Below are 56,392 nucleotides of genomic sequence, written 5' to 3'. Positions count from 1 at the left end.
CCACGGCGCGCACAGCCACCAGGGCGATCACACCGTCATGGTCCAGGAGCTCGCCAGCCACGGGTACGCGGTGGTGACGGTGGCCCACCAGTACGACACGTACACGCAATTCCCCGACGGCCGCGTCACCGTCCCGCTCGACGACAGGGACGCGCCGACGATGCCCGGGGACTTCGCCGCTGACCTGCGTTTCGTCCTGGACTGTGTCGAGCAGCTCGCCGCCGGGGGCAATCCCGACGCCGGCCACAGAAAGCTGCCGGCCGGCCTGCGAGGCTCCCTCGACGTACGGCGCATCGGTGTGTTCGGCTGGTCCAAGGGCGGGACGGCCACCGCCTGCGCCATGCTCGCGGACCAGCGGATCCGGGCCGGGCTGAGCCTGGACGGCCCGATGCAGATGAAGCCGCCGCTGGCCGGTGACCTGCACCGGCCGTTCATGATGATGTCGGCCGATTTCACCCGGGCCACGGTCCCCGAAGCCGCGGCGTTCTGGTCGCACCTGCGGGGCTGGCGGCTGGACATTCAAGCGCGGGGCGCCAACCACATCTCCTACGGCGACAACGAAGCGCTCTTCCCGCAGGTGGCGAAGCTGTACGGATGGAGCAGGCAACAGCTCCAGGACAAGATCGGCACCCTCGATCCCGAGCAGGCGGTGAAGATCCAGCAGGCGTATCCGCTCGCGTTCTTCGACGAGCACCTGCGCCGGCGCCGGGGGCACCTGCTCGACGGGCCGTCTCCGGCCTTCCCGGCGGTGACGTTCCTTCCGTGAGGCGCCTTTCATGTGGGGTCGGGGTGTTCCGGCCAATCGCCCAAGGAGGCGGCCAAGGAGTCACGCAAGGCCGGATCGCCGACTGCGGCTGCCAGCCGGTAGGCGATCGGCCCCACCTGCCAGCCTGCGTGATAGTCGAAGGGCGGAGGTGGTCCAGCCGCGTTATGGGCGAGCTTCGCCACCACTTCCGCGAGCCGGAAGTACAGGATCTCCGCGGTAGTGGAGGGCTGATCCGGTGCGAGTCCGCGTCGGCGGACCCTGTCGAACACGGCACGGCCCGTGGGCCATTGCGTGCGGTCCGCCGCGAGCGCCACCGCGGCCTCGATTTCAGCGGTGCAGCCCAGGTGGACCGCGGCAGACTCCAGAACCTTGCCCGCCCACTCGACGGGTGCCCGCTGCTGCTCGAAATGCGAGCGCCCCCACCGAGCCAACCCGTCCACGCTTCCGCTCATCTCGCGATCATGCCCACACCCGAAGCAGCCGACAACCAAAAGGGCGCAGTCGTGGGCGGGGTCAGGCGTCCAGCCGTTCCTCCAGGCGAATGGTCACGGTGTCGCCTTCCTCCTTGCCGATCGCCTTTCGTACGTCCGCCTTCACGGGCAGTTTGTGCGTGCCGTCCCCCAGAGCCATGAACGAACTCTGGAACGGATGACCGTCGACCGTGCCCCGCACCTTCACCAGGCCGCGAGTGCCGAAATACTCGGCCGACTGGGGCCACACGACGTAGGTCCAGCCTCCCTTGTTCGGGCTTTTCTGGAGGGTCGCGGTGAATTGCTCGTCCATCTCGAATACCACCTGTTCAGAAGTGCGCCGGCCTTGGCGTTCACCAGATAGGACAGAGGCAGGAGACGAAACTCATCGCTGGCGCACGAAAACGCCGCCGGGTTACTTACTTCGAGACGCGCCGGCGCGCTGATGCGCCGACGCGCCGCGGTGGGGCAGAAGTATCGGCCCGTCACGCACCTGACCGGCGGGTGGAGCTGGTGCGCTGCGTCTCCTTCTGTGATCCGCCCCCGGTCATGTCACCGATCAGCTCGGGCAGACCTGGACGCTGGGACGGGCCCCCTTCAAGGTCGAGCCGGTTGCAGGCCTCGGCGAACCGCAGGTAGGTGTCGACGCTGGCGATGACGATCCGCACGTCGATCTTGATGAGCTCGATGCCGATGACCGATATGCGGATCTCGGCATCGATGACGAGTCCACGCTCAAGGATAAGCTCCAGGACGTCGTACAGTCCGCTGGTTCCCCGTGAGGAGCCCCCCTGCTGTGCCGGGAACATCGCAGCTACCTCCGTATGCCGTCCGAACCGGGTGGTCCGGGTCCTCGCGCGTGGTTCCGGGCCTCCCCACGGCTTCTCCGCTGAGCAAAAGACTTCGCACCTCGCCGGGTGCTGCCTTTGCCGGTTGCCCTGCGGGTGGAGCGGGAAACAAGTTCGCGCCGCCTGCACGCGCTGAAGAGGGGACGCCGGGACGCCGTCCGAGCGGAGGGCTTGTGGCGGGCCGTTCGCGGTCAGGCGCTCTTTTTGAAGACAAGTACCTCGGTGGAGGCGACGCCCATGGGGGCCAGGAATCCGGCCTCCAGGCTGCAGCCGAGGGTGGCGAAGAGGTCCACACATGTCTGGCGGGGCATGGCGGCCGGGAACGAACCGTGCCCCGCGCCGCCCTTCGTCGCCCAGGTGCGCATCGTGGCCGGGTCCAGGCAGTTCTCCGTCATCACATCGAAGATGATCCGGCCGCCGGGGCGCGTGACGCGTGCCATCTCGAAGTAGTAGCGGGAGGCACAGAGGAAGGTCACGGTGTTGAAGACCTTGTGGGCCTGAACGAGGTCGATGCTGGCGTCGGGTGTCGGGGCGAGACTGCTTCCTTCGGTCGGTCGGGCGACCACCTTGTACGTGTCCACGAGGTGGTCGGCCCAGGGACGGGCCGTCTCGTAGATCTCGTACCGGTCGGGCGAACACTCCTTCAGCGTCTTCTCCAGGTATCGCCCGGAGCCGGGGCCTATCTCCAGCACTGTGCTGGGGTCGGCTGCGAAGACACCAAGGGCGCGCAGTTCATCGATGGTGGACTGGGTGGCGCCGGGCGTTCCGTTCATCACCTCGTCGACGTAGTCGCCGACGGACAGACCGGCCGCCCGTGCGGCCCGCATCGTGGCCTCGAACGGAATGAAGTCGTCCACCCCGCCACGGCTGTTGGTGCTCCGAACGACGTCGAAGCCGACACGTCCCAGGAGCCGCTTGACCCCCGTCTTTAACGCTGACTTTGCAGACCCTGCTGTGCTCATCAGGCATGACCCCCCGGTCGTAAGAACGCGAACGCAGACGTGCGGTTGTGACGCGGCGACATACGCCACGCGCGGCTACCTACCCGCACCATCCCTGCCCGTACACCTACCGGCACCTCCGCTGCCGAACCTCCCTCCACCGGCATCACACCGCCCACTGCGTGGAACCGGATACAACCGGGAACTGGAGGGCAGAACAATCACGCTTTGGAGGATTCAGGATGGTCTCACGCACCCCACCCACCACGACGGAGACCAGAGCGAAGAACTGGGCGTGGAGTGGCTTCTCCATCGCGGTTCTCTTGAATCTGCTCGTGGCCATCGTCGATCTTGGTGGCCTGTTGTGGTTCGCGCTCCGGACCTTCGTCCTGATCATGTTCACTGCCGCCCTACTGACCTACCTGGTCCTACGGGTGCAGCGCTCACGAATCACTCGACAGGGCGGGGGCGAGGGCTGAAACGAAACACACCAGGTGCACACCGAACCAGCCAACCGTCATGGCACAGCCGCAGAGATACTCCTGCGTTCGGAAGGGTGCCTTCCCGATGGCCACCAGCGCCAGGCGCATGAGCAACTACGCACGCTAGAGGTTGTTCCGTAACTCATGCGGTTGCTGGCGTTGACTGGTCATGGGTGGGGTGATGTCAGCAGATGGTCCGAAGCAGATCGAGCCGTTCACCGGGCTGAGTCCGGCACAGTTCAACCGGCTGGTCGCGCCGGTGCGACGTCGAGACCACCCTGTTCCTCTACGCCGCCGAAGCCGGATCGGCGTCCGCCCAGGCGCTGAGCCTGCTGGCGTCATGGGCCTCGACGAAACCGTCGACCTGGCGGACCAGCCGCGCCCCTGACCCCAGGGGAGCGCCACGCACGCTCCCGCAGTGAGTCGCAGCCGCCCCCGCAGGCAGCTACTTGCTGTCGCCTTCTCGGAACCAACCGGCGATAAAAGTGATCAACACCAATACAACCTGAATGGCCCAATGCTGTTCTCGAACGGGAGATCTGAGTTGCAGTTCACGGTTCGTCACCCGCTGTCCGGTAGACCCGCCATAGCCGTGCTGGCGCTCGCCGGTATCACTGCAGGCGTACTGATCGGCCGGCCAGGGCTTCGCACCGTGGGGGGCTGCGGCGCCGCCGACGACCCCTACTCCTCGCAGAGCGCAGCGGACTGGAAGGCCGGCGCGGACCACGTGGTCGTGGCGCTGCCGACTGCCGAGCGCGACAGCAACCGGCACGACCTCGCCAAGGGACCGGTGCGGTACACGATCGACCGCGCACTGACGCTCCGAAAGGAGAAAGTGCTCTGGTCCGCCGCCACCCCCCGGCATGAGCTGGAAAACGCGTTCGACATGACCGCGCCAGGCTGGTCGGTGTACCGGAACGGCAAACGAATCAAGCGCACGGCTCCGGAGGCACCCCGGCTCGAGACCGGTCACACATATGTCCTTGCCCTGCGCTGGGACGCAGGCCACTGGGTGGTTCTCGGAGAGGGCGCCGCCGTGCCGTTCGACGACCATGTGGCGGGGCGAGGAGAGTGGTGCGGCCAGGTGCTGAGCGAGGACGACTTCGCCAAGGGCGAGCGGTTCTCACAGCGCGGCGGCCACGGCCTGGAAGAGGCCGTACGGGGACGAGACGAAACGGCCATCCTTCGGGAACTCGAAAGGGCAAGCGCCAAGCGGCCGTAACGCGGTGCAATGCCCGGCCTTCGTCCGCCGCGCGTAGCGGCACGTCAGCTCCGGTATCTGTTCAACGAACGTGCGATGCGAGCACGCGGCGTTCTCGCACCTGTACCGACGTGCTCGCAGCCGGATTTGCATGCCTCGTCTGAAGGCTGTCCCGTATGGGGCGGGAGTTATCCGGTGAGGGCCATGTTGTGGAGGCGTGCGATGCCGAGGATGGCCTGGTGAACGCCGCTGCCCTGGAGGCGGCGATGCTGCGGTCCCGGGTGGGGACCAGGGATGCCGTCGACGATGTAGACGGTGTCCTCGCGCTTGCGCCGGGCCGGTGAGATCGCCAGCAGCGGCGTGAGGTGGTCCAGGATCCGGTCCGCGGCCGACTTCGAGATCCCGAACGACGGGGCAACCTGCCGCAGCGTCAGGTTTGTGCGCCAGTAGATGGCCACGAGCAACACCCGGTCTCCCAGCGGCAATCGCCACGGCCCGCCCCGCTGCACATCGCCGCCACGACGTCGCACCAGCGCGACCAGCCGGTTGAACTGTGCCGGACTCAGCCCGGTGAACGGCTCGATCCACTTCGGATCATCTGCTGACATCACCCCACCCATGACCAGTCAACGCCAGCAACCGCATGAGGCACCGGACAACCTCTAGCGTGTGTACTTGCTCGGGCAATCAGGCTAGATCGAGGGTTAGAGGTCGGTGCCCCGTTTGGCTGGCTGGCCTGGAATGTTGCGTGCAGCCAGCCAGACGATGAGGTCAAGTGCGATGCGGCTGATGTCAGTTTCCGTGTGGACCTTGTGTTCGCGACGGGCGGAGTCACTGCGGACGATCTCGTACCCGCCCTCTTCCAGGACGGCCACAGACGCGAACCAGGCAGGGCCGTCCGTGTCGGGTTCGATGACAATGAACGTGTTGTCCGTGCCGTCGAGTGCACTGATCATCTCGAACAAAGCGTCCTCGGAAGCTCCCTCGATGTGATCACCGCTCTCGCTGACCACGCCGTAGCCTCTGGCCCCCATCGGATGGTCCTCTCCCCGGGTCGGCAACCGATCAGGTCAGCATCGTAGGGGGTCGGCTACAGCCACTCGTTGATCGCTGCCACCTGAACAACCGCCAGGTATCGCACGGTCAGCTTGTGATCCGCGTGGCCATCGCCCGGTTGCGCTTCAGGCGGTTGATCCCGCACTCGACGGCTTTGCGGGCTTTGTAGTCCTCGTGGTCAAAGGACGGAGGCTGCCCGCCTGCTGACCCCCGACGCCGGCGATGACCTGCCTGACCAGCCGGTTCCGCCATGGGGCACCGGATGCCCCTCCGTCGCAGGTAGGCGCGCTGACCCGGGACGTATAGGCCCAGTCACCCCGCACCCGCAGCGGTCGGACGCGAGGGCGCCCCGCGCCGGGCCGGGGCGCGCGAGTGGCTTCCAGCAAGGCGGCAAACTGCGTACCTCCGCCCACAGACCATTGCGCTGCCAGCGGCGGAAATGCCTGTAGACGGTCTGCCACGGTCCTTACTCCGCAGGGATGCCCCCCACGGCGCCCCCGTCCGCACCCGCCAACGAATCCATCGATCAACGCTCGCCGATGACAGGACGGACGGCCCAGCACCACAACCGGCAACAACGGCTCCAGGACGGCCGATTGACCATCCGAGAGATCCCCTCGCCCCACACCAGGATCGTCACCGCACAGGACCAGGTACAGCAGCTACTCCTAAAACACGGCGTGGGGAGGCGCGCCGACCGCGTTCCTCGAGTCGATGCTGCCGCGCCGTCACACGTCATAAATCCGGTGACGTCCACGAACATCCCGGGATACTGGTCGACATGGATGAGGTCAACGTCATCGTCGCCCATCACGAACGCGCGACGTTGCGGGTCGGCGACGTGTTCCTGAAGGTCGATGCCGATCAGGCGCGTACCGACATCGAGGTCGAGGTGATGGCGCTGGCGCCTGTCCCGACCCCGAAGGTGCTGTGGCGCAAACCGCCCGTGCTCGCGATCGCCGCGGTCTCGGGAAGGGCGCTCGGACGCCTGGGTGAGCCGGTGACCGCGTCCCCGGCGGCGTGGGCGGCGGCGGGCGCCGCCCTGCGGAAGCTGCACGATGCGCCACTGCCTCCCCGGCCCGGCCGGGCCGGTCGGGATCTCGAAGAACTGACGGCGGAACTCGACTCCGAATGCGAGTGGCTCGTAGCAAACGATGTCCTGCCCGCCGACCTGATCACCCGCAACCGCCAGGTGGCCGAGGCCGCGCTCCGTCCGTGGACTGCGGCGTTCACGCACGGCGACCTGCAGATCGCACACGTCTTCGTCGACGGCGACGAGATCACGGGCATCATCGACTGGTCCGAGGCAGGCCAGGGTGATGCCCTTTACGACATCGCCACCTTGACGCTCGGGCACGAAGAGTGCCTCGACGACTTTCTCGCCGGCTACGGCACCGACGTAGACCTGGAGGTGATCCGCGCGTGGGGGTCGTTGCGCAGCTTGTTGGGAGTTCGCTGGCTGGTCGAGCACGGCTTCGACCCGTCCGCGCCGGGCTGCGAGGTCGACGTGCTGAAATCCCGGATGTGAGGAACGCGGGGCCGGCCGTTGCCAGGCGGGGCGTAGAAGGGCGGTGAGGGCGGTGACATGCACGCTGTCACCGCCCGTCGTGCAGGAGAGTCGCCGGTCAGGCGGCGCTTCCGTCGCCCACCACACCCGTGAAGCCGAGCTTGTCGACGGCCTGGTAGTACGTCCAGGCCGTCCCGTTGCAGGTGGTCTTCGTCGCGCCGCTGTACCTGGCGCACACTCTCTTCAGGTCCTCGTAGAAGGCGCTGTCGACGCGGGCCTTGTTGCCGTTGAAGGTGCCCGCTTCCTTGTAGTTGCGGTATCCGAAGTCGTGGCGGGCGCAGGCCGTCTTGAAGGGGAAGCCGAGGGGGTTGTCGGGGGAGCTGGAGCAGTAGTCGGTGGACCAGTTGAACTGATAGGCGCTCCAGGCTCCTTGGTTGCCGTTGGCCGACACCCAGGCGTTGTAACTGCCCGCGTCGGTCTGGGTCCACCGGCTGAGGACCTGGGCCTTGTCGGCCGGCACGGCCGAAGCGGGGGACGCGGCTACGCCTACGGCCAGGGTGAGGGAAGCGGTGCTTACGGCGAGAGCGGTGAGTCGACGGCGCATGGGGCCTCCTGTGGGGGATGACACTTCCGTCTCAACAAGCCCTGTCATTCCCACAGTTGGTACTTCAACAAACAAGGCACTCGCGTGAACTCTGGGAGACGGCCGGGGGGGGCGTGATCAACGGCGGTTCACGGATGCGCCGTTGGTGGTGGAGACCGTGGTCGGCTCGGTGAGATGTCGCGCCGTGGCGGACTCTTCCGCGGGCTTGGACCTTGCCATCCACAGACCGGTGAACACGGCGGTGGCCAGTGTGATGACGCCGGCTGCGGCGAAGGCGCTGTTGAGGCCAATTTCGAAGGAGGCGCCGCCGGTTTGCCGGGCGCGGACGATGGCTCCAAGTACCGCCACGCCGAGCACCGCGCCGATCTGCCGGGTGGTGCTGCTGATGCCCGAGGCGAGGCCGCCTTCTTGCGGGCTGACTGCCTGGATGGCGGCGCCCGTCAGCGGGGACAGGGTCAGGGCGAAGCCGATGCCGATGATTCCCAGCCGCCACCACACGTTCGCGTATCCGGTGTCCGCGTGCACCGCGCCCAGCGCCAGAAGCCCTCCTCCGGCCAAGGCCAGGCCGGTGGTGACCACGATGCGGAAGCCGTACCGGGCGGCGAGCCGGCCCGCGTAGGGGCTGACGATCACCATGGCGAGGGAGAGGGGGAGGGTCTGCAGGCCGGCGCGCATGATCGAGCTGCCCTGGACGTACACGAAGAACTGGGAGAAGAAGAACGACGAACCCGTGAGTGCGAACCCCACCACGATCATGGCGGTGTTGGACACGGTGAACAGCCGTTGCCGGAAGAGCCGCAGCGGCAGCATCGGAGCAGTGCGACGCGCTTCGAGGGCGACGAACGCGGCGAGCAGAATCACCGCGGCGGCGAAGCTGCCCAGGATCACCGGCGCCGTCCAGCCGCGGGCACCCCCCTCGATCAGCCCGTACGTCAGCGCCCCCACCCCCAGAACGGACAGCACCGTCCCCGGGATGTCGATCGCGGGGGCGCTCGGATTACGGGACTCGGCGAGGTGGCGCAGGCCGAGCACCAGCAGGATGACGCCGATGGGCAGATTGACCAGGAAAATGGCGGGCCAGCCGAAGGCTTGCGTCAGCACACCGCCGGCCACGGGGCCCGCGGCCAGGCCGATTCCGCTGAATCCGGCCCACAGCCCGATCGCCTTGACTCTCTCCTGCGGCGCGGGATAGGCGGCGGCGATCAGGGACAGCGAGGCAGGGCTCAGCGCCGCGGCCCCGATGCCCTGCAGCACCCGGCCGGCGGCCAGCCAGCCGACCGAGGGCGCGAGGCTGCACAGCACCGACGCGACGGTGAACACCGCCACGCCGCTCAAGTACACCCGCTTGCGCCCGAATCGGTCGGCGAAGATCCCGCCGGACAGCAGCAGCATGGCGACCAGCAGTACGTACGCGTCGACGATCCACTGCAGGCCGGTCAGCTGAGTGTGCAGCCGGTGCTGCATGTCGGGCAGCGCCGCTCCAACGATCGTGTTGTCGAGCAGAACCATGAACTGGCCCAGGCAGGCGACCGTGAGCAGCACGGCCCTGTTTGATCGACTGCCTTCGGCCGTAAGCGATGCAGTGATGAGGAGTCCTCTCGATCGTTGGTGCACCCGCCCACGGTCGACGCGGGTGGCGATGCATCTCTGAACGCACTAACGCAGTCGGTGACTGCGTTAGGGGACTTTAGAGAGCTTGCCTCGCAAACGCAAGTCCTGACTGCGTTAAGGTGGGTGGCATGAACGAGCGACAGCGAGCCCGACGGCCCGGCGGGCGCAGTGCCCGCATCGGCGCGGAGGTGCACCAGGCCGTCACCGACCTGATCAGCGAGCGTGGTTACGGCAAATTCACCGTGGGCGAGGTCGCGGCCCGCGCGGGCGTGGCCGACAGCAGCATCTACCGCCGGTGGGGCAACCTGGAAAGCCTGCTCACCGACGTGGCGCTCACCCGCCTCAACGCGCAGTCACCGATGCCTGACACCGGAAGCCTGGACGGCGACTTGCGCACGTACGCGGCTCAAGTGGCACGCGAGATCACCGGCCCTGACGGTCTGGCGGTGGTGCGCCTGGCCGTTGCCTTGACCAGCAGCGGTCAGTCGGGGGTGCAGGCGCGTGATGACCTCCGCGCCGAACGCACCCGACAACTGCAGTCCATGCTCGACCGCGCCCGCGAACGGGGCGAGGACGCACCCGACGCGCTCGACGTGCTGGACCACATTCTGGCCCCGATGTACATCCGCATCCTGTTCGGCATGGGCCCGCTCACCCCGGACTACATCGACGGGTTGGTCGACCGATTGCTGTGACGGCAACCGGGTCCCGGATCGCTGCATCGAGAGCGTGACGTTCAGCCGAAGGGGCCCTCGCTGGTGAAGGCGTGGGCGGCGAAGCGTTTGCCCATGCGCCGGTAGGCGGGCGCGGTGGGGTGCAGGCCGTCGGCGAGATCGTCGGTTTCGTCCGGACCGAGCAAGTCGCGGCCGTCGAGGTAGTGCAGGCGGGGGTCGCGTTTCTGGCGTAGCGTCACGATGCGTTCGAGCTCGTCCCGGACCACCGCCAGCGACAGCGCGCCCGCGGCCACCTCGACCGGGTCTGCGGTGGCAGTGATCTTCCCGTCCGGGTCCATCGTGGTGGGCCCTGGAGTGTCCTCGAGCGCCGGACAGCTGATGGGGGAGATCAGCAGCAACGGGGCGTCCGGGTGGCCGTCCCTGATGGTGTCCAGGAATCCGTGGACGGCCGGGCCGAACGTCCGCAGCCGGAAGGCGGCGAGGCTGACGATGTTGATGCCCACCTTGAGGCTGATCAGGTCGGCGGGCATGTCGCGGATGGTCCGGGCGACATAGGGATCCAGCAGCGCATTGCCTGCCTGGCTGAGGTTGATCACCTCAACCCCTCCGAGCGCGGCCGCCACCACCGGCCAGGTGCCGGTCGGGCCATCAGCCTCAAGGCAGTGGCTGATGGAACTGCCGTGGTGCACCCATCGGCGCCGGCCGTCCGCACGCGGTGCCAGCACTTCGCCGTCGGCGCGCAAGGCCACCAGTTCCGTGGGGGTCTGCTGTGGCAGCCACAGTTCGATGTCTTTCATGCCGGCCGGTAGGCCGGAGAACCGCACCGTCCCCGGCTCGCCCGGTATCAGGTGCTGCGCGCCGCGGGGACCCGACATTCGCATCACGTGGCCCACCGGCGCTTGCCGCCGCTCCACCACCGTGCCGTCCACCAGCAGTTCCAGCATCCCGGTCGGGCGAGGCTCGGGGTCGCCGTCGAGCTGTCCGGTAAAGGTGAGCACCTCGAACTCCAGCACGCGGGCGTCGGTGCGGAACACCAGCCGCACGCCCGACGGCATCACGCTCACCCCGTGGACCGACGGATCTTGATACTGCTCCTTGGTCCACGCGGGCAACCGGCTCGGCATCACCCCCGCCGACGTGGTCTCCACATCCAGCGCACCGCGCAACTCCACCGGCCCGCCCGTCAGCGCAACCGCCCGCATCGCCACCGTCACCGCTCCCACCCACGATCAACCTACGGTGGAACATCGCGAGCGCGCCCACCGGTGCCCGCTGTCCCCTGACCTGCAAGCGCTTGGCGCCATGGGGTTCAACGTAGCCCAGAGCGACGAACGGGACGCTGCAAATAGCGGGGCGGACAGGGCGGCTTGCAGGGGTGCAGGGGTGCAGGGTTGAAAGGCGAGGTTATGGCGTGTGCGGTGATCCGGTGGTCGGTTGGCCCTCGCTGCTCTGCGAGAACGACAGGTCCAGAGCACACTCCTTCGGGATCTCAGCGGCAGAGGTGGCGCACTCGGGGCGGCTATCCGCTTTCGGCCCATCAGTGGTCGTGGGCGCCGCCGCCCGCCGCTTGCCCGTTGTGATGCTGCCCTTGACGTCGTCCGCGGGTGCAGGGTTGGTCGTCGTACGACCGGTGGGCGCTTTCGTGGCTCCTGCATCCGGCGTCGATGAGCAGGCTGTCATGCCGGTTGTGGCGCACAGGATGAGAACGGCGGTGGCGGTGGCAGCACGAAGACGCATGGAAATCCCCCTACATGGACGCTCAGCATCCAATCATCAGTTGATCCACAATGCCACGATGTGCGGCCGTGCAACCTCCCGTGGGTTCGGCAGTCTTACTTCCCGGGGTGCACATGACGAGAGAACATCAGGTTGCCTTCTTCGTGAGGGAACTGGAGACGGGCGACACCTGGCGACGGGCAGCTGCGGCGAAGGGTCTCGGCAAACTCGGGGAGCCCGAGCACGCCACGGTGCTCGTACGGGCAGCGGCCGACCCCGCGCCCGAGGTGCGGGAAGGCGCTGCGATGGGCCTGGGGAGGCTGGGGGTCGCCGTGGCAGGGTCGCAGACTCTGCCCGCGCTGATGGACGACGACGATCCGCGGGTGCGCAGGCAGGCCTCTCTGGCGTCCATCCGGCTCGGGTTGTGCGATCGAGAGGTCGTGGAGGCCTATGCGCGACTGCTTCACGATCCGGACCACCACCTGCGGATCAACGCCTTGGAGGCATTGCGGGAGCTGGGCGTTCCCGGTGATGTTCCCGCGCTCGTCCGGCTGATGGGTGATCCGGCACACGGCATCTGGGGGCGGGCGCGGGCCATGGTCTTCATGTTCAAGAAGGACCCGGACGTCGAGGCGGAGGTCGTTCGTACGGCCCAGTTGGGTGAGGACGCCGCCCGCGTGTGTGCCGTGTTGATGCTGTCGGACCTGCACACCGACCGGCTGCTGCGGTCGCTGCTGAGAGAGCTGGCTGAGGGCACTTCCAGCGAGGTGCGCTGCGCCGTGGCTTTTCGACTGGCGCGCGTGAACCGCCCAGAGATACGGGACGCGCTGGTCGCTGCCCTGGCAGCGGAGCGAGACCCGGAGGTGGCGATACAACTGCTGTTCCTGCTGGGGCGATCAGGTGACGAGCGGCTGCTGGGTCCGGCCTCGCACTGGCTGAGGGACGAACGGGCGGCGCCGGCGGCCGCCGCTGCCCTGGGGGCCGTCGGCGGCAGAACCGCCACAAAGCTCCTGCGGGCCCTGCTCACCGACCCGACAACGGCCGCCCCCACGCTCGCGGCAGCAGCAACGGCCTACGGCAACATGGGGAGATGGGACGCCGTGTGGCTGCTGCTTCCCTTGCTGGACCATGCCGCGCCCGGGGTGTACGAAGGTGCGTTGCGGGGCTTGGACGCGATGGCGGGCACGGGGTTCCGGCCGTGGGAACGCGCGGCGGTCTCCCGGGCGCTGGTCACCCGTCTCGGCATCGACGCCACCCTGTTCGGGGTGGCAGAGCGGGTCCTCACGGGCCTGGCGGAAGCCCTGCCCGGTTTGCGGGAACTGGTGGACCGGACCACTTCGCCCCTTGTCCGGGCCACCGCGCTGTCACTCCTGGACCCCCACAAAGCGACGGACGCCGGCACCCCGCATGATTTGCCGCTCTTCGTGCGGCACTTGGACGACGCGGAAAGATGGGTGCGCCAGGCCGCCGCGGAGGGGATCGCCCACTGGGTGGAGGAGGCAGGCACACTTCCCCCCGGTGAGGAGCGGCTGCGCGACCGGCTCACCGCTTTGGACTCAGACCCATGCGACTTTGTCCGCGCGGCGGCGGCCGAAGCGCTGCGCGCCCTGGACAACTGCCGAAGCGACTGACGAGACAGGGTGACAACGGAAACAGGTGACGCTCACCGATTGCCGGCGAAGTGATCGCGGAACTCGTCGCCACAGTCCTCCTCGGCGCTGACCCGGATACCCGACAAGGCCACCACCCCGTCCTCGTCATCGCCCTCCTGCTTGGCCTTGGCCAGCTGCTTCTCGATGTTCGCGATGTACCGGCCGCACTCGGCGCTGACGGGCTTCGTGGGCTGTGCGTCCCGGGTCGAGGAGGTGTTCAGTGCGGTCGTGGCAGCGAGGCCGCCCGCGCACAGCACCGCCCACACGGCGATCCACAAGCGGCGGTTCATCGGTATCGGCTTGGGCATCCCGGCATTCTATGAGCGCCGGGTCGGGCTGTCGCCGCCCCACGAACACAAGCTGGAAGGAGGCGAACAGCTCTGTGTCCGCACGATGGTGGCATGGCGATACAGGCCTGACGGCGTCCTACTTGGCAGCGATACCGATCCCGTCGATCCGACTCCACGCCCTCTCCTGCCAAGCCGTCATGGCAGGCCACTTGGCGCCGCCGGGCCGGGGAGCAACCCGTGAGGCGTAGGAGGCCGGGGTGTAGGCCGGATCGTAGAAGCAGCCGGTCCCGTAGGTGCGATCGAAGGCCGGGCAGGATGCTGCGATACTCCCCGCACTTGGCTTCTTGCCTGTGCGGACCCAACTGTCCAGAGCAGCTACGGAGTTGGCGTACTCAGAGTTGCTCAGCCCACTGTGCTCGCTCTCCTTGGTGAACGTCTGCACCAGGTACCGGCTTCGGTGCGCACCGGCGAGGGACGCGCGGTAGGCCGCCTCGTGTTCCACGAAGACGGTCGGGTCGTCGATGGCGTGCATCGTCAGGACGGGAATCGACACCTTCCCGGTGAGGTCGCTGTCGTAGGACAGGTCGCGTACGGCGGTCGGGTCAGCACTGAACCGTGCCACGCCGGCGTTGAGGGCCTTGTCGTCGTGGGAGCCGGAGTACCTCACACCCGCGTTGCTGAACGGATTGCGGCCACCGAGGCGGTTGTGCACGATGTCGCGGAAGGTGAACGTCGCGAAGCGCAGGTGTGACTCCAGGGTGCGCTCCGGGACACCGGTCACGGCCAGGATGTCGTGCAGGTTGCGCTGCTGCAGTGCGCTTCGTTCCTCGGGAGGCGAGCTGAATCCGGTGCACTCCTGGAGCCGCGCGCGCAGGCCGGCGTTCGTCATCGACGACCCCGCGCGCAGGCCCTCCCACAGTGGGTACTGCGGCTCACTCGGGCGGGGATGGTTGCGGCAGTAGTACTGGTAGACCGCGCGCAGGTCGACGCGGTAGTCGTAGCCACGTGATCCTCCTGCCAGGAGACCGTTGGTCAACAGGGCTCCGTCGTAGGGGCCGCGTTTCGAGGCGTAGGTCTCGACCACCTTGGCGGCGACGCCCCCGCCCCAGGACTGGCCGTGCACATAGGTGCGCTTCGGCTTCCCGAACTTCTGCACGAACAGGCGGCGTACGTTCTCCGTGTCCGCGGCGGCCATCCGGGTGCCGTACCCACCGCGGCGATACGACGAGCCGGCCCAGGCATAGCCCTCCTTGACCATCACCGACCAGCGCTCCAGATCGCCGGCGCTGCGCTCGGGGTCGGAGCCGTCACCGAGGTCAGGACCGCCGTGGGCGTGTACGACGAGCGAGCCGTTCCAGTTCCGGGGGATGGCTATGGAGTAGTACGCGCTGTTCGCGTCCTGGCCCGTGTAACACGTCGCTGTGTCCTTCAGGTCCGTCGGGCAGGTGGCCTGGTGGGGGCGGCCCGCTTCGGCGTGGGCGCTGGGTGTACCGGTGAGCGCGCCGGCCACGACGACACCGGCGAGGCCGGCGACGAGTGCCGCACGTTGCTGTCTGCTGGTTCGCGGCCCTCGGGGGTGGGACAGCAACGATCTCAAGCTCTTCAAGACGCGGCTCCTTGTCCTTTCGCGACGCATGGTGCGCCGCGCCGAGGATGCTAGGGACGAGGTGGATCCGATAGCTACGCCCTGGTCGTTTCGGTCATAGTGTTCGGCTTGCGGCGGCCCCGGCATGCTCGCGGCCTGCGGCCTGCGGTCAGACGTCTACCGGCGATCTTCGGACGCTACGCTCCTAAGGTGCACCTCATACCCGATGACCCGTTCCCCGAGATCGGCCACCCGTACACGACCGACGTGAGTACGGACGGCCGCTGGATCGCCGTAAGTTGCTCCGGGAGCGGCCGCGATGGGCTGGGGCGGGGACGGGTCGTCGTATACCGGGCCGGCGATCTCGTCCTGTGGGACGAGTTCGTGCTGCAACAGGGCATCGAGGGTCTCACCTTCCATCCCGTTCTTCCCCTGCTCGCCGTGGGCACGGAGGACGGAGACGAGTTCGAGCTCAGGGGCGGACTGCACCTGTACGAGGTGGAGACCCGGCGTCGTACTGACGTGGCCGTCGCCGGCCGCGGTGTCACCTATCTGCGCTGGCGGGACGCGCGCCACCTGGAGGTGACGTTCGCTCGGTCGGTCACCGAATTCGACGAACCGGTCCTGACGTACACACGCTCGGCCGTCGAGCGTGACGACTGGCGCGGCGTGACCGCTGACGTGCTGGCGGCACAGGTCTCTTGGCCGCAGGTGCCGGTGGAAGTGGACTGGGTCAGCATCAAGGGGCCGGACATCGATCAGCCTCAGCGCTTTCTTGCCGGCCTCGCCGTCGAGAAGGGCCGCGCCTGGGCCCGGCGGACCGGAACGTCCCTGGTGGAGGTGCTGGGGGATGGCCGGATGCTGGTCTCGTCGGCGGGCGGCGCCCTGGTGGAGTGCTGGTCGCCGCACGGCGTCCTGCAGTGGTCCGTGCCGGTGCCCGACGACAGCCCGTTCCTCCGCAATGGCTGTCGCTGGTATGTCACCCCGGACGAGGAGAACGTCTGGGCCACTGTCCTGGAAGGCGACAGCAGCAACCGGCGCACCCTGTTGCGCCGTTTCGCTCTCGCCGACGGAGCCCAACTCACCGAACTGCGTTACGACTTCCCGGTCGCCATCGCGTCGCGTACAGATGGTGCCTGGGTGGCCCGGGACTCCCGGGAGCTGTTTCCCGGACCGAACTGGCCGCCGTACGAGAGCGTGGTGCTCACCCCGTCCGGGCGACGGCTGGCCACCCTGGAACTGGGGGAGTGTGGCAGCTCCTTCGACTTCCCGGTGCGACGCTCGCCCCATCTGCTCTTCCTCTACGGCGTCGGTGGCGCGGACGTACGGGTGGAACTGTTGGAGAAGTGGGTCGTGCGGGCGGGCCCCAGCGGGATCGAGCGGCTGTTCCCGCTCGCCTGGCACGACTCCCTCGGCCCCTTCCTGCGCGGCGGTCCCGCCGTGTATGTCGATGACGAGGCCGGGCCGGGCATCGTCCACACGTGCACGGCGCGCGACGGCACCCACCTGGTACGACGCGCCTACCCGGGCGGTGCCGTGGTCTGGGCCCACCGCTTCGACGCGCAGGTCACCGGTGTCGATGTCGATGTGCACGGCGGGTTCGTCCATGCCGTGACCGGAGCCGGTGCCTGCGAGCTGCTCACGCTGCGCTCCGCGGACGGCACGGTGGTGCGGCGCCGGACGCTCACCCATGGAGGGCACGTCTATACCCCGACGTGCCTGAGTGCCGGTCCGGACGGTGTTCTGGTGATCGGCACGGTGGAGGGGCGGCTGATCAAGACCAGGATCAGGGTTCCGGCTGGGCGCTCTGATGTGTCATGCGGCGCGGATCCGTCTTCCTGACGGTCAGCCGGTGAGGGGCTGCGGCCCCGGGCGGTGAGCCGTGGCACTGCGGCGGGAGCGCAACTCCAGGGCGCGCAGGACCAGTTCGGTGGCGAACCGGTCGGCCGGTGAGGCCAGCAGGGTGCCGAAGACCTTCTCCAGGTTGCGCAGCCGGTAGCGGACCGTCTGCGGGTGCAGGTGCAGTGCATCCGCCATCTGCAGGACGTTCCCGCGGGTGTCGAGCCACGCGCGCAGGGTGCTGATGAGCCGGTCGCGCTGATTGGCCGTCAGGCCCGCCAGAGGGGCGAGCTGCTGCCTGGCGAGCGCCGAGACCAGGCCGGGATCGGCGAAGAGGGTGAGGGCCACCAGGTGGTCCTCGCAGTGGATGTAGGGGGCGGCGCCCTCCAGGACGCCCGCCTCGGAGAGGCTCAGGGCTCTTCGGGCCCAGCGTAAGGATTCCGCCGCGTCCGCCAGCGGTACGGTCAGTCCCACGGCCGCGCGGATGGTGTGCGGGGCCGCGTCCATGAAGGCGCGGCGGTGCTCGTCGACGGCACCGGGGATCAGGGCGTGCGGCAGCGAGGAGCCCAGGTCGACCAGGACGTCCTCGGCGACGGCACCCCGGTCGGGTCGGCCCTCCGTGCTGAAGGCGATCGGTGTGACCTCGTCGGGCAGCTGCCACTTGGCGCGCTCGGCCAGTTCGACGAGGGTCGCCCGGGGGACGGACACATCCGACAGGAGGTGCTTCAGGAGCCGCTGACGCTGGATGTCCTGGCCCTGCTCCATCTCCGCCCGCGCCTCCTGGTAGCCCTCGCGGGAGACCTCCATGAGGTTGTCCACGTAGGCCAGCAGGGCGTCGGCGAAGGAGAGCATGAGGCCGGCCGGCAGATTGAGCCGCCGCAGCACCCCCTTGGCCCGGTTGAGGGCGAGCCGGGCACCCAGCCGGAAGATCGCCTGCATGGTGTCCAGGCTGCGACCCTCGTAGGCCTCGAAGCGCCCGAACATGCGGCACACCTTGTCGCGTTGCACGGTGGAGGTGTCCGGGGCGGCGACCTGATCCACGAAGCTCGTCAGGTTGTGCTCGACAATGAGATGCACGGCCCGGGAATAGGGCCCGTCGAGGACTTCCGCGTATTCGGGGTAGGACCGGTGGATCTCCTCGATGACTTCCTGGATGAGTCCGGGCAGTTCTGGGCGCATGATCGCGGCGAACTCGCGAGGGAGGGTGGACGCCGGATGTCCCGCGTCCCCCGCCTTTAATGCAGTAGTCATGGAACTCCCCTTACTCCGCCCGTGATCGAAACCGCTGACCGGCAGTGTCCGGGGATGGAATCGGTCCTTGTCGACCCCGGTGGTCTCCGGCTGGCGGCGGCTCATAAGTGATCTTGGCGCTGTGGAACCCCTGGCACGGTAGACCATGGACAGCCGGTGCGCACCCTGCTCATCACTCTCTTTCGGTCAACACCGTTCCGCTGGTGACGTGTTCAGGGCGCCCTGCGTGAGCGCCGCCCGTCAAGAGGTCGGCAGCGAAGTGCTCACCGCAGGATGAACCTCCTCCGCATGTTGTTGGCAGGGTGACAAAAGCGGTGCCCGGCACCGGTTGCGTTCGCGTTGTGTTCGCGCGAGGGGAGGTGGGATCGCGTGGGTTCACCCTTCGTCAAGAGGTTGGGTGAGGAGTACTCATTTCTGGACGAAGCCGCATGTGGATTTGCTGTGCTTGAGACAAGGAAATGCCTGGTGTTTCCGGTCCGCGGGCCTTTTCCAATTCGGCCGTTGCGCCGTTCGGTTACCCGTGCGTAAGGTCCGTTTCGAAAGTCGAACAGGAAGCAGATCGGGCTGTATTGGACGGTATTGCCCGGTGCCTGTTTCGGTCCTTCACGTGCGGATGCCCCTTCGCGCAAGTGGCCCCGGCTCCCCGCGGACCACATGAGGACCACTCCATCGGACCCCGCGGCGGCCCCCCTGCCGCGGGGTCCGCCCTCTGATCGGAGAGCAGCGATGACTGATGCCCTGAGCGGTCGGCGCACCGCACGGGTGGCCGCGGTCGCTGTGGCGGCATGTCTGCTCGGCCTGCTGCCCGGTTCGGGCTCGGCCGCGCGGGATCAGCGGGAGGCCCGGCTCACGGCCGCGTACGACTGCACCCTGCCCTCGGGCAACCGGCAGGTCGAGGTCACCATCGGTGCCGCGTTTCCCGAACGCGGCGCGGTCGGCAAGCCGATCAGGCCCACGGAGGTGAGCGTACGAGCGACCCTGCCACGGCCGGTTGTGGCCGAGCTCCTGCCCGACGGGACTGCATCGGTCGCGGGGACGGCCGCCCTGTCCACGGCGGTCGCCCAGGGGCGCGAGCGGGCGCAGGCCGAGTGGGCGGACCTGGCTTCCGCCGAGGTGCGGCTGCCCGCACAGGGCGCCGTGGAGATCGGCCTCGGCGGCGACGTGCCCCATGTGAGGGTCGGCTCCGCCGGCGATGTCACCTTCGCGGCCGGCAAGTTGCATCTCTCCCTCACTGCCACCGCAGGTGCAGGCACCGGCAATGCGGGCGTGCGGCCCGACCGGGCCGAGCTGGCCTGCACTCCGGCCAAGGGTGCGGACACGCTGCTCGCGGCCGTTCCCGTCGAGGCGCCTGCCTCAGGAACGCCCTCGGCGCCGCCCGGCGACTCCGGCGCCCCGGACAGCGACACCCCGCGCGATACCCCTCAGGGCATCGACGCCGGGCCGCAGCCGCGCGCCGCCGCGGACGCCTGCCCCGCACAGCCGCCCAAGGGCACGCTCGACCCCGAGCGGCTGCCGCCGGTGCCCGCGGGTGGGGAGGTCAGCGAGCTGGAGCCGACCTCGATGTGCGCGGTGCCCGCGGGCTTTGCCACCCTGCGCAAACTCAAGAGCTCGGCCCTGGTCAACGACCCGCGCGCGCAACGGGTCGGCCTGATGCACCTGGCCATGCGCATGCGCGAGGTCAGGGCGCCCGATTACGTCGAGTACGACCACCTGGGCCTCATGCAACTGCCCGACACCCAGGGCACGTTCCTCACCTTCGGCTTTCAGCCGACCACCGCCAAGGTCCGCTTCGAGCCCGAGCCGGCGACCATCGTCAACATCATCCGGCCGGGCAAGGCGCCGGTGACCCGGGTCGGCTATCGCCAGCATCTGCGCCTGTACGACGTACGGATCAACGGGGTGCCCCTGGATGTCGGGCCCCGCTGCCGCACCTCGCGGCCGGTCGAGACGGAACTGACCGGCAGCTATCCGGTCAGCGAGGGCGGGCTGCTGCAGGGCGAGCTGCACATTCCGGCGCTCAGCGGGTGCGGCACGCACGGCGAGGACCTGGACGCGCTGCTCTCCGGCGCGGTCTCCGGACCGGGCAACGCCCTGAAGATCCGCCAGGGGCGTGTCTGCGGCGCCGGATCCGCCTGCAAGATCCCTGCGCTTGCCGACCTCTGATCGCCGAGCGAGCCGCGAGCCACCGGCCGCAAGCCCGGGGCCGCGACCTGACCATGCACAACCCCGAACTCTGAGCAAGGAGGTGCGATGGGAGTCGAAGTGGTCGTCGAAGGACTGACCAAGTCGTTCGGCAAGCAGAACATCTGGCAGAACGTGACCCTGACCCTGCCGCGCGGCGAGGTCAGCGTGATGCTCGGCCCGTCCGGAACCGGCAAAACGGTCTTCCTGAAGTCGATCGTCGGCCTGGTCCGCCCCGAGCAGGGGCACGTCCTCATCGACGGCGTCGACATGGTCAACAGCCGCGAACGGGACGTGTACGAGGCCCGCAAGCTCTTCGGCCTGATGTTCCAGGACGGCGCGCTCTTCGGCTCGCTCAGCCTCTTCGACAACGTCGCCTTCCCCCTGCGCGAGCACACCCGCAAGAAGGAGACGCATATCCGCCGCATCGTCATGGAGCGGCTCGAACTGGTCGGCCTGGCGGGTGCCGAGAAGAAGCTGCCCGGCGAGATATCGGGCGGCATGCGCAAACGCGTGGGTCTGGCCAGGGCGCTGGTGCTCGACCCGCAGATCATCCTGTGCGACGAGCCGGACTCGGGGCTCGACCCGGTGCGCACGTCCTACCTCTCGCAGTTGCTCATCGACATCAACGCCGAGATCGACGCGACGATGCTCATCGTCACCCACAACCTCGACATCGCGGCGACCGTCCCGGACAACATGGGGATGCTCTTCCGCCGCAACCTGGTGACCTTCGGGCCCCGCGAAGTGCTTCTGACCAGTGAGGAGCCGGTGGTCGAACAGTTCCTCAGTGCCCGCAGGGCGGGGCCCATCGGCATGTCCGAGGAGAAGGACCAGGCCACCTTGGACCTGGAGGCCGCGCACGGCATCGTCGCCGGGCCCCCGGTCGAGCGCACCATCGTGCCGCAACTGGCGCCCACGCCCGGACTGCCCGAACGCCGGGCGGTGCGCCGCCGCCGGGAGCGTGTCCAGGGCATGCTGCACGAACTGCCGCCCGCGGCCCGCCGCGCCATTGAGGCCAGCCTGCGCGAGGGCGATGCCCCCAGGCTCGCCGCGCCCCGGGTGGTCAGGGGAGCGGCCACATGAGCGCACCCCCTGCCCCGCGTCAGCCCCTGCCGGGCCTGGGCGTGCTGCGCGAGATCGGCCACCTGTTCGCGCTCGCTCTGAGCGTGCTCCGCCTGATGTTCAAACGGCCCTTCCAGTGGCGCGAGTTCGTCGAGCAGTTCTGGTTCATCGCCAGCGTCACGATCCTGCCCGCGATGCTGGTGACCATCCCCTTCGGAGCGGTCATCGCCCTCCAAGTGGGCTCCCTGATCGAGCAGTTCGGGGCGCAGGCCTTCACCGGCGGCGCCAGCGTCCTGGTCATCATCCAGCAGGCCAGCCCGCTGATCGTCTCCCTGCTCATCTCGGGCGTCGCCGGCTCCGCGATCTGCGCCGACCTCGCCTCGCGCACCATCCGCGAGGAGCTGGACGCCATGCGGGTCATGGGCGTCTCACCCGTCCAGCGCCTGGTCGTGCCCCGGGTGCTCGCCGTGATGCTGGTCGGGCTGCTCCTCAACGGCCTGGTCTCCGTGGTCGGCACCCTGGGCGGCTATTTCTTCAACGTCGTGATGCAGAACGGCACCCCGGGCGCGTACGTGGCCAGTTTCTCCGCGCTCGCCCAGTTGCCCGATCTCTACATCAGCGAGTTCAAGGCGCTGGTCTTCGGCTTCATCGCCGGTGTGGTGGCCGCCTACCGCGGACTGAACCCCAAGGGCGGCCCCAAGGGCGTGGGCGACGTGGTCAACCAGTCGGTCGTCTTCACCTTCCTGATTCTCTTCTTCGTCAACATGGTCCTGACGGGCCTCTATCTCCAGCTCGTCCCCCCGAAGGGGCTGTGACCCATGGCCCTGACGCAACGCGGCAGCAATCGTGGCGGCAAGAGCCGCGCCTTCGCCTGGCTGGACCGGCCCGGAGACGAGCTCCTCTTCTACCTGCGGGCGCTGATCTGGATTCCGCGCGCCGTGCGCCGCTACCCCAAGGAGATCCAGCGGCTGCTGGCCGAGGTCGCCTTCGGCAGCGGCGGTCTGGGGGTGATCGGCGGCACCGTCGGCGTGATGATCGGCATCACCGTCTTCACCGGCACGGTCGTCGGCCTGCAGGGCTACGCGGCGCTCAGCCAGATCGGCACCGACGCGTTCACCGGCTTCGTCTCCGCCTACTTCAACACCCGCGAGATCGGCCCGCTGGTCGCCGCCCTGGCCTTGTCCACCACGGTCGGCGCCGGGTTCACCGCCCAGCTGGGCGCGATGCGCATCAATGAAGAGGTCGATGCCCTGGAGAGCATGGGCGTGCGCTCGACGCCCTTCTTGGTCAGCACGCGCATCGTGGCCGGCGCGATCGCGGTCATCCCGCTGTACGGCATCGGCCTGCTCGGCTCCTACCTGGCCTCACGGGCGACGACCGTGCTGTTCAACTCGCAGTCGACGGGCACCTACGACCACTACTTCAACCTGTTCCTGGTCCCCACGGACGTGCTCCTGTCCTTCCTCAAAGTGCTGATCTTCAGCGTGCTCGTGATCCTCGCGCACTGCTACTACGGCTTTCGCGCCTCGGGCGGCCCTGCCGGGGTGGGGGTGGCCGTCGGCCGCTCCGTGCGCACCGCGATCGTGCTGATCAGCGTCACCGACTTCTTCCTCAGCCTGGCGCTGTGGGGCGCCACGACCACGGTGAAGGTGGCCGGATGAGCGCCCCGCCCAAGATGCCCGAGACGCCGAAGGCCCAGTCCCGCCCGGCCGCGGCGCCTGCGGCGCGCACGCGCCCCACCGAGGGCGCCCTGGCCCGCCGCAGACGGCTCGCCGGAGTGGTGTACCTCGTGGTGCCCGCCCTGCTGGTGTGGCTGTCGATCGCCGTGTACGACAAGGAGTTCACCGACTCCGCGACCGTCATCGTCGAGACGGGCCGCGCCGGCAGCGAGATGCACCCTCGCGCCGAGGTCAAGCTGCGCGGCGTCGTCGTCGGCGAGGTCGAGAAGATCGATACAGGCGGCCGCACCGCACGGCTCACCCTCGCCCTGCAACCCGACCAGATCGGCCGCGTGCCGTCCGATGTTCAGGCCCAACTGCTGCCGACCACTCTGTTCGGGCAGCGGTACGTGGCTCTCGTACCGCCCGAGAATCCCTCGGCGCGCCCGCTGGCCGCGGGCAGTGTCATCCCGCAGGACCGCAGCCGCAGCGCCGTCGAGCTGGAGCAGGTGCTCGACAACCTGCTGCCCCTGCTGACGGCCGTACAGCCGCAGGAACTGTCGGCCACGCTGTCCGCGCTCGCGCAGGCCCTCGAAGGACGGGGGCAGAAGCTCGGCGAGTCGCTGGTGGAGCTCAACGGCTACCTGAAGGACTTCAACCCCCATCTGCCCTCCCTGAACCGCGACATCAAGCAACTCGTCGAACTGGGCGACACCTACGCCGATGCCGCCCCCGACCTGGTCGACGCGCTGCACGACGCCACCACCACCAGCGCCACCATCGCCGCACAGCGAGCCGACCTGTCCACGCTGTACGCGTCGGTCACCAGCACCTCCCAGGAGACCGGCAGCTGGCTGCGCGGCAACCGCGCCAACCTCATCCGGCTGACCACCACCAGCCGCCCGACCCTGGAGATCCTCGCCCAGTACGCGCCCGCCTTCCCCTGCACCCTGAGCACGGTCGCCGACTTCGTGCCGGCGATGGACGCCGCCCTGGGCAAGGGCACCGACCGGCCGGGCCTGCGCGTCGATGTGCGGGTCGTCCCCTCGCGCGGCGCCTACACACCGGGCCGGGACACGCCCCGCTACGAGGCAGGGGGCGGCCCGCGCTGCTACCCCGTCCCCTACACGGGCGGCTCCTATGCCGCGCAGCAGAGCACGGCCACCACCCTGAGCGGGGTGTCCGGCGGACTCGGCGTGGCCAACTCGCCCCAGGAGAACACCCTTGTCACCGAACTGCTCGCCGCACCGGACAAGGACCGGCGGGACTCCCTGCCCGACTGGTCGAGCGTGCTGGCAGGACCGGCCTTTCGCGGGGCGGAGGTGCGGTTGAAGTGAGCGGACAGCGCAGCCTGACCGGACCCGCCGTCAAGTCGCTGATCTTCATCGTGGTGACCGCCCTGGCCACCACCGTGCTCGCCCTGAGCGTCTCGGGCAGCGACGTCGGCGAGAGCCGCGGCTACAAGGCCTGGTTCACCGATGCCACCGGACTCAACGAGGGCGACTCGGTGCGCATCGCCGGGGTGAAGGTCGGCCAGGTGTCCTCCATCGAGATCGTTCAACGCCGTTACGCACAGGTGGAGTTCACCCTTGAGGGGGAGCGGCGGGTGCCCGCTTCGGCCACGGCATCCATCAAGTACCTGAACATGCTCGGGCAGCGCTTCGTCGATCTGCGCCGCGGCGCGGGACCGGTCGGCCGCACCCTGGAGCCGGGGCAGACGATCCCGCTCAGCCGCACCACCCCCGCACTCGACCTGACCCAGCTCTTCAACGGGTTCCAGCCGCTGATGCAGGGACTCTCCCCGCAGGACACCAATGCGCTCGCCGGGTCGATCGTGCAGGTCCTGCAGGGCGAGGGCGGCACGGTCGAGAGCCTCCTGGCGACGGTCGGCTCGCTGACCACCACGGTCGCCGCCAAGGACCGGGTGATCGGGCAGGTCATCAGCAACCTCAACCGCGTCCTCAAGGCGGTCAACACCCGGCAGAAGGGCTTCACCGAACTCATCGGCACGGTCGAGAAGCTGGTCTCCGGCTTCTCCGACGACCGGAAAAGCGTGGGCCGGTCCGTCGACTCACTGGCCAAGCTCAGCGTGAGCACCGCGGACCTGTTCGGCGAGAGCCGGGCGCCCTTGAAGGACGGCATCCGCGACCTGGGCCGGGTGTCCGAGACCCTCGCCGACAACGCGCCACTGGTGGAGACCTTCCTGGAGAAGACCCCGCAGAAGATGGCCGCCGTCTCCCGCACGGCCTCCTACGGCTCCTGGCTGAACCTCTACCTCTGCGAGGCGAAGGTCAGCGGTGTCTCGACCTACGACGACAGCCCGCCGCCGACCGGACTCGCGATCAAGGACGCGAGGTGTCGCGCATGAAGCTGCCCCGGCTGCGACGCCCGCGCATGAAACCCGTCAACGAGCGCAACCCGGTGGCCGTCGCCCTGGCCGGGCTCCTGGCCATGACGCTGATCGGGCTGCTCGCCTACAACGCCGAATCGCTGCCCGTGATCGGCGGCGGCACCCGCTACACCGCCGACTTCCGCGATTCGGCGGGGCTCAAGGCGGGCGACGAGGTACGCATCGCCGGCGTGCGCGTCGGCAAGGTGGAGGAGGTCGCCCTGGACGGCCCCAAGGTGAAGGTCACCTTCGAGGTGAAGGATGCCTGGGTCGGTGACCGCAGCACCATCGGCATCGCCATAAAGACCCTCCTGGGCGCCAAATACCTGGCGGTCGATCCGCTCGGCAGCCGCAAACAAGACCCCGGCCGGCGCATCCCCACCCGCCGCACCACCTCCCCGTACGACGTGATGGAGGCGTTCAACGGCCTGAGCCGCACCACCGGTGCGCTGGACGAGGACCAGCTCGCCAAGAGCTTCAAGGCCGTCTCGGGGGCCTTCAAGAACACACCGCCGCACGTCCGCAAAGCCATGAAGGGCCTCTCCGCACTCTCCCGGACGATCTCCACGCGCAACGACGAGCTGTCCGAACTCCTCGATGGGTCAGCGCAGTTCACCACGTCGGTGAACAGCAAGAAGAAGCAGTTCGAGCGGTTGCTCGACAACGGCAACCTGCTCCTTGAAGAGGTACGCCACCGCCGTAAGTCCATCCACGCGCTGCTTGTCGGCGCCCGCGACCTCGGCACCGAGATCAGCGGCCTCGTCGGCGACAACGAACGCAGGCTGGGGCCCGCGCTGGCCGCGCTCGACCGCGTGACCGGCGTCCTGAGCAAGAACCAGAAGAACCTCGACAAGGCCCTGGCCGCCGCCGGACCCTACTACCGGCTCGTCGGCAACACCCTGGGCAACGGGCGCTGGATGGACGGCTATCTGTGCGGCCTGGTCCCCAAGGACTATGTGCCCGCGGGCACGGGACCGGCCAGCGGATGCATGCCGCCGAAACAGGGAGGCGGACGCTGATGCCCCGCACACGACCACCCGCCCGCGCGCGCAGACAGACACGTCGCGGGCTGGGGGAGCGGCTCGCCGATGCCACCGGCGCCCTGTGGGGCGGACGGCTCGTGGTCATCCTTGTCGCCCTCGCGCTCCTCGCGGCGGGCGGGATCGTCGGGGTGACCGCCCTGGCGCGCGGCGGGGACGGCAAGCACCTCACCGCCTACTTCGACCGCGCCGTCGCCGTCCACGAAGGATCCGACCTCAGGGTGCTGGGGGTGCGCGTCGGCAGCGTCGACGAGATCCGGCCCCAGGGCAGACAGGTCCGGGTGCGGCTCACCCTGGACGAAGGAGTCAAGGTGCCCGCCCAGGTGCAGGCCGTCGTGGTCGCCCCCAGCGTGGTGTCAGGACGATTCGTGCAGCTCAGCCCCGCCTACGGCGGCGGCCCGCAGATCCGCGACGGGGACGTCATCAGCGCCGAGCACACGGCGACCCCCGTGGAGGTCGACGAACTCCTCAAGAGCGTCACCGAGTTGAGCGACGCCCTGGGCCCCGACGGCGCGAACAAGGACGGCGCTCTGGCCGGGCTCGTCGAGGCCGGAGCGAAGAACCTGAAGGGCAACGGCAAGGACATCGGCGACACCATCCACCAGCTCGGCGGCGCCTCCGCGGTCCTGCACGGCAACAGCGGCGACCTCGTCACCACCGTCGAGCAGCTGGCGGAGTTCATCGGCATGCTCAAGCGCAAGGACGGTCAAGTGGCGCGCGCCGAGCAGCAGTTGTCCGAGGTGGCGGGCTTCCTCTCCGCGGACAAGACCGACCTCGCCGGCGCCCTCAAGGAACTGGGGACGGCCCTTGGCCAGGTCAAGGGCTTCATCAAGGACAACCGGGGCCGCCTGAAGTCGAACGTCGACAAACTGGCGGGCCTGACCCGGTCCGTCGTCGAGCAGCGGGCGTCGGTGGCCGAGGCCCTGGACGTCCTGCCGCTGGCCGCCGCCAACCTCGACCAGGCCTACAACCCGCGCACCCGCACCATCGACGGCCGCGCCAACATCAACGAACTGGCCTCGGCGAGCGGCACCGGGAGCGGAACGGGCGGGAGCGGCGGCGCCGAGGATCTCGTGGCCGTCCCCCAAAAGCGGGTCAAGAGCCTGCCCGCGTTGCCGCTGCCGCCGGTCGGCACCGTGTACGGCACGACGGACCATGCCGGGGGAGGCCGGCCATGAAGCGCCGCACCGCACGCATCGCCATGGGCCTCTCCCTGAGCGTGACCCTGCTCGGCCTGGCCCTGGGCGCCGGCGGCCTGCCGGACTTCGACGGCCTGCAGGATCTGCCGCTGCCCGGCGGAGCCGACCTCGGCGACCATCCCTACGAGGTCACCGCCGAGTTCCGTGACGTCGTCAGCCTTTTCCCGCACTCCGCTGTCAAGGTCAACGACGTCGAGGTCGGCCGCGTGACACGCATATCCCTCGCCGACAACGGCTGGGCCGCCCGCGTCACCCTCAAGGTCAACGGTGGCGTACGGCTGCCCGCCAACGCCTACGCCAACCTCGAGCAATCCAGTGTCCTGGGCGAGAAGTACGTACAGCTCGTCGCCCCCAAGGACATGCGTGCCCGCCCCGACCTCCAGGACAGCAAGAGAGGCGCCACGGCCACCTACGCCGCCAACCAGGGCCGGCTGAGCGATGGCGATGTGATCCCACTGACCCGCACCAACCGCAACCCCGAGATCGAGGAGGTCTTCGGCGCCCTGTCGATGGTCCTCAGCGGAGGCGGCGTACAGCAGATCCAGACCATCTCCCGCGAACTGAACAAGGCACTCGGCGGCAAGGAGGGCGAGGTCCGCTCCGTGCTGCGGCAGATCAACACCACGGCGAAGAGCCTCAACAAGAACAAGAAACACATCACCGACGCCCTCGACGGCATGAACCGGCTCTCCACCACCCTGGCCACCCGCGACCGCAAGATCGGCGACATCCTGCGGGACCTGCCGCCCGGCCTGAAGGTCCTCAGCGACCAGCGCTCCTCCCTCGTCAGCATGCTGCGCGCCCTGGACTCGCTCTCCACGGTCGCCGTCGACACCGTCGACCGCACCAAGGACGACCTGGTCGCCGACCTCAAGGCCCTGGCCCCGGTCCTGAAGAACCTCGCCGACTCGGGAGCCGACCTGCCCGCATCACTGCAGGTGATGTTCACCTATCCGTTCACGGACGAGGTGCTCACCGGGGTGAAGGGCGACTATCTCAACGTCTACCTGAAGATCGCCGCGGCCCCCGGCACGGAGATCGTGCCACCCGTCCGCGGCGGCGGCACCGCCACGCGCTCGTCCCTGCCGCTGCCCGCGGTCACCGGAACCTCAGGAGGCGACTCCTAGTGCTCACCCGCGCCACCCACCTCAAGAACATCGCCTTCCTCGTGCTCGGCATCTTCGTCCTCGCCTACATCGCCACCACGTACGCCGATCTGGGGCGGTATGTGGGCGCGCGCGACTACTACACGGTCAAGGTGCAACTCGCCGAGACCGGCGGCCTGTTCAGCCACGGCAACGTCACCTACCGAGGCGTCGACGTCGGCCGCGTGGAAGCCGTCGAGCTGACGCCCGACGGAGTCGAGGCCCGCATCCGCATCAAGGAATCAGCGCCGAAGATACCCAGCGACCTGGAAGCCAAGGTCGCCAACCTCTCGGCGGTGGGCGAGCAGTACCTCGACCTGAGCCCGCGCACCGACGAGGGGCCCTACCTCGCCGACGGCTCGGTGGTCCGGCGCGGCGCCACGCACACCCCCGCGCCGGTCACCGACGTACTCACCAGCGTCGACCGCCTGGCCTCCTCGGTGGACACCGCCGCACTACGCACGGTCGTGGACGAACTCGGCAAGAGCTTCGAGGGACGCGGACAGGACCTGCAGATCCTCATCGACACCAGCAGCGAATTCATCCGGGCTGCCAAGACGTCCCTGCCTGCCACGACCCGGCTCCTCATCGACGGCGAGACGGTCCTGCGCACCCAGAACGAGCAGGCCAAGGCCTTGAAGTCCTTCGCGAGCGGCACCGCCGAACTGGCCGCCCAGCTCAAGCAGTCCGACCCCGACCTGCGCCGCCTCATCGCCCGGACCCCGGACGCGGCCACCCAGTTCACCGCCCTGCTGCAAGACACCGACCCCGGCCTGAGCGTCGTCCTCGCCAACCTCACCACCACCTCCGAGCTCCTGGTGACCCGCCAGCGCGGCACCCGCGAACTGATGGTGCGCATCCCGCAGGTCGCCTCCACCGGAGCGAGCGCCGTCGGCCCCGACGGCGTGCGCTTCGGCATGACCACCACGTTCTTCAAACCACTGCCCTGCACCGCCGGATACGGCGGCACCACCTACCGCAACGGCCTGGACACCTCACCGGCCCCCGCCAACACCGAGGCAGCCTGCACCGCACACCCCGGCAGCGGCCAGAACGTCCGCGGCTCGGGCAACGCACCGCGCGGCGGCGTGCCCGAGCCCGCCCGGCCCGGATCCGACGGGACGGGGCAGGGCCAGGCGCCCGCCAACAGCCCCACCGACCTGGGCGGGCTGCTCGGGATGAGCGCGTCATGAGGGAGAAGGGAGCCGGGGAAGCCATGGGGCGACGCGGCGCATGGACGGCCGCACTACTGGCGGGAGCGCTGTTCTGCGGCTTCTCGGGATGGACGTACGCGCACACGCGGGCCGACGACGATCTGGCCTACGCCCGCGACCGTGACAGCGCACTGGACGCCGCCCGCAAACACATCACGGTGCTCAACACCATGGACGGCAAGGACGTACGGGCCTCGCTGCGCGCCTGGACCCAGGCGGCGGACGGGCCCCTCGCCGACGAGCTGCGGCGTACCGGCGACGACAGCGCCAAGGCCCTCGAGCAGGAGGGCACCACCACCCGCGGCACGGTCACCGACGCGGCGGTCATCGCCCTGGACAGCCGGGCGGGCACGGCGAAGGTCATCGCCACGGTCCGCGTCGAGGTGACCGCACGCAGCGGCAAGTCCACCACCGACCGCAAACGCTTCGAGGCGGGCCTCGACGACAGCGGGGCGGCCTGGAAACTCAGCTCGCTGAGCGCGGTTCCGGTCGCAGAGAAGTGAGGGGGCGCAGCCGAATGAGGGGATGCACATGAGCGCCGAACTGAAGCCCCGGCATGCGGCGGAAGCCGACACGGCCGGGGAGGGGAGTGACGCCGACACCGGGACGCGGCCCGCGCCCCGTCGCAAGCGCCGCGCGGGCCGCACGCTGCTCGCCCTCCTGCTGGCCGCACTGCTCCTGAGCGGCGGCACCCTCCTGGTCCTCGCCGACCGGACCGCGAACACGCCGGGCTCCGCCAACCAGGCGCTGACCGACAGCGAGCGGACCCGCCGGGTCATCGCAGACATCAGCGACGCACTCACCACGGTGTTCACCTACACCCCCGAGGACCTGGCCTCCACCGAGCGGCGTGCGCAGGACGTGTTGCGGGGCAAAGCGGCCAAGGACTACCGGGCCCTGATCGGAAAACTCCGCCGGCAAGTCAGCGAGCAGGAGTTGTCGCTGACCACGCAGGTGGTACGGGCCGGAGCCGTGGAGCTCACCGGCGACACGGCGCGGCTGCTGGTCTTCCTCGACCAGCGGGCCAAGCGCAAAGGCGCCAAGGCGACCACCGCGGCCGCCCAGCTCTCCATCACCGCCCGCCTGGACCACGGCCGCTGGGCGATCACCGACATCAAGGCCCGCTAGGGCATCACCTCTAGGGCACCACCGGAGAGGCACATGGCACGCACGACACCCCGCCACCGTACGAGACTCTCGCTCGCGTCCGCGGCGGCCGCCCTCGCCCTGGGCTGCGCCGCCTGGACGGGCTCGTCCTGGTACGCGGCGGCCCACGACGACTCCGCGCGGTTCGCACAGACCCGCGACGAGGTCCTCGCAGCGGGCGAACAGGCCGCCTTGAACATGAACACCCTCGATCACCGCGACCTCGAGCGAGGCCTGGACGCCTGGGAGCAGTCCGCCACCGGCAGTCTCCTGGACGAACTGCGCAAGGGCAGGCCCGAGTTCGAGAAGCAGGTGCGCACCGCCCGCACGGTCACCACGGCCGAGGTCCTTTCCGGAGCCGTGACCGAACTGGACGAGCGCGAGGGCCGGGCCGGTGTCCTGATCGCGATGCGGATCACCGTCGACCCGCCCAAGAAGAAGCCGAGCACCAAGGAGAGCCGACTCCTCGGCGAGCTCACCCGCACCGCCGACGGCTGGAAGCTGAGCGGCCTCGGGCAGGCCCCCGCAGGCGAGACGCCCACCGACGATCCGTCCGACTGAGGGGGGCCTTTCATGTCGACGACACGCCATATGGTCAACCGGCAGCGGCGCCTGGCCGCGGTCAAGGCCCGCGAGACACCCGCCCCCGCACCACGGGCCCCACGTCCGCGACCGAAACCCCGGGAAAAGGCTGCCCGGAGCGACCGCAGATCGCTCAGATCCGTCCACTGGCCCCTGCTGCTCGCACTGCTCGCCGTACTGGCCGCGGCCTTCGCGGTCTTCGCCCACACCCGGGCCGGGACCGAGCGCGACCTGCCCGCCCTGCGCAATACGGCGCTGACCGACACGGCCCGCACCAGCGAGGTCAAAGGCACGGTCGGCCAAGCCGTCGACGCGGTCTTCTCCTACGACCACGCCAATCCGGGCCGGACCGAGAAGGCCGCGGACAAGTACCTCACCGGCAAGGCGGTCGCCCAGCACCGGGACATGCTCGCGCAGGTCCGTGCCCGGGGAGAGCGGCAGAAGCTCGTCCTGAGCACCACCGTCACGCACAGCGGAGTCGAGGTCATCGACGGCGACCGGGCCCGTGCCCTGGTGTTCGCCGACCAGAGCAACACCAGTACCGCCAAAGGCGGTTCGGCCAGCCACGCGGCAGCGATGTTCGCCGTGGACGTGGTGCACCGGGCCGGTACCTGGCAGATCGCGCGCATCGACACGTTCAGCAGATGAAGTTCAGCAGGTGAAGGGGAGTCAGACATGAGGAACACCAGACGCAGACGGCGGCACAGCGCCGCGTTCTTGTCCGCCGCCCTCGGGGCCGCGGTCACGGTCGCGGCGACGATGTCCGGGTGCAGTTCACGCGTCGACGACGGCCCGCAGGTCGACTGGGCCTCGGACGTGTGCGACAGCGTGCAGGACGTCGGGTCGGAGCTGAAGCTTCCCGCCGCGGACCAGAAGGACGCGAAGAAGTACCACGCGGAGGTCGTCACCTTCATGGAAGCGCTCGACCGGCAACTGGGGGCGCTGGACAAGAAGATGCGGCAGGACGGCGCACCGCCCGTCGACGGCGGCGACGCCGCGTACAAGAAGGCGCTCAAGAACCTCCGAGGCGCCCGCGGCAGCCTCGCCGGCACGACCTCCGAACTCAAGAAGGCCAAGGTCACCGACGAGAAGTCCCTGAAGGCGGCGCTGAAGAAGGCAGGCGAGGGCATGGGCAAGGCGGGCGGGTATCAGGGCCCCGCTCATGACTTCCGTACCGACCCCGCGCTCAAGCAGGCCTTCGACAAGGCACCGGAGTGCGAGAACCTGCCCGGTGTCGGACCCTCGGCACCATCGGCCGGGTAAGGGCGGGACGCCCGTGGACGACGCCACGGACCGCCAAGCCACGGACCGCCAAGCCGCGGACCGCCAAGCCACAGACCGTTTCATCGCGCCGCCCGACCCGCTCGCGCCCCGCGACATCCCGCTCGGCGGCCCGCTGCGACTGGTGTGCCGAGTCGCGGCCCTGCTGATCACGGCCACCGCGCTCACGCACATGACGCTCCTGGTCCTGTACGTCAGCCCCGCCCTCTCCTCGGCCAACACCCGCCCGGCACAGGCCGACGCGTGGCTGCAACCGCTGTTCCCGCAGGACTGGAACATCTTCGCGCCCGACCCGCCCCGCGCCAACGCCCATCTGGAGGCGCGCAGTTGGCGCGCGAACCGCCCAGGCCGGTGGATCGACCTCACGGCCCGCGACATCGCCGCACACCGGCACAACCCGTTGCCCAGCCGGGAGGATCAGACCGTCCTGCGCAAGGCGGTCAGCGTCCACCTGGCGGGCTCGCCACACACTCAGCTGAGGGCGCCACTGACCCCCGCGGCGCGGTATCTGCGCAATGTCGTCCTTGTACGCCTGCACGACCTCGGCGAACCGCGCCCGGACGCCGTCGAGCTGCGCCTGCGTACCGTGCCCATCGCCCCGCCCGGCGGCCTTGCACCAGCCACGAGCCGCCAACCGCTGGGAACCTGGGAGGTGGCCCCGTGACGCCACGTCAGGCTTCGGCCGCGGTGCCTACCGTGGCCGAGGACGGCGGCCGGCGCGTACGGGAGCGACTGCATGCCACGATCCGCACGCCGCTGGGGCTGTACGGAGCCGCGGTCCTGCGCATCGGCGTCTCGGGCCTCTTCCTGCTCAACCTGCTGCGCGAGGCGGGCCACGCGGACCGCCTCTGGGGCCCCGGATCCCCGTACACCCCCGAACTCTTCCGTGCCTCGATCGAGGCGCGCGGCGCCGACGGCCGGCTGTCCTGGTGGTACACCTGGCTGGGCACACCGAGCCCCGACTACTTCTGGGCCGCCTACGTGCTGGCCATAGCGGTCAGTGTGCTGTACCTGCTGGGGTGGCACACCCGCCTCATGGCGGTCCTTTTCGCCTTCGTCGTCGCGGGCTTCTACATGCGCTCGACGGTCGCGAGCAGCGGGTTCGAGCTGCTGAGCCTGCTGTTCGCCAACTACCTGGTGCTGTGCGCGTCGGGCCGCCGCTGGTCCCTGGACGCCCGCCGCGCCGCCCGTGCGACACCCGCACCCGTGACCCCGTACGAGGAGCTGCGCCGCCGCATCGCCGCCGTTCTGCACAACGCGGGCCTGGCGCTGATCGCCTTCCAGGTGATGGTGGTCTACGGCACCGCGGCCCTCTACAAGCTCCGTGGCGAGACATGGCGGGACGGCAGCGCGCTGCACTACGCCCTGCGTCTTGACGACTTCGCGACCTTCCCCGAACTCTCCGGCCGGCTGGCGGGGCAGGGGAGTGGGCTGGCGTTGCTCGCGTACGTCACCGTGGCCTCTCAACTGCTGTTCCCTGTACTGGTGTTCGTGCCGAGGCTCAAGTACGCGGTCCTGGTCGTGATGCTGGGCACGCATGCGGGGATCGGGTTGCTGCTGGCGCTGCCGATGTTCTCGGCGATCACTGTCGTGGGGGATCTGGTGTTCCTGCCGACGGCGTTCTGGCTGCGGGCGGCCCGTGTGGTGCGGCTGCCGCGCTCCTCCCACGCGACGTTCCCGTAATTCGGTGGAGCCGTCGCGCCGGGGTGTCTACACTCTGCGGCTCAAGATCCATTCGTTTGAACGAGGTGTGTTTGATGACGGTCCGAGCCACGGCTGCCGACTCCGGTCGGCTGTCTCCCGCCCACGCCATGACCTCATCAAACCGAAGGAACACCACAAGTGGATCTGCCACGTATCTTCACCATTCGCGAGAGTAGCCACCGCGTCCACAACCCGATCACGCCGGGTCATCTCGCTGTCCTGGGCCAGGCGCTGCATCTGGCGCCCGGCACGCGCGCACTCGACCTCGCCAGCGGATCGGGCGAGATGCTGTGCACCTGGGCCCGCGACCACGGTGTCACCGGGACCGGGGTGGACATCAGCACGGTGTTCACCGAGAAGGCCCGTGCCCGTGCCGCCGAACTCGGTGTCGCTGACCGGGTCACCTTCGTGCACGACGACGCCGTCGGCTTCGTCGCGGACGAGCCGGTCGATCTCGTCGCGTGCGTCGGTGCCACCTGGATCGGTGGCGGCGTGGCGGGCACGGTCGAGCTGCTGGGCAGGAGTCTGCGCCCCGGCGGCCTGATGCTGATCGGTGAGCCGTACTGGCGTCGGGAAGTTCCGGACCAGGAGACCGCCATAGCCTGCCATGCCGGCAGCAAGGACGAGTTCCTGGGACTGCCGGAGCTGATCGAGCAGTTCGGCGATCTCGGCTACGACGTCGTGGAAATGGTCCATGCCGATCAGGACAGTTGGGACCGCTATCAGGCGGCTCAGTGGCTCAACCTGCGCCGCTGGCTGGACGCGAACCCCGATGACGAGCTGGCCGCCGAGGTGCGGGCCGAGCTCACCACCGAGCCCGCCCGCTACGCGCGGTACCAGCGGGAATACCTCGGCTGGGGGGTCTTCGCACTGATGGGCCGCTGACGGCCCGTTGAGCGCGGGTCCGGGCAGCATCGCTGTCCGGACCCGCGTGCTCGCTACTTCTTGTAGGTGAGGTTCAGTTCGATCGTGTTGCCGGGGCCCGCGACGAACGCGCTGATCATGTCGTTGAAGCCGCCGCAGTCCGTCAGTCCGGGCAGGGTGTAGGTGCCCTTGAGCTTGCCGCCGGTGTGCGGTGCGAAGCGGCCTTCGCCGACGAGGTCGACGGTGGCGGGCTTGACGGTCCTGCAGTTGGGTCCGCCGCCGATGGGCAGGCCGAGCGCGCTCACGACGGTGAGTTTGACGTGCATCTCGGAGTGCGACGTGAGGGTGCCTGCCGTGTCTAGGGTGCCTGTCGTGCTGCCGGTCTGCTCGAAGGCGATGTCCGCGGTGGCGGGCAGGAAGCCGAGCAGGGTGAACTTGCCGTTGGTCGGGTCGAGTTCGAGGTCGGCGTCGAAGATTCCCTTTACCGGGGCGTAGCGGGCGTCGATGCTGCCGGACAGCGGGACGCTGCCCTTGCCCGCCTTGATGTGCGAGCTGCCCTTGATGTCGTAGCTCAGCTGCACCGGCTCGCCGCCCGGGTCCGGTGGGTCGGTCGGGCCCGCTTCGACCTGGATCGTGTGCAGCGTCTTGTTCTGGTCGGCGGGATCGAGGGTGCACGCGGTCTCGAAGGTGTCGAGGGCCGTCTTCGCGCCGGTCGCGTCCCGCGGTGTCATCGTCAGGAGCAGGCTGTTGACGTCGATCTTCACGCTGCCGGGCTGCCGGAACGTCAGGGCCGGGGCCTGGCCGGTGGCGGTCACATCGAAGTCGGCGGGCGGCTGCGGCAGGGGCGTCTTCGGGATCGTGTTGTCGAGGGCGATGTTCAGCGGGCCGTCCGGCATGTGCACGGTGACGTCCGCCGTGGCGATGCCTTCGAGGGTGGTGCCGCCGACGGTGCGCAGGGCGGTGGCCGCCGCCTTGCTGACCTTGGACACCGAGGTGATCCGGAGGGCCGGGATCTGCTCGCCGACCTGCACCTTGGTCGGCAGATCCGCGGTGATGACGACCGTCAGCGGGTCCTCTTCCATGAGCGGGAACACGCAGGTGTAGGTCTGCGTCAGGGACACCGGGCCCGCGACGGCCGGTGGGCCGGACGTGAGGCCGATCAGTCCGGCGAGCAGCACGACGGCGGGGGCGGCCCGCCACACTGGGGCGCGCGATCTCAGCACTGCCTCTCCAAGTTCTGCGGAACGGGTCCGGCCCCCCGCCTCGAAGGGGGCGGGGGGCCGGATCGGGATGCGGACTCACCGCTGTGGTGTGGTCTCAGCTCTTGTAGGTGAGATCCATGTCGATGGTGTTGCCGGGTCCCGCCATGAACGTGCTGATGATGTCGTTGAGGACTCCGCAACCCTTGATGCCGGGCAGGGTGTAGGTGCCCTTGAGCTTGCCGCCCTTGTACGGCTGGAAGCGGCCCTCACTGGCGAGGTCGATCTGGGCGGGCGAGGAGGTCTTGCAGTCGGCACCGCCGCCGATGGGAAGGCCGAAGGCGTTGACGCTGGAGAGCTTGACGAACATCTCGGACTTCGACTTCAGGGCGCCGGCGGTGTCCAGCGTGCCGGTGGTCTTGCCGGTCTGCTCGAAGGCGATGTCCGCGGTCGTGGGCAGGAAGCCCATGATGGTGAACTTGCCCTTGGTCGCATCGAGCGTCAGGTCGGCGTCGAAGGTGCCCTTGTTCAGGTCGTAGCGGGTGTCGATGCCGCCCGTGAGCGGGGCGTTGCCGTTGGCCGCCTTGATGAACGAGTTGCCCTTGATGCCGAAGTTGAGCTTCACCGGGTCATCGCCGGGCGGGTCGGTGGGCGGGTCCGTCGGCGGGTCCGTGGGCGGGTCGGTCGGGGGATCGGTGGGCGGATCGGTCGGCGGGTCCGTGGGATCGGTGCTGCCGCCGGTGATGGTCATGGTGTGCAGCGCGGTGGGCTGGCCCGCGTCCAGGGTGCAGTCCGCGGGGAACTCATCCCCGTTCGGGGGGAGTTGAACGGGAGCGCCCGAAGCGTCGCGGGCGATCATGTTGTGCAGCTTCAGGCCGGTCACGTCGAACTTGGCCGTGCCCTCCTTCTCCCAGGTCAGGAGACCGCCGGGCGACTTGCCGTTGGCGGTGAGGGTGAACCCTGCGGCCGGGTTGGGGATGTCGCCCTTGGCGACGGTGTTGACGACCTTGATGGGAAGGTTGCCGGTGCCGCCGGGCAGGGTGACGTTGACGTCGGCGGTGGCCTTGCCCTCCAGGGTCACCGCGCCCATGACGCCCAGGCCTTGTGCGGCGCGTGCGCTGACCTTGGTGACGGCCTTGATGTCGTACTCGGGCACCGAATCGCCCACCTGCATGGTGGAGGGCATGTCGGCGGAGATCTCGACTTCGATCGGGTCGTTGTTGATGATCGGGAACTTGCAGGTGTACTTCTGCGTGAGCTTGACCGGGTCGGCGGAGGCCGAACCGCCGCTGAGGGTCACCAGGCCGGTGACGAGGCCGGCGGCCGCCACCGCGCTCAGGGCACCGCGCGCCCTGGCATGTCTCTTGTGCACTCCCATGAGCTACCTCTCGGGCTACGTGAATGGGCACAAACGAAGATTGGGCGTGCCATCTCTGCGATTCCCGGACTCGCCGGCCCAGCTGTCCGGGAAAATCGGGAGATGCGAAATACGCCGCTTCGAGGGAATCTGCCGACTGAATTTCCGCAGACGCTACGGCGGTGTTTCGAATACGCAAACTACTGATGAGTAGTTGGGCGGTCAAGGCTTGCTCCTGCCCGCTGGCGGAGGGAAGTTGACGGCCCGGAAATTTTGTGGCCCCGGTGAGTACGGGACGGTGCACGGATGACAAATTGTGCGGCCCTCTTCGCCGCACATCCCCGAACTGCGCCGATCGGGTTGACGGGCACCTTACCTGCCAGTAGTCATTTCTGGATTGTGCCAATTCTCGGAAGTGGGGCCGCACATGGGAGAGCGCATGGGAGACCGCGGGGAAGACTGCGGGGGAGAGCGACCGGGAAAAGTGAGGACGAGGCCGGCACGGGGAACGGCCCTCACCGGGGTTGCCGGAGTGGTGATCGCACTGACCGCCGGGGGTGGCAGCGCATCGGCCGAGCCGGTGTCGCTCACGCAGAAATACACCTGCAAGTTCCCGATCATCAGCAACGACGGCATCGAAGCCGCGATCACCACGGACATGCCCGCCACGATGAAAGTCGGCGAGACGGTCCCCGAGTACGACATCAAGGCCGTCACCAAGGTCAGCGCGCGCGCCGCGCAGGGCCTCGGGGTGCTCGGCGCGGTCACCCTGGAGGGCAAGGCCACCGCCGACGTGGTCGTCACCCAGCCCGGCAGTGACGGCACGCTGCCCATCAAGGTCGTCAACACTGTCGCCAAGGCCGACATCCCCGACCCCGCCGCGGCCTTCGACGTGACGGCGACCGGCAAGTCGCCCGGAGGGCTGCTGACCTGGGGCTCGCCAGGTGATGCGGCCTTCGACGTGAAGGGTTTGAAGCTGCACAACATGATCGCCCGGGACGCGACGGGCAAACCCGTGCCGCTGCCGCCGAACGGCGACGAGTTCACGGCGGAGTGCACGCTCGACGCCGGTCAGAAAACCCTCCTGCACACCATGACGATCACCGGCGACGGCGGTACGGACCCCACGGATCCACCCACCGATCCACCGACCGACCCTCCGACGGACCCGCCCACCGACCTGCCGACCGATCCCGCTGATCCCACGGACCCGACCGACCCCGACACCACGGCCGGCGGCTCATCAAACGGCGGGGCCGGCGCCGCGGGCGGCTCCGGATCGAGCGGCGGCTCCGGATCCTCCGGCACCCAGCTGGGCACTCAGGTGACCGGCGGCTCGGGCGAACTCGCGGGCACCGGCATGTCCGGCGTCGGCCTGATGCTGGCGGCGGCAGGAGGGCTCAGCGCCGCCGGCATAGCGGCCTTCCACTACCTGCCCCGGCGCATCAGGAGGGACGAGCAGACCATCTGAGACTGCTGCGGTACGGCGCTCCCGGGCACCCTGCGATCCAGGAGGCCTGCGCCGTACGGCAGCGCAGAGAGCGGGCCCGGAGCAGCGACGGCGCTCCGGGCCCGCGGTCAGGCCGCGCCCGGCCTACGTCCGAGCGGCCATGTCGCGCCCGGCCGCACGGGATCTGCGGCGTCGTACAACCACCCCCACGACCACGAAGAGCACCATTAGAGCCAGCGTCACGAGGACGCCCCAGTTCACCGTGCGGTAGGCGGTGCTGCCGCTCTCCACCAGCTCTCCGCCCTTGTCGCTGGCGGTCAGCTCGACGCTGCCCCAGTCCAGCGGAGGCGGCGCGGCCCACTTCTGGGTGATCTGCACCCGCTGGCCCGGCATCAGCTCGGCCGGCAGCTTGTTGCCCGCGCTGTCGAAGGACGTCCGGCCGAACAGGCCCTTCGCCTTGAGGTCGACCCTCGGCTCGAGCTGCACATTGCCGCTGTTGACGAGCGTGTATGTGACCGTGGCGTCCTTGCCGAGGCCGGGCACCAGCGGAACCTCGTAGTCGAAGCGGACGTCCTGGACCTTCAGACCGGGCGCCCGCTCGCCGTTGACCTGCAGATAGATGCGGGCGCCGACGGCCTGCCGGATGCCGACGCCGGTGCCCTTGGCGCGGGCGACGCGCTTGTCCAGGGCGACGACGGCTCCGGGATGGTCGCCGGGCGATGCGGTACGCGGAACGGCGACGCTGAAGGGCACGGTGGTCTTGCCGCCCGCCGGAACCGTGACCTCGGAGCGCTCGAGGCGCGTCCACACCCCGACCGAGCGTTGCTTCTCGGTGGGCTCGCGCACCGCGAAGCCGCCGTCGCGCGGGGTGTTGTACGCGTCGGCGGCGTAGAGCAGGAAGGTCACCGGTTCCTTGGCGAGATTGGAGACGGTGACCTTGTCGCGCACGGTGCGCCCCGGATCAGCCTTCATCCGGAAGTACGCCCGGTGGGCCTGATCCTTGCCGCCCTTCTTGTCGGCCTCGCCTGCCTTGCCGGTCTTGTCGGCGGGGAAGACGGACCAGCGGCCGTTGTCGGCGGCGAACGCGTCCGGTGGCGGGCTCGCGGTGAGCAGGCCGAGCGCCAGGGCCAGGGCGGCGATGAGCACGGCGGCGTATCTGCGATGCATGAGCTGCGTACGAACGAGGTGCATGCGGCCCCCAGAGCGATGAGATGCGGGAAGTCGAGCGGGCGGTGGGTTGAGAGGGCGGTGGGTCGAGCGGGCGGTGGAACGCCGAAGAGGTGGACCGGCCGTCGCACGACGGCCGGTCCACCAGGCGGAGCGCTGGATCAGGTCAGCGTCAGCGTGAGCACGGCCGCGTAGTCACCGGCGGCCGCGGTCGCCGGTACGTCGAGCGCGAGGCCCGCGCCGACGGTGAACTCGCCGCCGGTCTGCGCCGCGTCGGGCGCGCTGGCGAGTGTGGCGCCCGTCCCGCCGACCGTGCCCTGCGTGCCCGGCACGCAGGTGCTTGCCGACCCGGCCGCAGTCTCGCAGGACGGCGTCCAGCCGAGCTTGTCCGCGCCGATGGTTCCGGCGCCGCCCGTGAAGTCGGTGACCTTCCCGGTGAGCGACCAGCCGGTGGCGCCGTTACGGGCGTCCTTGACGGTCACCTTCTGCAGGTCGCCGGTCGAGTTGCCGCCCGCGCCCTCCTGGACCGGGGACAGTGCGACGGTGTCGCCCGCCTGGGCCATGGTGAGCTGACCGCCGCCCTGCTTGGGGGTCACCTTGGTGTTCACGTTCTGCTTGCCCGTCGAGGGGTCCGTGCCCGGGTCCGGGTCAGGGCCGGGATCCGGATCGGGTCCGGGGTCCGGGTCGGGTCCGGGGTCGGTGCTGCCGCCCTGGATCTCCATCGTGTGCAGGAGTGTCGGCTGCCCCGCGTCGAGCGTGCAGGCCGTCTCGAACTCATCGCCGAACGGCGGGAGCTGCACGGCATTGCCCGCCGCGTCGCGGGCGATCATGTTGTGCAGCTTGAGGCCCGTGACGTCGAACTTGGCGGTACCGGGATCGGCCCAGGTGAGCAGGGAGCCGGGTGATTTGCCGGTGGCGTCGACGGTGAATGCCGCCGCCGGGTTGGGGATGTTGGCCTTGGCGACGGTGTTGACGACCTTGATGGGGAGGTTGCCGGTGCCGCCGGGCAGGGTGACGTTGACGTCGGCGGTGGCCTTGCCCTCCAGGGTCACCGCGCCCATGACGCCCAGCCCCTGTGCGGCGCGTGCGCTGACCTTGGTCACGGCCTTGATGTCGTACTCGGGGACTGTCTCGCCGACGTTCATGGCGGCGGGCATGTCGGCCGTGATCTCAATTTCGATCGGGTCGTTGTTGATGATCGGGAACTTACAGGTGTACTTCTGATTCAGCTTCAGCGGAACGGCTGAGGCGGTGCCTCCGGTGGCGGTGATCAGGCCGGTGACCAGCCCGGCGGTCGCGACCGCTGCCAGGGCGCCGCGCACCCCGGCTCTTTTTCGATGAGCTCTCATGAGCTGCCTCTCGTACTGCGTGAACGAGCAGAACGGGTGAAGGAAGAATGGCCGTACATGTCGTTATCTTCGCCAGATACGGTCCTGTTTCGGATCGGTAAACTACTGACGGGTAGTGGGGCGGTCAAGGTGTCAATTACCAGCAGAATTACGCTGCTTGGTTTTGAGGGCTACTTCATCCCTGGATGAGCAGTACGCCGTCCGAACCTGTACTTCGATGCCAACTTCCCGGCGTGCGCCTGGGTGAGTCCGGGTGACAACTGATCCCGGCTCTTTGCTCACCCCGCAACAGATCTTTCGTGCGCGGCGAAATGGCTCTTGACCGGCTTCTCGACGCGCGACTAGCTTCCGCTTTCTGCCCGATTGTCAATTCAACGTAATTGCCTGTGTCCGCGCCTGTGCCCGCACTTGTGCTTGTGTCTGGGCGTGTCTGTGTCTGTGTCGCCGAGCGGTCGGAGTTCTGATGCTGTCTTGTGAGGCAATCCCGGACACGGTCCCGGGGTTGAGCCCTTCCGGCCGCACGGACGGGAGATCCATGCGTGCGGTGTGGGGGACAGGGAGCCTCGACACACCCGGCTTCGGCCCCGGTATCCGGCATGCCCGCGAGCAGTTCGCCCGGCTGCCCCGCCGGCAGCCGCCCCCCGCGGCCCCCGACGCGGACGAACACCGGAGCGCCGGGCTCACCGACACCCGCAATGCCCAACCGGCCCTGGGCATTGCGGGGTACGCCCCCGCTGGCCTGAGCGTCCGCGCCGAAGCACGGCCGTGGCGCGGCGGCGATGCCCGATGAGCCGCTTCCTCTTCGTGGTGCCGCCGCTCGCCGACCACATCGACCCGGCATCGGCGGTCGCCGCCGAACTGGCCGCCCGGGGGCACGAGGTGGCCTGGGCCGGCCGCCCCGCCGCCCTGGAAGGCCTGGTGGCCGCCGGTGACCCCGTCTTCCCTTGTGCGGGCACGCCCGGTCCCGCCAGCCCCCGCGACCTGCGAGGCGTGGCGGCCTTGAGGTTCCTGTGGGAGGACTACTTCGCCCCGCTCGCGTATGCCATGGCGCCCGGAGTGACCGCCGCCGTCCTGGAGTTCGGGCCCGACCTGCTCGTCGTCGATCAGCAGACCATCGCGGGCGCGCTGGTCGCCGAACGGCTCGGCGTCCCCTACGTCACCTCCTCGGCCACCTCTGCCGAGCTGTCGCGCGGTCCCGGCGACGCCCCGCAGTTCGACCAGTGGCTCACCGACCTCCTCGACGGCCTCCGGCTGCGCCTCGGCGATCCCTCGGCCCGCTACGACCCGCGGTTCTCACCCAGGCTCACGCTTGTCTTCTCCACCAGCGAACTCACCGGCCCACAGGCGTTGAACCCCGGCCCGGTGCATTTCGTCGGCCCGGCTCTCGGCCAGGTGCCCGACTCGCACGCCGCTACCGCCGACTTCCCCTGGGGGTGGGTCGAGGCGGACGACGACCGGGCGCTGGTCCTGGTCTGCCTCGACACCGCCGACACCACAGTGGGCGCCCACTTCCTCGCCCAGTGCGTCGACGGCATACGCACCCGATCACGCACTCTGCGGGCCGTGGTCGTCGATTCCGACGGTGTCCTCGGCCCACCGCGCGACGACGACAATCTCCTGATCTGCCCTGCCGTACCTCAACTCGCCCTGCTGGAACGCGCGGACGCCCTCGTCTGTCACGCCGGGCACCGCACCGTCACCGAGGCCTTGTGGCACGGCGTCCCCCTGGTGGTGGCGCCGGTCCGCCATGACCAGCCCGTCATCGCCGCCCAGGTCACCGCCGTGGGCGCGGGCGTACGGGTGCGATTCGGGCGGACCGATGCCAAGGCCGTCGGATCCGCCCTGGACGCCGTGCTCGGTCAAGCCCACTACACCGCCGCCGCACGCCGCGTCAGCCGCTCCTTCCGCGAGGCGGGAGGGGCACCCACCGCGGCCGCACATCTCGAAGCACTCGCCGACGCGGAGCGGCAGAACCCACGACAGGGACTGCAGATATAGCCGAGCGCACCCCCTCCGACCAGCCGCTACCGGCCTTGTATCCGGTCCCGTTCCACCAGCCCGCACACGCCACCGGTCCCAAGGGAACTGACATGCCGACACGGATATCCCGCCGGGCAGGACGGCTCACCGTCGTCCTCGCCCTGATCCTCGCGGCCTGCACGCTCTTTCCGGGCACGGCGGGCAGCCGGCCCCGCCACGCTCCAGCGAGCCAGGCCGCACCGCTGCCGCCCGACGACTTCTACGTACCGCCGTCCCCTCTGCCCGAGGGGAAGCCCGGCGACGTCATCCGCTCCCGCAAGGTCGAGCCCGGCGCCCCGACGCCGCGCGCCCTGGCCGACACCTGGCAGGTGATGTACCGCTCCACCGACGCGCTCGGCAAGCCGCACGCGGTGACCGCCACCGTCATGGTGCCCAAGGGCGGCACGCCCGCCTCGCGGCCCGTCGTCGGCTGGGGTCCGGGCACGCAGGGGCCCGCCTTCCGCTGCACCCCGTCCCGGATGATCGCCAAGGGCGCCCTGTACGAGCAGTGGGTCATCAATGCCATGCTCAGGGCGGGTTACGCGGTCGCCGTCCCCGACTACGAGGGCTACCGGCCCGGACCGAAGACGACGTACATGGTCGGCAAGTCCCTGGGCCCCGCCCTCATCGACGCGGTCCGCGCCGCCCAGCGGCTGCCCGCCACCGGGCTCTCCGCCGACGCACCGGTCGCCTTCCGCGGTTACTCCCAGGGCGGCGGCGCCGCGCTGTGGGCGGGCGAGTTCCAGCCCGACTACGCGCCCGAGCTCAAGCTCAAGGGCATCGTCGCGGGCGGTGTCCCCGCCAGCCTGATGGAGGTGGCCCTGCCGCTCAACGGTCGCCCCGGCTCAGGGTTCCTCTTCTACGCCCTGATCGGCCTCAACCACGCCTATCCCGAGCTCAAGTTCGGCGACGTGCTCAATGACGCGGGACGTGCCATGGTCGCCGACCTCGAAGCGGGCGGCTGCGCCCTGGAGATGATCAACAAGTACGGCAACAAGCCGCTGTCCGCGTACGTCACCCGCAGCCCGCTCGTCGACGCGCCCTGGGTCGCCCGCTACACGGAGAACACCCTCGGCAGCAGCCCGAAGATCAAGGTGCCGGTGCTCCAGTACCACGCGACCCAGGACGCCCTCGTCGAACCGAACCAGGCCGACGCCTTGCACCAGCAGTACTGCGCGCAGGGCGTGCCGCTCACCTGGAAGACGTACGACACCACGGGCCACCCGCCCGTGGCCGACCACCTCTGGCCCATCCAGGCGGCGAACGCCGAGGCCATGACGTATCTCGCCGACCGCTTCGCGGACCGGCCCGCCGCCCCCAACTGCTGAGCGTCGCGACTCCGAGAGGCGAGTGAGCCATGGCAACGAGCAACAGGCACCGCAAGAAGGGCAGCGGCCGCATGCGCCGGGGCATGGCCGGCACCGTCGTCGCGGCCGTCGCGGTGGCCGGACTCACCGCTTCGGGTGCGCCGGGCGGCCCAGTGGCCACGCCCCGCCGAGACGGCGCACCGGACAGCGCCACCGGCGAAAGCGGCGGATGGCTCCCACCCGCGGGCCCCTCCGCCGACGCCTACCACACCGAACTCCCGCCCCTGCGCGGCAGTAAGGGCGTGCCGGTTTCTGGAGGCGAGCACGAGACCCCCGAGGTGCGAACCCAGTCCGGCATCCCGGCCACGGTCCTCACCGCCTATCGCAACGCCGAGGACGCTCTCGCAGACACCGACCCAGGCTGCCACCTGCCGTGGCAACTACTTGCGGCCATAGGCAAGGTGGAGTCCGGGCAGGCCCGCGGCGGCCGGGTCGACGCGGACGGTACGACACTCACCCCGATCCTCGGCCCCGTCCTCAACGGCAGCGGATTCGCCCGGATCTCCGACACGGACGGCGGGAGGTACGACGGCGACACGACCTACGACCGTGCGGTGGGCCCGATGCAGTTCATCCCCTCCACGTGGGCGCGTTGGGGCGCCGACGGCAACGACGACGGCCGCGCCGACCCCAACAACATCCACGACGCCGCACTCGCGGCAGCCCGCTACCTATGCGCCGGCAGCCGCAACCTCACCCGCAAGGCGGACCTGGACCGAGCGATCCTTAGCTACAACCACTCATCCGTCTACCTGCGCAAGGTCCTGTCCTGGCTGGACTTCTACCGTCGGGGCACCCACGAGATCCCCGACGGCCGAGGTCCACTGCCGACCAGCCCCGGCCCGGGCGGCAAGACGCCCGCCACCCAGCCGGCCGGCGGAGGCGGCCTGGTCATCGGCCCCCAGCCGACACACCCACGGAACCCCCACCCCGGCGACTCCGCCTCCCCGGACCCGACCCGCCCCGCCCCACGCCCCACCGCCCCCGGCCCACGCCCCAGACCGATCCCTCCCACCCCCACAAACCCCAACCCCACCACCCCGAACTGCCCCTCCCCAACTCCCTCCGAAGACCCGACCCCGACCCGCGAACCGTCCCCCTCCGCCACCCCGACGCCCTCGGACCCCACTTCACCTTCACCGTCCCCCACACCGACGGAATCACCCTCGCCGACCGGCTCACGGCCCCCGGACGCCTGCAGCCCGTAGGCCTGACGCGACGCGGAGCGCACTTACGACTGCGCCCGCCAGGCGGGGCCGGGCTGTGGTGAGCGGGTCAGTCGGTGGCAGCCAGGGGCTGGGCGAGGTGACCTGGTGCCGGGTTGATCGTTTCCGTGAGGGAGGCGGCGCTCGCCGTTTCTGCGGCTTCGCGCAGGAATGAGGACCCGGGTGGACACCATCACGGCAAAGCGGCACATCTTCTCGATGCTGGATGTCGACGGCGACGGAGTGATCTCCCGCCAGGAGTACCTTGCCCGGCCCGAACGGGCAGCTGAGGCACTGGGCCGGGCCGGTGACGACCCGCTTCTGGCGTTGGCGCGCACCGCACACGAGCGGGTCTTCGCGTCGATGGACGCGAACCAGGACGGACGGGTGCTCTTCGAGGAGTACGCGGCATGGGCGGGAGGGGAGGCCTTCGACGAGGTGTGCAGGCCGGCCCTGGGATCACTGTTCGACCTGGCCGACACGGACAGCGACGGACACCTTGACCGGGCGGAGTTCACCCGGCTGCGCCGCGCCTTGGGCAACCCCGCCGACAACGCCCGTGCGGCTTTCGACGCCATGGACGAGGACGAGGACGGACTCATCGACCGCGACGCCTACCTGGGGCAGATCCGCTCCTTCGTCACCGAGGGGGCCTCTCCGATGGCGCGGGCCCTGCACGCGGAGGCCCACAACTGACCCACGGCAGGCACTGGTACGCGAGTGGGGGCCGGTGGGCTGGGGCCGAGGGCCGGGCGTCGAGGGGCTGCAAGGGCGCCGGGGCAGCGGGCCGGGGGGGGCTCGCAGGGAACCGTGCCGTGGACCGGGTGCATACCTGCGCCGCACGCACCCCTTTCGCGCGGGCGCCGGGAATCAGCCCAGGAGAAGAACGATGGCCAGGGCGAGGAGGAGTGAGTCGATTCGGTCGAGCAGGCCACCGGAGCCGGCCAGCCAATGCGCGGAGTCCTTCGCGTGTGCTCCCCGCTTGACCATGGATTCGATGAGGTCCCCCGCCGGGGCGCCGACCGCCACCGCGACGGCCATCGGCAGGCTCAGCGCGGACAGCGCGGCGAGTACACCAAGGGCGGCAGCCGCACCAGCGAGGGTTCCGCTCCACCGCTTGGCGGGGGAGAGCGGTGACAGCCGTGGCCCGCCCAGCCGTTGACCGGCGAAGTACGCGACGATGTCGCCCACCGAGACAGCGACGAACAGGACGAGTGCGGTCGCGCCGAGCGGCGCCAGGCCGGCAAGCACACTCAGCCAGACAAGACCGAGCAGACCGGCCCCGAGCCGGCGCAGGCCGTGGGCGGAGTCACCGGCCAGCAGCGGGACCGCGGCGATGGCCAGCGCGCCGAACGCCACCGCCCGCACCTCGTGCCCGGGCGCCAGCCACGAAGTCAGCACCACGCCGGAGACGGCCGCGGCCAGTACCACTCGGTCCGGCCGGGGCAAACCCATCAGCCCGCCGAACTCCATCGCTGCGACCACCCCGACCACGAGCGCGAGGGCCGTCACTCCCGGGCTGCCCGACCAGAACGCTCCGGCGACCAGGGGCACCCCGACCGCCCAGCAGCACCAACGAACCAGGAGTTCGCGGCGCCCGGAGAGTGCCGCGGCGATCCCACCAAGTGCCAGGGCCCCGCCGAGGAAGGGCGCGAGGGAGGCGACGCTGGTCACCGGGCGTGGCCGGCGGGGACGTCGGCCGGGGTCCCCGGGGACTGCCGCGTGAGCGAGCCAGGTCGCAGCGACTTTAGCGCGGCTGCGTACGCCGCCACGATGCGCGCGTTCTCCGCCGCGTCCCTGACCGCGACGCGCACGGTGCGCCCTTCGTACTGGGGCGAGAGAGGCGACAGGTCGCGCAGATAGACATCGTGCCGGCGGCACTCGCGCACCAGGCGGGCAGCGCTCGGCCCGTCGTACGGCAGGGTGATGTTGAGGAAATTCGCAACGCCCTCTTCGACCACGGCGGTGTCGTCCACCCCGGCGAGGTCAGCAGCCAGTTGACGGCGCAGCGTGTGGGTGCGAAGCCAGCGGGAGCGGTAGTGCTCGGGGTCGCGCAGGGCGGCCACGGCGGCGAGTTGCGCGGGAAGGCTCACCGCCCAGGGCGGCGTCCACCGGCGCAGCACCGCCGCGGTGGCGGGTTCGGCCACCAAGAAGGCGGCACGCACGCCGGACAGCGCGTACATCTTGGACAGCGAGGTGCAGACCACGACCCGCGGTTCCACCGCGGCCAGCGGGGCAAGCGACTCCGCCAGGTCCACGTAGCCGAGGTAGGCCTCGTCGATCCACCAACGGGTGCCGGCCGGGGCGGCCGCGATCAAGGTACGCAGTTCGGCGGCGGATGCGTGGCGTCCGGTCGGGTTGTTCGGGTTGACCACGACCACCAGGTCATAGCGGCCCGCTTCGACGACCGAGGCGAGGCGGGCGAAGTCGATGCGCCACCTGTCCTTTCGGTACAACCGGAAGCGGTCCACGTGGCACCCGATCACGCGCTCGGTGACATGGGCGTATTCGCCGTACCCCGGATCCAGCAGCAGCACCCTGCTCTTCCGAGTGAGCCATCGGCCGAACGCCCGGAAGATCAGGTCGGACGATCCGGCCCCGGCCACGAGCGTCTCCACCGGGAGCGCCCGGGCCTGCGCGACCTCCGACAGCAGACCATCGGCGCCGGTGGGAGGAGAGGTCCTGGCGGACCAGGCCGGGTCGTCCATGAGCGCCGCGCTTGCCCCGGGAGCGGGCGAGAACCAGGCGTCCAACACGTCGGCAGCGACGACCTCGTGGCGCCGGTGCAAGGTGCGAAAGTCCGTTCCAATGGCAGTGAAGGAGGCGCCGCCGTGCTCACAGCCGTCCGGTCCGGGCGCCCAGTCCATGTCCAACTGCCAGTCGACCATGGAGCCGAGCCGCTCCAGGACAGCGCGATACCGGGTGGCGGTCACCTGCGTCAGCCCGGCCACCTCGCCCGTCAGCACCTCGAAGGTCGCCGCACCGCTGCGGACCGTGTGTCCTACAGACCGCAGGCCGACCGAGAGGTACATGTCGAGCAGTTCGGTGCGGCCCATCGCCACCACCGTGCGACCTCCCCTGGAGGAGATCCAGCGCAGGGCCGCGTACATCAAAAGGGGTGCCACCATGGTGCTACGCCAACGCGGCTCCACGGTGAGGATGCGAATCTCGAAGACTCCGCCCTCGGACAACAGCGGCAGTTCGTCGCGGGTGAGGTACTTGTCGAGGCCGTAGCGGCCCAGCCACGGTGGGGTCAGGCTGACGAAGCCGATGCGGACCGACCCCCGGGCCGCGACGAGGTAGACGTTGTCGCCGTCCAGCGCGTCGTACAGCCGCTGGTCCGGTTGCGGCGTGTGCTGACCGAGCTCCTGGGCGTACACGCGGTGCCGCAACTCGTGGATCCAGTCCAGGTCCTCGGGAGTGGCAGCTCGAATGTGCAGGTCGCGACTCATGCATGTCTCTTTCGGCAAAGGCCCGGGGGCTCTGACTCTCGAGGACGACTGTGGCGAGCGGGCGGGGCGACACCTGGATGCCAGGCCTGCCGGCGTACGCGCCATGAGCACATCTTCGGGGGTGCCCTACGGCCGCACATGAGTACGCGTACTTGAGTACGTGAGTAGTTGCCACGGCCCCGCTCGCCTCGGTCGAGTCGGCGGGCGCCTACGGTGGCTGCCGGCGAGGCGGATAACGTGCGGCCATGGTGATGACGGAGAAGCGGCGCGTCCTGTACCGGCAGGGCACCGGGTTCTGGCGGATGACGGCGAAGTGGGTTGTGGTCTTCGGGGCCCTGTACCTGCTGGACGGCGGGCTGATCCGGTCGTGGGGTGATGCACTGGTCTGGCCGATGATTGGCATTCTGCTGTGGGTACCGTTCGGTATCGGCGTGGTTTGGTACCCCAAGAAAGACCAGCGGGTCGAGTTGACGGCGCGTGAACTGCGGGTGCGGCGCAAGCGGTTGCCGATGGAGGAGATAAACCTGGTGCACGTGGCGCGACTGTGGCTGGAAGGGCGGTCGACCGCGGACGACAGGCCGGTGCTGGAATGGGCACGGCTCGACCGGGTGGTCTGGGTGCCGCTGCGGAACGGCCAAGCGTTTGGCGTCGAGTTTCGCGACCCGGCCGCGTTCGCCAAGACTTTCGGCGCCTTCGCGGTCGAAGCGTGCGGCGGGCCGGACATCGTCCGCGCGAGGGCCGCAGCGGAGACCTACCCGGATCCGGTCCCGATGCGTGCCCGCCCCGCAGCCGACGGCTCCTGGCCGGATGTCCTGGACATCTTCGACTGAGGGCCAGCCGACCCCTTGAACCGTTGCTTCCAACTCGCGGGACGCGTCACGGCAAGCCGCCTCTCACACGGCGTGGTGAGTGTTCCGGTCGTCCCGGTCGTCCCGGTCGACACAGAACCTGAGCCGAGACCTGAGCCGCGACCTGAGCCGAGCGCAGCCAGGCAGGCGTGCGTAGGCTTCGTTGAGACGTGCGTGCCTTCGCTGCGAGAAGACGGAAAAGAGCTCCGCATGACGCAGAAGCAGCCCAAGACTGAGCTTGACGCCCGATACAGCTCCGCGCTCAACCCACGCCCGGACGCCGGGGCCGTCACGGCCACCGATTGGGCCGAGGTCCAGCGCAGGCTCCAGGACGCCGAAATCTTCTGGATCACCACGATCCGGCCGGACGGCCGGTTGCACGTCACGCCGCTGATCGCCGCCTGGTACGACGGGGCGCTGCACTTCAGTACCGGGCGCGGCGAGCAGAAGGCGAAGAACCTGGCCGGCGATGCGCACTGCGCGCTGACCACCGGGCACAACTCACTCTCCGAAGGACTCGACATCGTGATCGAGGGAACGGCCGAGGAGGTGCTGGATCCTTCGCGGCAAGACGAGGTCATCGGTGCTTTCGAGGCGCAGTACGGAAGCCACATCACATCGCCGGACGGGGTCTTCTTCGGCTTCGGCGACAGCATCCGCACGGGCGACGACCTGCTGTTTGCTGTGGCACCGGGCACGGCGTTCGGCTTCGGGCACGACGGCCAGGTGTTCAGCCACACCCGCTACAGCTTTTAACGGATCTGCGTAAGGCAGCAGCTGCGGAGACGGTCTTCGACCTCAGGGAGGTCTGAGCAGCCAACCCACGAAGGGTTCGTGGTTTGCCTACGCGAGACGGGCGCGATCGTCGGCGGAGCCAACATCAATAACATCGTCAGGGGCGCGCTCCAGAGCGGCACCCTCGGCTACACCGCCTACGCGTCCACGACCGGCAGGGGCTACATGACCGAGGGCCTCGGACTTGTCCTCCAACACGCTTTCCACGAAATGCAGTTGCACCGGCTGGAAGCGAATATCCAGCCCGACAACGTCTCTTCACTCAAGCTGGTCAAGCGCCTCGGATTCCAGGCCGAGGGCTACTCGCCCGCTTTCCAGCTCATCAACGGCGAATGGCGTGATCACGAGCGCTGGGCCATCACCGCAGAAGCCCTCAGGGCCACCCAACCGACCGCCACCAGGGTCATACCCCGGTGAGCTGAGCAGGGCGCAGCGTGCCCGACTACCCAGGTACGCAGGGACGATGTGAGTACTTGCACGGATTCGGATCGACGCGGGGCTGCCTACGGTGAGATCCATGACTGCACCTGCTCCATCGTCCGCGTCCAGCCGCAGACGGCACCGGATGATTGCCCTCCTGCTTACCCCAGTGGCCCTGCTCGGCGCCGGCGCCTGCTTTGCGATGTATGGCTGGCCGGAGTGGTACGACAAAGAGCCGCCGCCGGAAATGTTGCGGCGCATCGCGGCCCAGAACCAGGATGCCTACCGTGTACTGAATCTCGGACCCGTGCTGAAACCTCGGTCCGGGCCGAAAGATCCCACCGAACACCATTCCAGCAACTCCGCTTCGACGGGCGAGTGTTACCCCGATGGTCTGGAAGCGATGAACGACGATCCTCTCGACGGGGTCTACAACATCCAGCATGGCTGGACCGCGGTCATAAAGGACGAATCCGGGGTGCGGGACGCCTTCGACCGTCTACAGCGCCATCTGACGGCACAGGGCTGGGACGTCGACCGGAGCGAATCCATCAACAAGAAGAACTTCAGCGTGCACGCCGAGAAGGACGACTACCGGCTGTCCATCCGCTGGGAGGCGGATTTCAAGGAGGTCACCGGCCTGGGCAGCAGCCCCTGCGCCCGCTTCCCCGACCGAGCGCAAGAGCGCGCCTACCGCGCCGCCGACCCCTACACGGAACCCGACCAGCAGCTGATCCCGCCTGACCTCGTGCCCGGACGGCGCTGACCCGGCACGACGCCGAGACGAGAGCCTGCCCGATCAGCTGGTCCAGGTCTTGAGCTGTGCGGCCACTTCTCGCACGGGGAGTCCGTCGCGCGCCGCGCGGGCCAGGGGGGAGAACCGTGTCGAGACCGGGACTCCCCGCAAGGCCGAGCGCCGATAGGTAGGCCGCAGTCACCGTGGCCGCGAACAGCAGGTTCCTCTTCTCCGGGCTGGGGTTCCTCGCCAGCTCACACAGCAGCGCGGCAGCCTTGTGATCGGGCTCGCGATAGACCTCGTGGTCCAGGACCTCCGCCTGATGACGTGCTTGCGCTGCGACGGGCACGCCGTAGTCGACAACCTGGGGACCTCCCGGCATCTGCTGCGCCACTGCCAGGATCCAGGCGAGATCGATGCGCAGATTCACGCGGCGGCGTCCTTGGCCGTGCCCCGTGTCGGCTCTGCCGGAAGACCTGGGGTGCGGGTCGCCACCGACCTCCGCTTCGCTAAACGCTGATACCAAGCGTTAGTAGCTCGCCGAATACCTGGTGGGCGGCCTCGCCACCGTGGGCCGTGGGCGCGGCGGCGACCATGGCATGACCTGCCCCACCGTCCGCGAGCCCATCGCCCTCTGACGGCTACGGCTGCGACGTGTATCGGCCGGCATTGCAGTCGCGCTGTCCCGCAGCGGCAACGACACTGTATGTATCGGATAGGCGGTACGGCCCGATCATTTTGGAGCCAGTGACCGCAGGTCAGGAGGCCGGTGACCATGTCGGATGCAAGCGCGGGGCGGCTACAGGGTTCGCGGGGAGATCAAGCCAGTGCTGCGGTGACCGGGTTGCCCATGTTCGCAGGGTTGGCCTTGGAACTGAGTGGCTCATTGAGCGTTCTCATGGGCATCGCGGGTATCGCCGGGGACAACATCTTCAGTGCGTCGCAGTACGTGTATCGATTCGACCTGACCGTTTGGGGCTGGGGTCATCTGGTGATCGGTCTCGCCCTGATCGTCGCGGGCCTGGCCGTGCTGCTCGGAAAGAGCTGGAGCCGCGGGGCCGGCGTGGTGTTCGGTGCGGTCAGCCTGATCACCCAGTTCCTGTTCATTCCGTACTATCCCGTGTGGTCGATCAGCGTCATGGTGCTGGACCTCCTGGCGGTCTGGGCACTCAGCAGATCGGGCGCGCTACGGGCGCACTGAGCCGCCCGGAGAGGCCTGCGGCCTGGAGGACCAGAGACCAGGTCCTCAACTCGTCGTAGGTGCGCGCCGGAAGGCCGTGATGCCCTTGCGCGTTGCCTTTGGGTATGAGGATCAGTGAGGCATCCAGGATCAGCGGTGTGAGTTCGAGATCGTTGCGGCACTACGAGGACGAGGGCCTGATCGTCCCCGGCCGCTTCAGCAACGGGTTTCGTGACTACTGCCAGTCCACGATCGACCGGGTGCTCGTCATCCGCACCCTGCTGGAGTCCGGGCTTCCCGTGCGCTTGATCAGGGAACTCCTGCCCCGCCTCGCTGACGGCTCCGATGCCGGCAGCGCGGCGGTGTGCGATGAGTTCCTGCAGGGGGTACATCTGTACCGTGATCGGCTCGCCGCCCGTATCGCGATTCTCAACGATCAGCAGGCGGCGCTCGACACCTACCTGAAGGAGGCTCACCGTACCGATCTCTGACGGCGACTTGACCTTGACGCAAGTGTCAGGGTTCTACGTTCGCTGCATGGAGATCAACGAGCAGCGGACCACCGCTGCACAGACGATGCGGGCACTCATCCAGCCGTCGCAGCGCGGGCCGCGGGACCTGGCCCTCACGCTGGATCAGCGCCGCCCCACCCCGGGAGCCGGGGAGTACCTGATCCTGGTGGGCGCCGCCGGAGTCAACTTCGCCGACGTCATGCAGACCCACGGGACCTACGGGGGAGGCCCCCGGGCCCCGTATGTGGCGGGCTTCGAGGCAGCCGGGGAGATCGTGGGGGTGGGACCGGACGTGGAACGTCCGCTGCCGCTGGGTACCCACGTGGTCGGCGTCGGATCGGGGGCTTTCGCGCAGTACATGACGATGCCGACCGCGGCTGTCCTTCCGGTGCCGGCTGGCTGGAGCGACGCCGCAGCACTCGGCATGGTGCTGAACTGGGCCACCGCCTTGGCCGCACTGAAGCCGTTGGGCGAGATCAAGGCAGGTGAGTCTGTCCTTGTGCACGCCGCGGCCGGAGGCGTGGGACAGGCTGCCGTTCGCCAGGCCCGCCACTACGGTGCCCGCGTGTTTGCCACGGCGTCGCCAGCGAAGCACGCCACCGTCAAAGCCCTTGGCGCCGACGAGGTTTGGGACAGCCGACGCCCTGATCTGGCCGAGGAGATCACCCGCCGGACCGGCGGTGTCGATCTGGTCCTGGAATCAGTGGGCCAGGCCACGCTCGCTACCAGCCTGGCGGTCACCAAACCCTTCACCGGACGCATCGTGGTATTCGGCGCCGCTTCCGGTGACGCCACCCTGAGTACGTACGACCTGGTCTTCCGTCACCAGGTTCAAGTCAAGGGCCTGCACATCGGTGCACTGGCGGCCACGGCTCCCTCGCTCTACCAGTGGTTGCTCGTCGAGTTGCAGGACCTGATCGAACGGGGTGTGTACGAGCCGGGCACCCCCCAGGTTCAGCCCCTGGCCGAGGGTGCCAGGGTGCTGGAGCAACTCGAAGCGGGCCAGACACAGGGCAAGCTCGCCCTCGACCCCTGGCGCTAGGACACCCGTGTTTCACCGCAATGCTCCGCTGTCTCCCGAAGCGGGGCTGCCCCTCGTGCAACGCCGGCCACCTCGATTTGGAGCCATACCGCCAGGGTGCCGGTCGGCACTGGCTCGCATGCTTCCTTGCCGCCTCGTGAGGCTCCGCGCCTCAGTCAGTTCAACTTGGGGAGCCCGGGGATAGGGGGCAGCTCGAGACCGGGGATCTGGGGCAGCTTGATGTCGGGCAGTTCGACGCCGGGGATCTGGGGCAGTTTGATCTCGGGCAGCTTGATCTCCGGAATCGAGAGCGGGGGCAGGGGGTCGGTGGGAGCAGCTGCTGATGCAGGTGCT

54 protein-coding genes and 5 pseudogenes (2 of these 59 only partly in view) are annotated in these 56,392 nt (G+C 69.2%); 38 read left to right on the top strand and 21 right to left on the bottom strand.

The features are described from left to right. Positions 1-766: the 3' portion of an acetylhydrolase gene (locus AB0I66_RS00845; protein ID WP_363205508.1), read on the top strand. 440 nt of this gene lie to the left of the window's left edge; only the last 766 of its 1,206 coding nucleotides appear in the window; the start codon falls outside the window, past its left edge; the stop codon is at positions 764-766. An 8-nt stretch (positions 767-774) separates the two neighbouring features. On the opposite strand, the gene AB0I66_RS00840 is transcribed toward AB0I66_RS00845, so the two are convergent. The 4 genes and pseudogenes from AB0I66_RS00840 to AB0I66_RS00825 form a co-directional block, all read right to left on the bottom strand. Continuing rightward, positions 775-1,218 (bottom strand): hypothetical protein, encoded by a 444-nt coding sequence (locus tag AB0I66_RS00840; protein ID WP_363205507.1) that lies wholly within the window; start codon positions 1,216-1,218, stop codon positions 775-777. A 61-nt stretch (positions 1,219-1,279) separates the two neighbouring features. Beyond that, positions 1,280-1,549 carry a DUF1905 domain-containing protein gene (locus AB0I66_RS00835; RefSeq protein ID WP_363205506.1) on the bottom strand — a complete coding sequence of 90 codons (270 nt, stop codon included), beginning with the start codon at positions 1,547-1,549 and terminating at the stop codon, positions 1,280-1,282. A gap of 205 nt (positions 1,550-1,754) precedes the next feature. Next, a pseudogene (gene gvpJ, locus AB0I66_RS00830) lies at positions 1,755-2,045 on the bottom strand (gas vesicle protein GvpJ); the annotation flags it as partial. Positions 2,046-2,275: 230 nt separating this feature from the next. Next, on the bottom strand, positions 2,276-3,046 hold the full coding sequence (locus tag AB0I66_RS00825; RefSeq protein WP_363205505.1) for a methyltransferase domain-containing protein: 771 nt from the start codon (positions 3,044-3,046) through the stop codon (positions 2,276-2,278). A 221-nt stretch (positions 3,047-3,267) separates the two neighbouring features. Here AB0I66_RS00825 and AB0I66_RS00820 point away from each other — a divergent pair, with 221 nt between their 5' ends. After that, on the top strand, positions 3,268-3,504 hold the full coding sequence (locus tag AB0I66_RS00820) for a hypothetical protein (protein WP_363205504.1): 237 nt from the start codon (positions 3,268-3,270) through the stop codon (positions 3,502-3,504). 172 nt (positions 3,505-3,676) lie between these two features. Continuing rightward, a pseudogene (locus AB0I66_RS00815) lies at positions 3,677-3,778 on the top strand (IS5/IS1182 family transposase); the annotation flags it as partial. A 15-nt stretch (positions 3,779-3,793) separates the two neighbouring features. Here AB0I66_RS00815 and AB0I66_RS00810 read toward each other — a convergent pair. After that, the gene (locus AB0I66_RS00810) at positions 3,794-3,916 is read right to left on the bottom strand and encodes a hypothetical protein (RefSeq protein ID WP_363206718.1); all 123 of its coding nucleotides are present in this window, start codon (positions 3,914-3,916) and stop codon (positions 3,794-3,796) included. A gap of 9 nt (positions 3,917-3,925) precedes the next feature. On the opposite strand from AB0I66_RS00810, the gene AB0I66_RS00805 reads away from it, so the two are divergent. Then, a complete protein-coding gene (locus AB0I66_RS00805) occupies positions 3,926-4,729 on the top strand; it encodes a hypothetical protein (RefSeq protein ID WP_363205503.1) in 804 nt (267 codons plus the stop codon). Between the two features lie 241 nt (positions 4,730-4,970). Here the strand turns inward: AB0I66_RS00805 and AB0I66_RS00800 are convergent. The 3 genes and pseudogenes from AB0I66_RS00800 to AB0I66_RS00790 all read right to left on the bottom strand — a co-directional run. Continuing rightward, positions 4,971-5,328, bottom strand: a pseudogene (locus tag AB0I66_RS00800) (transposase family protein); the annotation flags it as partial. A gap of 84 nt (positions 5,329-5,412) precedes the next feature. Then, complete coding sequence (locus AB0I66_RS00795; RefSeq protein ID WP_363205502.1) at positions 5,413-5,742, bottom strand: hypothetical protein; 330 nt, start codon at positions 5,740-5,742, stop codon at positions 5,413-5,415. Between the two features lie 56 nt (positions 5,743-5,798). Next, positions 5,799-6,390 (bottom strand): annotated as a pseudogene (locus tag AB0I66_RS00790) (transposase). Positions 6,391-6,545: 155 nt separating this feature from the next. On the opposite strand from AB0I66_RS00790, the gene AB0I66_RS00785 reads away from it, so the two are divergent. Further along, entirely contained in the window at positions 6,546-7,292 is a 747-nt protein-coding gene (locus tag AB0I66_RS00785; protein ID WP_363205501.1) for an aminoglycoside phosphotransferase family protein, read from the top strand. 97 nt (positions 7,293-7,389) lie between these two features. On the opposite strand, the gene AB0I66_RS00780 is transcribed toward AB0I66_RS00785, so the two are convergent. Both AB0I66_RS00780 and AB0I66_RS00775 read right to left on the bottom strand, forming a co-directional pair. Then, on the bottom strand, positions 7,390-7,875 hold the full coding sequence (locus tag AB0I66_RS00780) for a phospholipase (protein WP_363205500.1): 486 nt from the start codon (positions 7,873-7,875) through the stop codon (positions 7,390-7,392). Positions 7,876-7,992: 117 nt separating this feature from the next. Next, positions 7,993-9,417 carry an MFS transporter gene (locus tag AB0I66_RS00775; RefSeq protein ID WP_363205499.1) on the bottom strand — a complete coding sequence of 475 codons (1,425 nt, stop codon included), beginning with the start codon at positions 9,415-9,417 and terminating at the stop codon, positions 7,993-7,995. A 197-nt stretch (positions 9,418-9,614) separates the two neighbouring features. Here AB0I66_RS00775 and AB0I66_RS00770 point away from each other — a divergent pair, with 197 nt between their 5' ends. Beyond that, positions 9,615-10,181 carry a TetR/AcrR family transcriptional regulator gene (locus AB0I66_RS00770; RefSeq protein WP_363205498.1) on the top strand — a complete coding sequence of 189 codons (567 nt, stop codon included), beginning with the start codon at positions 9,615-9,617 and terminating at the stop codon, positions 10,179-10,181. A gap of 41 nt (positions 10,182-10,222) precedes the next feature. Here AB0I66_RS00770 and AB0I66_RS00765 read toward each other — a convergent pair whose 3' ends face one another. After that, the gene (locus tag AB0I66_RS00765; RefSeq protein ID WP_363206635.1) at positions 10,223-11,362 is read right to left on the bottom strand and encodes a lipase; all 1,140 of its coding nucleotides are present in this window, start codon (positions 11,360-11,362) and stop codon (positions 10,223-10,225) included. A 648-nt stretch (positions 11,363-12,010) separates the two neighbouring features. Between AB0I66_RS00765 and AB0I66_RS00760 the strand changes: the two genes are divergently transcribed. Then, positions 12,011-13,507, top strand: coding sequence for a HEAT repeat domain-containing protein (locus AB0I66_RS00760; RefSeq protein ID WP_363205497.1), 1,497 nt, complete (start codon positions 12,011-12,013; stop codon positions 13,505-13,507). 32 nt (positions 13,508-13,539) lie between these two features. Here the strand turns inward: AB0I66_RS00760 and AB0I66_RS00755 are convergent, their stop codons facing one another. Together AB0I66_RS00755 and AB0I66_RS00750 are read right to left on the bottom strand one after the other, a co-directional pair. Further along, a complete protein-coding gene (locus tag AB0I66_RS00755) occupies positions 13,540-13,836 on the bottom strand; it encodes a hypothetical protein (protein ID WP_363205496.1) in 297 nt (98 codons plus the stop codon). Between the two features lie 118 nt (positions 13,837-13,954). Continuing rightward, positions 13,955-15,328 carry a hypothetical protein gene (locus AB0I66_RS00750; RefSeq protein ID WP_363206634.1) on the bottom strand — a complete coding sequence of 458 codons (1,374 nt, stop codon included), beginning with the start codon at positions 15,326-15,328 and terminating at the stop codon, positions 13,955-13,957. 285 nt (positions 15,329-15,613) lie between these two features. Between AB0I66_RS00750 and AB0I66_RS00745 the strand changes: the two genes are divergently transcribed. After that, positions 15,614-17,245 carry a hypothetical protein gene (locus tag AB0I66_RS00745; protein ID WP_363205495.1) on the top strand — a complete coding sequence of 544 codons (1,632 nt, stop codon included), beginning with the start codon at positions 15,614-15,616 and terminating at the stop codon, positions 17,243-17,245. Positions 17,246-17,248: 3 nt separating this feature from the next. On the opposite strand, the gene AB0I66_RS00740 is transcribed toward AB0I66_RS00745, so the two are convergent. Beyond that, a complete protein-coding gene (locus AB0I66_RS00740) occupies positions 17,249-18,493 on the bottom strand; it encodes a helix-turn-helix domain-containing protein (RefSeq protein WP_363205494.1) in 1,245 nt (414 codons plus the stop codon). A gap of 726 nt (positions 18,494-19,219) precedes the next feature. Here AB0I66_RS00740 and AB0I66_RS00735 point away from each other — a divergent pair. The 18 genes from AB0I66_RS00735 (at position 19,220) to AB0I66_RS00650 (ending at position 35,982) form a co-directional block, all read left to right on the top strand. Continuing rightward, entirely contained in the window at positions 19,220-20,656 is a 1,437-nt protein-coding gene (locus AB0I66_RS00735; RefSeq protein WP_363205493.1) for a DUF6801 domain-containing protein, read from the top strand. Between the two features lie 87 nt (positions 20,657-20,743). After that, a complete protein-coding gene (locus tag AB0I66_RS00730; protein WP_363205492.1) occupies positions 20,744-21,760 on the top strand; it encodes an ATP-binding cassette domain-containing protein in 1,017 nt (338 codons plus the stop codon). Continuing rightward, entirely contained in the window at positions 21,757-22,554 is a 798-nt protein-coding gene (locus tag AB0I66_RS00725; protein ID WP_363205491.1) for an ABC transporter permease, read from the top strand. The genes AB0I66_RS00730 and AB0I66_RS00725 overlap by 4 nt, the downstream gene beginning before the upstream one ends. A 3-nt stretch (positions 22,555-22,557) precedes the next feature. Continuing rightward, on the top strand, positions 22,558-23,400 hold the full coding sequence (locus AB0I66_RS00720; RefSeq protein ID WP_363205490.1) for an ABC transporter permease: 843 nt from the start codon (positions 22,558-22,560) through the stop codon (positions 23,398-23,400). Beyond that, entirely contained in the window at positions 23,397-24,734 is a 1,338-nt protein-coding gene (locus AB0I66_RS00715; protein WP_363205489.1) for an MCE family protein, read from the top strand. The genes AB0I66_RS00720 and AB0I66_RS00715 overlap by 4 nt, the downstream gene beginning before the upstream one ends. Then, positions 24,731-25,765 (top strand): MCE family protein, encoded by a 1,035-nt coding sequence (locus AB0I66_RS00710; RefSeq protein ID WP_363205488.1) that lies wholly within the window; start codon positions 24,731-24,733, stop codon positions 25,763-25,765. Before AB0I66_RS00715 ends, AB0I66_RS00710 begins: the two co-directional genes overlap by 4 nt. Next, positions 25,762-26,805, top strand: coding sequence for an MlaD family protein (locus AB0I66_RS00705; RefSeq protein ID WP_363205487.1), 1,044 nt, complete (start codon positions 25,762-25,764; stop codon positions 26,803-26,805). Before AB0I66_RS00710 ends, AB0I66_RS00705 begins: the two co-directional genes overlap by 4 nt. Next, on the top strand, positions 26,805-28,004 hold the full coding sequence (locus AB0I66_RS00700; RefSeq protein WP_363205486.1) for an MCE family protein: 1,200 nt from the start codon (positions 26,805-26,807) through the stop codon (positions 28,002-28,004). The genes AB0I66_RS00705 and AB0I66_RS00700 overlap by 1 nt, the downstream gene beginning before the upstream one ends. A 23-nt stretch (positions 28,005-28,027) precedes the next feature. Next, positions 28,028-29,152 (top strand): MlaD family protein, encoded by a 1,125-nt coding sequence (locus AB0I66_RS00695; protein ID WP_363206633.1) that lies wholly within the window; start codon positions 28,028-28,030, stop codon positions 29,150-29,152. Next, positions 29,152-30,363, top strand: a complete 1,212-nt coding sequence (locus tag AB0I66_RS00690; protein ID WP_363205485.1) for an MlaD family protein — start codon at positions 29,152-29,154, stop codon at positions 30,361-30,363. The genes AB0I66_RS00695 and AB0I66_RS00690 overlap by 1 nt, the downstream gene beginning before the upstream one ends. Then, the gene (locus AB0I66_RS00685) at positions 30,360-30,887 is read left to right on the top strand and encodes a hypothetical protein (RefSeq protein ID WP_363205484.1); all 528 of its coding nucleotides are present in this window, start codon (positions 30,360-30,362) and stop codon (positions 30,885-30,887) included. Before AB0I66_RS00690 ends, AB0I66_RS00685 begins: the two co-directional genes overlap by 4 nt. A gap of 28 nt (positions 30,888-30,915) precedes the next feature. Further along, a complete protein-coding gene (locus tag AB0I66_RS00680; protein WP_363205483.1) occupies positions 30,916-31,512 on the top strand; it encodes a hypothetical protein in 597 nt (198 codons plus the stop codon). A gap of 33 nt (positions 31,513-31,545) precedes the next feature. Further along, a complete protein-coding gene (locus tag AB0I66_RS00675) occupies positions 31,546-32,091 on the top strand; it encodes a hypothetical protein (protein WP_363205482.1) in 546 nt (181 codons plus the stop codon). 12 nt (positions 32,092-32,103) lie between these two features. After that, on the top strand, positions 32,104-32,760 hold the full coding sequence (locus tag AB0I66_RS00670; protein ID WP_363205481.1) for a hypothetical protein: 657 nt from the start codon (positions 32,104-32,106) through the stop codon (positions 32,758-32,760). Positions 32,761-32,787: 27 nt separating this feature from the next. Further along, complete coding sequence (locus AB0I66_RS00665; protein WP_363205480.1) at positions 32,788-33,375, top strand: hypothetical protein; 588 nt, start codon at positions 32,788-32,790, stop codon at positions 33,373-33,375. Between the two features lie 13 nt (positions 33,376-33,388). Beyond that, positions 33,389-34,057, top strand: coding sequence for a DUF5819 family protein (locus AB0I66_RS00660; protein ID WP_363205479.1), 669 nt, complete (start codon positions 33,389-33,391; stop codon positions 34,055-34,057). Continuing rightward, positions 34,054-35,076, top strand: a complete 1,023-nt coding sequence (locus AB0I66_RS00655) for an HTTM domain-containing protein (RefSeq protein ID WP_363205478.1) — start codon at positions 34,054-34,056, stop codon at positions 35,074-35,076. The genes AB0I66_RS00660 and AB0I66_RS00655 overlap by 4 nt, the downstream gene beginning before the upstream one ends. Positions 35,077-35,235: 159 nt before the next feature. Then, on the top strand, positions 35,236-35,982 hold the full coding sequence (locus AB0I66_RS00650; RefSeq protein ID WP_363205477.1) for a class I SAM-dependent methyltransferase: 747 nt from the start codon (positions 35,236-35,238) through the stop codon (positions 35,980-35,982). Between the two features lie 53 nt (positions 35,983-36,035). Here AB0I66_RS00650 and AB0I66_RS00645 read toward each other — a convergent pair whose 3' ends face one another. Next, entirely contained in the window at positions 36,036-37,184 is a 1,149-nt protein-coding gene (locus AB0I66_RS00645) for a DUF6801 domain-containing protein (protein WP_363205476.1), read from the bottom strand. A 94-nt stretch (positions 37,185-37,278) separates the two neighbouring features. Further along, positions 37,279-38,538: a DUF6801 domain-containing protein gene (locus AB0I66_RS00640; protein ID WP_363205475.1), complete on the bottom strand. Its 1,260-nt coding sequence runs from the start codon at positions 38,536-38,538 to the stop codon at positions 37,279-37,281. 514 nt (positions 38,539-39,052) lie between these two features. Here AB0I66_RS00640 and AB0I66_RS00635 point away from each other — a divergent pair. Then, a complete protein-coding gene (locus AB0I66_RS00635; RefSeq protein ID WP_363205474.1) occupies positions 39,053-39,988 on the top strand; it encodes a DUF6801 domain-containing protein in 936 nt (311 codons plus the stop codon). A gap of 123 nt (positions 39,989-40,111) precedes the next feature. Here the strand turns inward: AB0I66_RS00635 and AB0I66_RS00630 are convergent, their stop codons facing one another. Next, positions 40,112-41,158, bottom strand: a complete 1,047-nt coding sequence (locus AB0I66_RS00630; protein WP_363205473.1) for a DUF916 domain-containing protein — start codon at positions 41,156-41,158, stop codon at positions 40,112-40,114. A gap of 137 nt (positions 41,159-41,295) precedes the next feature. After that, positions 41,296-42,456 carry a DUF6801 domain-containing protein gene (locus AB0I66_RS00625; RefSeq protein ID WP_363205472.1) on the bottom strand — a complete coding sequence of 387 codons (1,161 nt, stop codon included), beginning with the start codon at positions 42,454-42,456 and terminating at the stop codon, positions 41,296-41,298. 813 nt (positions 42,457-43,269) lie between these two features. Here AB0I66_RS00625 and AB0I66_RS00620 point away from each other — a divergent pair. The 4 genes from AB0I66_RS00620 (at position 43,270) to AB0I66_RS00605 (ending at position 47,770) form a co-directional block, all read left to right on the top strand. Then, positions 43,270-44,481 carry a glycosyltransferase gene (locus tag AB0I66_RS00620; protein ID WP_363205471.1) on the top strand — a complete coding sequence of 404 codons (1,212 nt, stop codon included), beginning with the start codon at positions 43,270-43,272 and terminating at the stop codon, positions 44,479-44,481. 92 nt (positions 44,482-44,573) lie between these two features. After that, positions 44,574-45,830, top strand: coding sequence for a lipase family protein (locus AB0I66_RS00615; RefSeq protein ID WP_363205470.1), 1,257 nt, complete (start codon positions 44,574-44,576; stop codon positions 45,828-45,830). A gap of 29 nt (positions 45,831-45,859) precedes the next feature. Next, positions 45,860-47,077 carry a lytic transglycosylase domain-containing protein gene (locus AB0I66_RS00610; RefSeq protein ID WP_363205469.1) on the top strand — a complete coding sequence of 406 codons (1,218 nt, stop codon included), beginning with the start codon at positions 45,860-45,862 and terminating at the stop codon, positions 47,075-47,077. A 180-nt stretch (positions 47,078-47,257) separates the two neighbouring features. Further along, a complete protein-coding gene (locus AB0I66_RS00605) occupies positions 47,258-47,770 on the top strand; it encodes an EF-hand domain-containing protein (RefSeq protein WP_363205468.1) in 513 nt (170 codons plus the stop codon). Positions 47,771-47,944: 174 nt separating this feature from the next. Here AB0I66_RS00605 and AB0I66_RS00600 read toward each other — a convergent pair whose 3' ends face one another. Both AB0I66_RS00600 and AB0I66_RS00595 read right to left on the bottom strand, forming a co-directional pair. Next, complete coding sequence (locus tag AB0I66_RS00600; protein WP_363205467.1) at positions 47,945-48,748, bottom strand: phosphatidate cytidylyltransferase; 804 nt, start codon at positions 48,746-48,748, stop codon at positions 47,945-47,947. Then, the gene (locus AB0I66_RS00595; RefSeq protein ID WP_363205466.1) at positions 48,745-50,526 is read right to left on the bottom strand and encodes a histidinol-phosphate transaminase; all 1,782 of its coding nucleotides are present in this window, start codon (positions 50,524-50,526) and stop codon (positions 48,745-48,747) included. The genes AB0I66_RS00600 and AB0I66_RS00595 overlap by 4 nt, the downstream gene beginning before the upstream one ends. Positions 50,527-50,771: 245 nt before the next feature. Between AB0I66_RS00595 and AB0I66_RS00590 the strand changes: the two genes are divergently transcribed. The 7 genes and pseudogenes from AB0I66_RS00590 (at position 50,772) to AB0I66_RS00560 (ending at position 56,059) form a co-directional block, all read left to right on the top strand. Further along, positions 50,772-51,356, top strand: coding sequence for a hypothetical protein (locus AB0I66_RS00590; protein WP_363205465.1), 585 nt, complete (start codon positions 50,772-50,774; stop codon positions 51,354-51,356). 228 nt (positions 51,357-51,584) lie between these two features. Beyond that, positions 51,585-52,130 (top strand): pyridoxamine 5'-phosphate oxidase family protein, encoded by a 546-nt coding sequence (locus AB0I66_RS00585; RefSeq protein WP_363205464.1) that lies wholly within the window; start codon positions 51,585-51,587, stop codon positions 52,128-52,130. A gap of 60 nt (positions 52,131-52,190) precedes the next feature. Continuing rightward, positions 52,191-52,586 (top strand): annotated as a pseudogene (locus tag AB0I66_RS00580) (GNAT family protein); the annotation flags it as partial. Positions 52,587-52,686: 100 nt separating this feature from the next. Further along, on the top strand, positions 52,687-53,355 hold the full coding sequence (locus AB0I66_RS00575) for a hypothetical protein (protein ID WP_363205463.1): 669 nt from the start codon (positions 52,687-52,689) through the stop codon (positions 53,353-53,355). A 745-nt stretch (positions 53,356-54,100) separates the two neighbouring features. Next, positions 54,101-54,526: a hypothetical protein gene (locus AB0I66_RS00570; protein ID WP_363205462.1), complete on the top strand. Its 426-nt coding sequence runs from the start codon at positions 54,101-54,103 to the stop codon at positions 54,524-54,526. A gap of 104 nt (positions 54,527-54,630) precedes the next feature. After that, positions 54,631-54,996: a MerR family transcriptional regulator gene (locus AB0I66_RS00565; RefSeq protein ID WP_363205461.1), complete on the top strand. Its 366-nt coding sequence runs from the start codon at positions 54,631-54,633 to the stop codon at positions 54,994-54,996. Positions 54,997-55,042: 46 nt separating this feature from the next. After that, complete coding sequence (locus AB0I66_RS00560; RefSeq protein WP_363205460.1) at positions 55,043-56,059, top strand: zinc-binding dehydrogenase; 1,017 nt, start codon at positions 55,043-55,045, stop codon at positions 56,057-56,059. Positions 56,060-56,214: 155 nt separating this feature from the next. Here AB0I66_RS00560 and AB0I66_RS00555 read toward each other — a convergent pair whose 3' ends face one another. Then, positions 56,215-56,392: the 3' portion of a hypothetical protein gene (locus tag AB0I66_RS00555; protein WP_363205459.1), read on the bottom strand. The gene runs 86 nt beyond the window's last position; the window shows 178 of its 264 coding nt (coding positions 87-264); the start codon falls outside the window, past its right edge — the gene reads right to left on this strand; the stop codon is at positions 56,215-56,217.

Source organism: Streptomyces sp. NPDC050439 (genome assembly GCF_040655335.1).
Lineage (GTDB): Bacteria > Actinomycetota > Actinomycetes > Streptomycetales > Streptomycetaceae > Streptomyces.
This window is presented reverse-complemented; position numbering and strand designations above follow the sequence as displayed.

Bases quoted from the DNA above. Each gene is read 5' to 3' on its own strand.
- AB0I66_RS00835 (WP_363205506.1), bottom strand. From the start codon at position 1,549: ATGGACGAGCAATTCACCGCGACCCTCCAGAAAAGCCCGAACAAGGGA.
- AB0I66_RS00825 (WP_363205505.1), bottom strand. From the start codon at position 3,046: ATGAGCACAGCAGGGTCTGCAAAGTCAGCGTTAAAGACGGGGGTCAAG.
- AB0I66_RS00735 (WP_363205493.1), top strand. From the start codon at position 19,220: ATGACTGATGCCCTGAGCGGTCGGCGCACCGCACGGGTGGCCGCGGTC.
- AB0I66_RS00620 (WP_363205471.1), top strand. From the start codon at position 43,270: ATGAGCCGCTTCCTCTTCGTGGTGCCGCCGCTCGCCGACCACATCGAC.
- AB0I66_RS00695 (WP_363206633.1), top strand. From the start codon at position 28,028: ATGGGCCTCTCCCTGAGCGTGACCCTGCTCGGCCTGGCCCTGGGCGCC.
- AB0I66_RS00820 (WP_363205504.1), top strand. From the start codon at position 3,268: ATGGTCTCACGCACCCCACCCACCACGACGGAGACCAGAGCGAAGAAC.
- AB0I66_RS00705 (WP_363205487.1), top strand. From the start codon at position 25,762: ATGAAGCTGCCCCGGCTGCGACGCCCGCGCATGAAACCCGTCAACGAG.
- AB0I66_RS00730 (WP_363205492.1), top strand. From the start codon at position 20,744: ATGGGAGTCGAAGTGGTCGTCGAAGGACTGACCAAGTCGTTCGGCAAG.
- AB0I66_RS00670 (WP_363205481.1), top strand. From the start codon at position 32,104: ATGTCGACGACACGCCATATGGTCAACCGGCAGCGGCGCCTGGCCGCG.
- AB0I66_RS00585 (WP_363205464.1), top strand. From the start codon at position 51,585: ATGACGCAGAAGCAGCCCAAGACTGAGCTTGACGCCCGATACAGCTCC.
- AB0I66_RS00715 (WP_363205489.1), top strand. From the start codon at position 23,397: ATGAGCGCCCCGCCCAAGATGCCCGAGACGCCGAAGGCCCAGTCCCGC.
- AB0I66_RS00795 (WP_363205502.1), bottom strand. From the start codon at position 5,742: ATGGGGGCCAGAGGCTACGGCGTGGTCAGCGAGAGCGGTGATCACATC.
- AB0I66_RS00560 (WP_363205460.1), top strand. From the start codon at position 55,043: ATGGAGATCAACGAGCAGCGGACCACCGCTGCACAGACGATGCGGGCA.
- AB0I66_RS00740 (WP_363205494.1), bottom strand. From the start codon at position 18,493: ATGACTACTGCATTAAAGGCGGGGGACGCGGGACATCCGGCGTCCACC.
- AB0I66_RS00725 (WP_363205491.1), top strand. From the start codon at position 21,757: ATGAGCGCACCCCCTGCCCCGCGTCAGCCCCTGCCGGGCCTGGGCGTG.
- AB0I66_RS00675 (WP_363205482.1), top strand. From the start codon at position 31,546: ATGGCACGCACGACACCCCGCCACCGTACGAGACTCTCGCTCGCGTCC.
- AB0I66_RS00765 (WP_363206635.1), bottom strand. From the start codon at position 11,362: ATGCGGGCGGTTGCGCTGACGGGCGGGCCGGTGGAGTTGCGCGGTGCG.
- AB0I66_RS00665 (WP_363205480.1), top strand. From the start codon at position 32,788: ATGAGGAACACCAGACGCAGACGGCGGCACAGCGCCGCGTTCTTGTCC.
- AB0I66_RS00760 (WP_363205497.1), top strand. From the start codon at position 12,011: ATGACGAGAGAACATCAGGTTGCCTTCTTCGTGAGGGAACTGGAGACG.
- AB0I66_RS00680 (WP_363205483.1), top strand. From the start codon at position 30,916: ATGAGCGCCGAACTGAAGCCCCGGCATGCGGCGGAAGCCGACACGGCC.
- AB0I66_RS00770 (WP_363205498.1), top strand. From the start codon at position 9,615: ATGAACGAGCGACAGCGAGCCCGACGGCCCGGCGGGCGCAGTGCCCGC.
- AB0I66_RS00780 (WP_363205500.1), bottom strand. From the start codon at position 7,875: ATGCGCCGTCGACTCACCGCTCTCGCCGTAAGCACCGCTTCCCTCACC.
- AB0I66_RS00785 (WP_363205501.1), top strand. From the start codon at position 6,546: ATGGATGAGGTCAACGTCATCGTCGCCCATCACGAACGCGCGACGTTG.
- AB0I66_RS00565 (WP_363205461.1), top strand. From the start codon at position 54,631: ATGAGGATCAGTGAGGCATCCAGGATCAGCGGTGTGAGTTCGAGATCG.
- AB0I66_RS00755 (WP_363205496.1), bottom strand. From the start codon at position 13,836: ATGCCCAAGCCGATACCGATGAACCGCCGCTTGTGGATCGCCGTGTGG.
- AB0I66_RS00615 (WP_363205470.1), top strand. From the start codon at position 44,574: ATGCCGACACGGATATCCCGCCGGGCAGGACGGCTCACCGTCGTCCTC.
- AB0I66_RS00685 (WP_363205484.1), top strand. From the start codon at position 30,360: ATGAGGGAGAAGGGAGCCGGGGAAGCCATGGGGCGACGCGGCGCATGG.
- AB0I66_RS00700 (WP_363205486.1), top strand. From the start codon at position 26,805: ATGCCCCGCACACGACCACCCGCCCGCGCGCGCAGACAGACACGTCGC.
- AB0I66_RS00720 (WP_363205490.1), top strand. From the start codon at position 22,558: ATGGCCCTGACGCAACGCGGCAGCAATCGTGGCGGCAAGAGCCGCGCC.
- AB0I66_RS00640 (WP_363205475.1), bottom strand. From the start codon at position 38,538: ATGGGAGTGCACAAGAGACATGCCAGGGCGCGCGGTGCCCTGAGCGCG.
- AB0I66_RS00595 (WP_363205466.1), bottom strand. From the start codon at position 50,526: ATGAGTCGCGACCTGCACATTCGAGCTGCCACTCCCGAGGACCTGGAC.
- AB0I66_RS00610 (WP_363205469.1), top strand. From the start codon at position 45,860: ATGGCAACGAGCAACAGGCACCGCAAGAAGGGCAGCGGCCGCATGCGC.
- AB0I66_RS00840 (WP_363205507.1), bottom strand. From the start codon at position 1,218: ATGAGCGGAAGCGTGGACGGGTTGGCTCGGTGGGGGCGCTCGCATTTC.
- AB0I66_RS00630 (WP_363205473.1), bottom strand. From the start codon at position 41,158: ATGCACCTCGTTCGTACGCAGCTCATGCATCGCAGATACGCCGCCGTG.
- AB0I66_RS00575 (WP_363205463.1), top strand. From the start codon at position 52,687: ATGACTGCACCTGCTCCATCGTCCGCGTCCAGCCGCAGACGGCACCGG.
- AB0I66_RS00570 (WP_363205462.1), top strand. From the start codon at position 54,101: ATGTCGGATGCAAGCGCGGGGCGGCTACAGGGTTCGCGGGGAGATCAA.
- AB0I66_RS00590 (WP_363205465.1), top strand. From the start codon at position 50,772: ATGGTGATGACGGAGAAGCGGCGCGTCCTGTACCGGCAGGGCACCGGG.